The sequence below is a fragment of the Sphingomonas sp. S-NIH.Pt15_0812 genome, assembly GCF_003951315.1.
Taxonomy (GTDB): Bacteria; Pseudomonadota; Alphaproteobacteria; order Sphingomonadales; family Sphingomonadaceae; genus Sphingomonas.
On sequence record NZ_QLJH01000010.1, the window covers coordinates 1 to 55,502 of the forward strand.

Sequence of the window (55,502 nt, forward strand, 5' to 3'; positions counted from 1 at the left end):
GGCGAAGGAGAAATGGTCGGACCGGTAATAGCCGCCGCGTTCCGGATTGCTCTCGGTCCCGATCACGCGCCCTTCGCCGGCGACGATCGGCTTGACCAGATCCTCCAGCTCCGACTTGCCCGCGCCCGCGATCACGAAGTCGCGCGCCAGGCCGTTGACGTTGAGCACGTCCATATTGACCCCGCCGACCGTGCGGCTGAGCGGATAGATGGGATGTTCCGCATAATAGCGCGAACCGAGCAGCCCCGATTCCTCCGCCGTCACCGCCAGGAAGCCGATCGAGCGTTTCGCCGGCCCCGCCTTGGCCTGCGCCTCCGCCAATGCGACCAGCCCGGCGACGCCCGAGGCATTGTCGACCGCGCCGTTGCAGATATCGTCGCCATCGACCGCGTCGCACCGGCCCAGATGATCCCAATGCGCCGAATAGAGGACATAGTCATCGGGCTGCGCGGTGCCCGGCAGCACGCCGATGACGTTCTTGGACGCCTGCCGCCGGATCGTGTTGCGGAAGCTGAGCGACATGCGCGCGTCCAGCGGCACCGCCTTGAAGCCCTTGTGCGTCGCCGCCTCGGCCAGGGCGGTGAAATCCCGGCCCGATGCGGCGAACAGCGCCTGCGCCTGGGGCAGCTGCATCCAGCCGATCACCTGGCTCTGGTCGAGATGATCGCCCTTCTCGTCCAGTTCGAGCTGCGGCCCGGTCCAGGAGGATTGCACCACCGCCCAGGGATAGGCGGCCGGTTCGGTCTGGTGGACGATGATCGCGGCGGCGGCGCCATGCTTGGCCGCATTCTCGAACTTATAGGGCCAGCGGCCGTACCAGGTCATCGCCCGGCCCTCGAACGGCCCCTCGCGGCCCATGGTCTGCCAGTCGGCGTCGTTGATCAGGATGACGACGGTCTTCCCCTTCACGTCGACGCCGGCATAATCGTCCCAGCCCTTTTCGGGCGCGGTGATGCCATAGCCGACGAAGACGACCGGGCTGTCCTCGACCGCGACCGACGGCGTGACGCGATAGGTGCCCGCGACCATGTCGGTGCGATAGGCCAGGCGCTGCGCCGGCTTGCCCGGCACCGTGAAGGTCATCGGCGACATGTCGGTGGCGGTGATCTCGACCATCGGCACGGCCTGCGTCCATGCGCCGTGATTGCCGGGCTTCAGCCCCGCCGCCTTGAACCGCTCGATGATGTACGCGACCGTCTTCTCCTCGCCCGCCGTGGTCGGCGCGCGGCCCTCATAGGCGTCGGACGACAGCGTCTGGGTGACGGTCTTCAGCGTCTCCGGCGAGATGGCGGGCGTGGGCGCGGTCTGCGCAAGGGCGGGCGCGGCGACGGTGGCGAGCAGGGCGAGGATGGTGAGGCGCATGGTGTCTCCTGGATGCGCCCCATGGTGTGGCCGGGGTCGCCGCGCCGAGCAAATGAAAAGGCACGAAAAAAGGCGGCCCCCGCCAGGGGGACCGCCCGTTTTCGTGCTCGTGGTCGAACCGTCGGTTAGCGCGAGTAGAACTCGACGACCAGGTTCGGCTCCATCTTCACCGGATAGGGCACCTCGTCCAGCGTCGGGACGCGAACGAAGGTGATCTTGGCGTTGCCGTCCGGCGCGACGTAATCGGGCACTTCACGCTCGGCGAGGTTCTGCGCCTCGAGCACCAGCGCCATTTCCTTGGCCTTGGTGCCCAGCGTGATCTCGTCGCCGACGAAGCAGCGACGCGACGCGATGTTGCACTTCACGCCGTTGACGCGGATGTGGCCGTGGCTGACCAGCTGGCGGGCGGCGAAGATCGTCGGGGCGAACTTGGCGCGATAGACGATCATGTCCAGGCGCTGCTCCAGCAGACCGATCAGGTTCTGCGAGGTGTCGCCCTTCATGCGGGCGGCCTCCTGGTAGCATTGCTTGAACTGCTTCTCGGTGACGTCGCCGTAATAGCCCTTCAGCTTCTGCTTGGCGCGCAGCTGGATGCCATAGTCGGAGACCTTGCCCTTGCGGCGCTGGCCGTGCTGGCCGGGGCCGTATTCGCGCTTGTTGACCGGCGACTTGGGGCGGCCCCAGATGTTCTCGCCGAGACGGCGATCGAGCTTGTGCTTGGCGCTATGGCGCTTCGACATCGTAATTCCTTGCAACTGACAACAACGTTGGTCCCGGTATCGCTCCGCGACTCGGACGAATGAGGATTCTCATGCGCAGGAGAGCAGGGCCGCCGCTTCACCGGGATGCGGGGCCGATTGCGAAGGGGCGCGCCTAGCCGCAGGCGGCCCCGGAGTCAAGCTGACGGGTCAAGCTGGCGCCGGGGCGGACGGGATCAGCGCGGCGCGCCGGTCCGCCCGCCATTGATGCGCCGAGCGTTTTCCGCCGCGCCCGCATTGGCGCTGTCGATCGCGGCCCACTCCGCCTTGCTGTGGCAGGTGCGCTTGGCCATGATCGAGCCGAGCGGCACCTCCTTGCGGCAGACCGGCTTCTCGGTCGCGACCGGCGTGGGCGCGGCGGCGGGCGTTTCCGGCGCGGTCGTCTGGGCGGCAAGGGCGGCAGACAGCAAGAGCATGAACATGGGCGGTTTTCCCTGAATAAGAGACAGGGGATATGACCTGAAATCCCAGGCGAATGCAAAGCCTGATCGTGATGCCGCATTGGCGGGGCCGACCGGCACCGCTAGAGCGACCCCATGTCCGACACGATCCTGCCCGGCCCCGATTGCACCACCATGACCGAGGTCCGCGCCGGCGTCGACGCGCTCGACCGCGAACTGGTCGCGCTGCTCGCCCGGCGCTTCGCCTATATGGACGCGGCCGCGCGGATCAAACCGGCGCGCGGCGCGGTGCGCGACGAGGCGCGCAAGGCCGAGGTCATCGCCCATGCCCGGGCCGAGGCGGAGCGGCTCGGCCTGCCGGCGGCGGTGATCGCCGACCTATGGGAGCGGCTGGTCGAGGCCTCGATCGCCTATGAGCTCGACCGGTTCGATCGCACCCGCTGACTCCTCCGCGCGGCCCCGCCGCAGCTTCGCGCCCTCCAGCGCCGACAGCACGCCGCGCAGCGTGCGGACCTCCTGGCTCGACCAGCCCGGCTTGGTCAACAACGTGCGCAGCGTGCGGCGGGTCGTCTCCTTGCGCTCGGGCGGGAAGTAGAAATGCGCCGCCTCCAGCATCGAATCGAGCTGGCCGATCATCCCTTCCAGCTCGCCCTGCGGGGCCGGGGGCGGCAGGTCGGTTTCGGGCGGCTGCGCCAGCGACTGGTGCTTGGACCATTCATAGGCGACCAGGATCACCGCCTGCGCCAGGTTGAGGCTGCCGAACTCCGGGTTGATCGGCACGGTGACGATGGTGCGGGCCAGCGCGACATCGTCGGTCTCCAGTCCCGATCGCTCGGGCCCGAACAGGAAGGCGCTGCGCCCCGGCGCGGCCTGGATCGCGGTGGCGGCCTCCTCGGGCGTGACGACGGGCTTGGTCACGCCCCGCTTGCGCACCGTGGTGGCATAGACATGGGCGCAGTCCGCCACCGCCTCGGCGACCGAATCGAACAGGGTCGCCCCCTCCAGCACCAGGTCCGCGCCGGAGGCTGCGGGGCCGGCCTGGGGATTGGGCCAGCCGTCGCGCGGCGCCACCAGCCGCAGCTCGGTCAGGCCGAAATTGAGCATGGCGCGGGCGGCCTTGCCGATATTCTCGCCCAATTGCGGGCGGACCAGGACGATCACGGGCTTGGGGGCGGGCGAAGAAGACATGTGGTCCCTTTTCCGCGTCTGACGCCCAAAGTCGAGCGGGCGCTACAATTCGATGCGCGTCGCTTCCGTGGAAAGGTCGGCGAACAGCGCCGCCTCCGTGCCGGTCATCCAGGTCTGCCCGCGCCCGTCCAGCCGCGCGAACAGCGCCGCGCGCCGGCCGGGGTCGAGATGCGCGGCGACTTCGTCGAGCAGCAGCACCGGCGCGCGGCCGGTCCGGTCCGCGACCAGCTCGGCATGGGCCAGGACGATGCCGATCAGCAGCGCCTTCTGCTCGCCGGTCGAGGCGAGCGCCGCGCCTTGCGCCTTCTCGCGATGGATGACCGACAGGTCGGCGCGATGCGGGCCGATGAGCGTGCGGCCGGCGGCGGCGTCGCGGCGGCGCCCCAGCGCCAGCGCGCGGGCGAAGGACTCGACCTGCATCGGCTCGCCCAGCAGGTGCAGCCGGGCATGGGGAAAGGCCCCTGCCGCCGCCGCGTCGAGCCGTTCGGCGAGCAGCGCGACCGTCTCCAGCCGCGCCGCGTCGAGCGCCGCGCCATGCTCGGCCATGCGCGCCTCCAGCGCGGTCAGCCATTCGGAATCGGCGGGATGCTCGCCCGCCAGCAGCCGGTTGCGCTCGCGCATCGCCGCCTCGTAGCGGCTGGCATGGCCGGCATGGGCCGGCGACAGGGCGAGCACCAGCCGGTCGAGGAAGCGCCGCCGCTCGCCCGCCGGCTCGACGAACAGCCGGTCGGTGGCGGGGGTGAGCCAGAGCGGCGTGATCCACTCGGTCAGCCCGGTCGCGGTGGCGGGCGCGCCCTGGATGCGGACGATGCGGCGATCCGGCGCGGGGGCCTGGGTGCCGGTGGCCAGCTCAACGCCCGCGACGCTCGCCGCCACGCCCCAGCCGCCCGGTCCCCCCTGCCGCGCCATCGCCGCCAGCGGCGCGCGGCGCAGCCCGCGGCCGGGCGTGAGCAGCGACACCGCCTCCAGCACATTGGTCTTCCCCGCCCCGTTCGCGCCGGTCAGCACCACGAAGCCGGGGCCGGGCGACAGGCTCAGCGCGTCATGGTTGCGGAAATCGCTGAGGGTGAGGCGGTCGAGCAAGGGGCGGGGTCGGCAATCAGATATGGAAGCGATGCACCGGCACACCGAGAATGGTGGCGCGGTCGGCCATGACACGGTCCAAGGTCGCGACGCCCAGGTCGCGGTCGCGCACGATCGCCAGGTGCAACGCATCGCCCGATCGCAAGGTGGATTGGGGTGCGCCGATCAGCACGGACGCCAGGCGAAAATGGCGGGGACGAATCGGTAGCACGCGACACCCGGCGGCAAGCCGATCCCAGACCGCCAGCACCCGCTCCGCCCCATCCTGATCGAAGTCGCCGCGCCGACGCTTCATCGCGATGGCACTGGTGAATTCCGTACCGACCCATTCACTGATCGCCAGCGAGTCTGTGATCTGCTGCGCAAGCCATGCCTGGACCGGTTCGCTGCCGATCTCGCCGGTCAGCGCCGCCACGAACACCGACGTGTCGCAATAGATCATTCAATAACGATCCGAGTCGCGGAGCGTCCGAACCGCATCACCGCAACGATCGGTGCTAGGAGGCAGGCTTGCGGTCAATGCCTGCAATGTCGCCAGGTCGACGATGGCCCTTCGTTTGCTCGCGGCGGCGGGCACGAGCTTCGCCACCACGCGTCCATCCCGCATGATAGCGACCCGCTCGCCCTCGACGGCACGTTCGACCAGATCGGACAGTCGTTCGTCTCGGTCGGACAAATGATAGGCGTCCATCGCCACACCCTTCCACTATCGCCCGATCACCCGCCGTCGAGCGACCGGATGGGATGCGGGTTTATACCCGCATCGGCATCAGCACGTACAGCGCGGGCGCCTTGTCGTTCTCGCGGATCAGCGTCGGCGCGCTGGCATCGGCCAGGTGGACCTCGACCAGGTCGCTGTCGATCTGGCCCAGGATGTCGAGCAGATAGCGGCTGTTGAAGCCGATCTCGAACGGCGTCGACGTATATTCGCCGGGCACTTCCTCGGCCGCCGTGCCGTTTTCCGGGCTGCTGACCGACAGGGTGATCTTGTCGCGGTCCAGCGCCATCTTCACCGCGCGGGTCTTCTCGGTCGCGATGGTGGAGACGCGGTCGACGCCCTCCATGAAGCTCTTGGGGTCGAGCTTCAGGATCTTGTCGTTGCCGGTCGGGATGACGCGCGAATAATCGGGGAAGGTGCCGTCGATCAGCTTGGAGGTCAGGATCGCCCGGCCCAGGTCGAAGCGGATCTTGGTGCCCGACAGCGACACGCCGACCGACCCGTCCACCTCGTCGAGCAGCTTGCGCAGCTCGGCGACGCATTTGCGCGGCACGATCACGTCCGGCATCTGCTCGGCGCCCTCGGGACGCGGCATGGTGACGCGCGCCAGCCGGTGGCCGTCGGTCGCCGCCGCCTTCAGCACCGGCTCCGGCCCGTCGGTGGCGACGTGCAGGAAGATGCCGTTCAGGTAATAGCGCGTCTCCTCGGTGGAGATGGCGAAGCGGGTCTTGTCGATGATCTGCTTCAGCGTCTCGGCCGGCAGCTCGAACTGGGTCGGCAGCTCACCCTCGGCGATCACCGGGAAATCGTCGCGCGGCAGCGTGCCGAGCGAGAAGCGGGCGCGGCCGGCGACGATGGTCATGCGCCCCTCGGCGGCGGACAGCGACACCTGCGCCCCCTCGGGCAGCTTGCGCGCGATGTCGAACAGCGTGTGCGCGGACACGGTGGTCGATCCGGGCTGGTCGACCGCGGCGGACACCTGCTCGTTGATCTGCAGGTCGAGGTCGGTCGCCATCATCTTCAGATGGCCGTCGGTGGTCGCCTCGAGCAGGACGTTGGACAGGATGGGGATGGTGTTGCGGCGCTCCACCACCGATTGCACATGGCTCAGCCCCTTCAGGAGCGTCGCGCGTTCGATCGTCGCCTTCATATCATCCCCCAGGCCCGACTTCGGCCGATTTGGATTGCAGTCCTAGCCGATTGACCGGGAGGAGCAAGCATTCCTCCCTTCGTCAGCCAGCCAAATCTGGCGGTTCAACGCGGTTTGCCGTTGCATCGCTCCGCCCGAGGATCGACATGCCCGCGCATGAGGATGGCGCGACACATGGGATTGCTGGCCGCCCTGTGGCTGATCGCGGCCGGGCCGGTGGCGGCGCGCGAGACGATCGGCGTGTGGCGCAGCTGGGGCGCGTTCCGCGACCGCGACCGCTGCTATGCCATTGCCGGCCCCGCCTCGGCGGGCGGCGCGTCGCGCTGGCGCCCCTTCGCCAGCGTCGCGCGCTGGACCGAGGCGAGCGCGGGGCGGGGCCTGCGCGCCTCGCTCCACGTCCGGCTCAGCCGCGAGCGCGACCGCTCCGCGCCCGTCACGCTGACGGTCGGCGAGCGGCGGTTCGCGCTGGTCGGCAACGGCGTCGACGCCTTCGCCACCGATGCGGCGAGCGACCGGGCGATCGTCGCGGCGCTGCGCGGCGCGCGCAGCATGAGCATCGAGACGGTCGGCGTGCGCGGCCGCCCCTTCGCCGACAGCTATGCCCTACGCGGCGCGGCCACCGCGATCGATGCGGCGATCCTGGCCTGTGCGGGACGATAGAAAGGCCCGACGAAGCCACCGGTCCGGATGGTTCCGTGAGACAGTGGAAAAAGCCTCGCGGATCGGCTATAGGCGCGCGATGCAGACAGCCGCGAACCTGATGCCCATTCCGGGGCATGTCGATCCCGTGCCCGTGCCCCGCGCGGCCGCACCTCGCAGCGACGGGCGGGTCGACCTGATCGGCCTGACCCGCGACCAGATTCGCGCCGCGCTCGAATCGGCGGGGCTGGAGCCCAAGCAGGCGAAGCTGCGCGCCAAGCAGATCTTCCACTGGCTCTACAATCGCGGCGCGACCGAATTCGCGCAGATGACCGATATCGCCAAGGCGCAGCATCCCTGGCTGACCGAGCGATTCGTGGTCGGCCGGCCCGAGGTGGTCGAGGCGCAGGTGTCGACCGACGGCACGCGCAAATGGCTGCTCCGCTCGCCCGACGGGCAGGATTACGAGGCGGTGTTCATCCCCGATGCGGATCGCGGCACCCTGTGCGTGTCGAGCCAGGTCGGCTGCACGCTCAACTGCACCTTCTGCCACACCGGCACGATGCGGCTGGTGCGCAACCTGACCGCTGGCGAGATCGTCGGTCAGGTGATGCTGGCGCGCGACGCGCTGGGCGAATGGCCGTCCCAGCCGGAGGGGCGGATGCTCACCAACATCGTGATGATGGGGATGGGCGAGCCGCTCTATAATTTCGACCATGTCCGCGACGCGCTGAAGCTGGTGATGGACGGCGACGGCCTGGCCCTGTCCAAGCGACGCATCACCCTGTCGACCAGCGGCGTGGTGCCGATGATGGCGCGCGCCGGCGAGGAGATCGGCGTCAACCTGGCGGTGTCGCTCCATGCGGTGACCAAGGAGGTGCGCGACGAGATCGTGCCGCTCAACCGCAAATACGGCATCGAGGAGCTGCTCCAGGCATGCGCCGACTATCCGGGCGCGAACAATGCGCGGCGCATCACCTTCGAATATGTGATGCTGAAGGACAAGAACGACTCGGACGAGGAGGCCCACGAACTGGTCCGCCTGCTGCGCAAGTACCGCCTGCCGGCCAAGGTCAATCTGATCCCCTTCAACCCCTGGCCCGGCGCGCCCTATGACACGTCGACGCCGGAGCGGGTGCGGCGCTTCTCCGATATCATCTTCGAGGCGGGCATCTCCGCGCCCGTCCGCACCCCGCGTGGTCGCGACATCGACGCCGCCTGCGGGCAGTTGAAGACCGCCGCCGAGAAGAAGTCGCGCGCCGAGCGCGACCGCGAGGCGGCGGCGGACGCGGCCGCCCAGGCCCCGACCGAAACCGCCGCCGCCTGATCCGGGGCGGGCGGCGGTGATCGATGCCGGCGCGGTGGCGCTCGCGGCCGTTGCCGGCCTGGTCGGCGGCGGGATGAACGCGCTGGCGGGGGGCGGCACCTTCGCCACCATGCCGGCGCTGCTCGGGCTCGGCACGCCGGCCAATGTCGCCAACGCCACGTCGAACCTGGCGCTGATGCCGGGGGCCTGGGCCAGCGCCTGGGCGTTCCGCGACGAGCTGCGCCCCGTGGGCGGCGTATCGGTGCGGGTGCTGGCGGCGATCACCTTCGCGGGCGGGCTGCTGGGCAGCGTGCTGCTGGTCGCGACGCCGGGCCGCGCCTTCGACGTGATCGTGCCATGGCTGCTGCTGATCGCCTTCCTGGCCATCGCCTTCGGGCGCCGGGCCGGTGACTGGCTGCGCGACCGGGTGACGATCGGCACATCGACGCTGATGATCGTGCAGGCGGTGCTGGGCACCTATGGCGGCTATTTCGGCGGCGGCGTCGGCATCATGACCACCGCCACCTATGGCCTGTTGGCGGGCGAGTCGGTGCGGTCGATGTTCGCGCCGCGCACGCTGATGCTGGCGGTGGCGAATTTCGCGGCGGCGCTGGTCTTCATGGCCACCGGGCTGGTGCGGTGGGAGCTGTGCCTGCCGATGCTCGTCGGCGGCCTGCTCGGCGGCTGGCTGGGCGCGTCGCTGGGCAAGGCGTTGCCGCCCTCGGTGGTTCGCGGCTGGACGCTGCTGGTGACGGCGGCGACGACGATCGTCTTCTTCGTGCGGGCGTACGGGTGATTCGGAACGCCTGACGGCTCGTTACCGCCGCCGCGCCAGGGCCCGCGCCAGCGACAGCGCCGCATCGTCGGCCAGCACGCCACCGGCATTGCCCGGCGCCATCACCGCGCGCTCCGCCCGGCGGATGCGGGCAAGCGCGTCGGCGAGCATCGCGGGCGTCCAGCGGCGCAGATGGCGCGCGGTGGCGGCCTCCTCCTTGAAGAAGACGCGGTGGCGCTTCATCACCGCCTCGACCGGCTCGCCCGTGGCCATTTCCGCGCGCATCTCGGCAAGCGACACCAGCCGGCGCGCCACCTGGCGCAGCCAGGGAATCGGCGACCCGCCCGCCTCCGCCAGCCGCGCCAATTCGTTGGCGAGCAGGTCCGGCCGCCCCTCGATCAGCGTGTCGACCAGCGCGAAGGTCTCGCCCTCGTCGAGATCCGCGCCGACCGCGTCCAGCGCCGCCAGCGTCAGCTCCTGCGGCCGGTCCGGCGCGGCATCCAGATAGAGCGCCAGCTTCTCGACTTCACGCGCCAGCACCGACCGGTCGCCGCCCGCCGACTCGACCAGCCGCGCCGCGACCCCGGGGGCGACGCGCATCCCCTGGTCCTGCGCCAGTTGCGCGGCGAGCTTCTCGGCATCCTGCGCGGTCGGGGGATAGCAGCCAAAGGCCATGGCGCGCGGATGGTCGAGCGCCAGCTTCACGATCTTGGCGCTGGTCTTCACCCCCGGCGCGATCGCCACGACCGGATTGGTGCCGCTTTCGAGTTCGAGCAGGGCGGTGACGGCGGCGAGGCTCTCCTCGCCCAGGCCGGTGATCCGGACCCAGCGGGGCGTGCCGAACAGCGACATCGACGCCGCTTCGTCCGCGAGCCGCGCGGGATCGGCGCGTAGCGCCGCGCCGTCCAGGTCGATCCGCTCCGCCTCCGGCCCCAGCGCCTTGCCGAGCAGGGTCGCCAGCGCCTGCGCGCCCGCCTCGTCCGGTCCATGCAACAGGTGGAAGCGGACGTCGCGCCGGGGAGACTGGAGCGCTTGCCGGATCTGGCCGGCATTGGCCTTCACCGCGTCACTGCCCCGTGCCGGGCGTCTTGGCCCGGTTGCGCGCGGTGATCGCGACGCTGGTCACGATCTCGTCCGCGACGATCTTGGCGAGGCGTTCGAGCGCGCTGTTCTCCGCCGCGATCGTCGCATATTCGGACTGGACCACGTCGATCCCGGCATCCGAGCCGGCGGTCGCGTCGAGCAGCATCCGGTTGTCCGACAGGTCGGTCAGCTGATAGCGCGCACGCAATATCCGCCGCTCGCGCGTGATCGAATCGTCGCCGCGCACGCCCAGGCCGCTGATCTGGTCGTCCAGCCGCACCGTCAGCCGATAGCGCGGCGTGCCCGTCGCGCCCAGCCGGTCGCGCAAGGCGTTGCCGACCAGCCAGCCCGCCTTGCCCTCGATCGGCGCGACCTCGACCTCGGCGAGCGATTTCGCGACCGGTCCGGCCGCGCCGCCCGCATAGAGCGGATGCAGGCCGCAGCCGCCGAGCAGCGGGGTCGCGGCCAGCGCCAGCGCGGAAAGGGCGAGATGGCGGGTCATGCGACGATGTTCACCAGCCGGTCGGGCACCACGATCACCTTGCGCGGTGCCTTGCCCTCCAGGATGCGGACGATCTTGTCGCTCGCCAGCGCCGCCGCCTCGACGTCCGCGCGGTCCGCGCCCTTGGCGAAGATCAGCGTGTCGCGCAGCTTGCCGTTGACCTGCACCGCGATCGTCACCTCATCGTCGACCAGCATCGCCGGATCGACCACCGGCCAGGCCGCATCGGCGATCAGCCCGTCCTGCCCGCTCGCCGCCCAGGCCTCCTCGGCCAGGTGCGGGACCATCGGCGCGGACAGCCGCACCATGGTCGCAATCGCGTCGCGCCGGTCGGCGGAGGGGGCCGCCTTCTCGATCGCGCCGGCCAGCGTGTAGAGCAGCGCCACCGCCTTGTTGAACTGCAACCCCTCGATCGCCTCGGCGACGCCGGCCGTGGTGCGGTGGACCAGCTTGCGCAAGGGCACATCCTCGCCCTCGGCGGCCGCCTCGGCCTGGCCGACCAGCCGCCACAGCCGCTGGACGAAGCGCCATGCGCCCTCGATGCCGTTCTCGCTCCACTCCAGGTCGCGCTCGGGCGGCGAGTCGGAGAGCATGAACCAGCGGACCGCGTCGGCGCCATACTGGTCGACGATCGGCTCGGGATCGATCGTGTTCTTCTTCGACTTCGACATCTTCTCGATGCGGCCGATGGTGATCGGCTGGCCGGTCGCGATCTCGATGCCATCGCGGACATCCTCGGGCGCCAGCCAGCGATTGTCCGACGACTTGTAGGTCTCGTGCGTGACCATGCCCTGCGTGAACAGGCCGGCGAACGGCTCGGCGATGTCGAGCTGGCCGATATGCTTCAACGCGCGCGTCCAGAAACGGGCATAGAGCAGGTGCAGGATCGCATGCTCGACGCCGCCGATATACTGGCCGACCGGCAGCCACTGCGCCGCCTCCGCCGGATCGAACGGGCGATCCCGGGGCTGGCTGGCGAAGCGGATGAAATACCAGGACGAATCGACGAAGGTGTCGAGCGTGTCGGTTTCCCGACGCGCGGCGCCGCCGCAATTCGGGCAGGCGACGTCCTTCCAGCTCGGATGCCGGTCGAGCGGATTGCCGGGAATGGCGAAGGACACGTCCTCGGGCAGCACCACGGGCAGCTGGTCCTTGGGCACCGGCACCGCGCCGCAGGCGTCGCAATGGATGATCGGGATCGGCGTGCCCCAGTAACGCTGGCGGCTGACGCCCCAGTCGCGCAGGCGATAGACGGTCGAACCCTGGCCCCAGCCTTCGGCCTCGGCGCGCGCGATCACCTGGCGCTTCGCCTCCTCGATGGCGAGGCCGTCGAGGAAGTGCGAGTTGACGATCGTGCCCGCCCCGGTGAAGGCGATGTCGCCCTCGAACAGTGCGGCGGTCGCCTCGCCATCGGCGACGACGCGCTGGACCGGCAGTGCGTATTTGCGCGCGAAATCCATGTCGCGCTGGTCATGCGCGGGCACGCCGAACACCGCGCCGGTGCCATAGTCCATCAGCACGAAATTGGCGATGTAGACCGGCAGTTGCCAGTTCGGGTTGAGCGGATGCTGCGCGGTCAGGCCGGTGTCGAAGCCCAGCTTCTCTTGCGTCTCCAGCTCGGCGGCGGTGGTGCCGCCCTGCTTGCAGCGGGCGACGAAGGCGGCGACCGCCTCATTGCCGGCCGCCAGCGCTTGCGCGATCGGATGGTCCGCCGCCACCGCGACGAAGCTGGCGCCGAAGATCGTGTCGGGACGGGTGGTGAACACCTCGACCGACCCGCCGTCGGACAGCGCGAAGCGGAACTGCAGGCCCTGGCTGCGGCCGATCCAGTTCTCCTGCATCAGCTTCACCTTGTCGGGCCACTGGTCCAGGCTCTCCAGCCCTTCCAGCAGCTCGTCGGCGAAGTCGGTGATCTTCAGGAACCACTGGTTCAGCTTGCGCTTCTCGACCAGCGCGCCCGAGCGCCAGCCGCGCCCGTCGATCACCTGCTCATTGGCCAGCACGGTCATGTCGACCGGGTCCCAATTGACCGTCGACTCCTTGCGATAGACCAGCCCGGCGGCGAACAGGTCGAGGAACAGCGCCTGTTCGTGGCCGTAATAGTCCGGCTCGCAGGTGGCGAGTTCGCGGCTCCAGTCGAGCGCGAAGCCCAGCCGCTTCAGCTGCGCCTTCATCGTCGCGATGTTGGCGCGGGTCCAGTTGCCCGGATGGACGCCCTTTTCCATCGCGGCATTCTCGGCCGGCATGCCGAACGCGTCCCAGCCCATCGGGTGGAGCACCTCATGCCCGGTCATCCGCCGATAGCGCGCCAGCACGTCGCCCATCGTATAGTTGCGGACATGGCCCATATGGATCTTCCCCGAGGGATAGGGGAACATCTCCAGCACATAGGCGCGCGGCTTGGTCGAGGCGGCATCGGCGGCGAAGCTCTGCCGCTCGTCCCAGACGCGCTGCCAGTGAGCGTCGGCCTTCAGCGCGTTGAAGCGCGTATTGGTCATGGGGTGCGCCTTCAACCCGCGATCGAGGTGCGGCGCAGGTCGCGGGCGCGGGTCAGGATCAAATCCTCCAGCTTCTGCGTGGTCGCGGCCTGGACGGGCGCGGCGACCCATTGGCCGCCCTGATTGACCTGGCGCAGCGCCGCGACGCGCACCGCGTCGGCGCGCAGGTCCTGGTCCAGGATGGTGACGGTCACCTTCATCCGCTCGGTCGGCACCTGCGGGTTCACATACCAGTCGGTGACGATGACGCCGCCGTTCGAATCGGTCTGGACCAGCGGCATGAAGCTCAGCGTGTCGAGCGCGGCGCGCCACAGATAGGAATTGACGCCGATCGTCGTGACCTTGCTGGCCGCCAGGTCGCCGCTCGGCAACCCGCTCTTGCGGCCGCCGCAGGCGGTGAGCGACAGCGCGGCGGTGGCCGCGATCAAAAGGGCGGTACGGCGGAACATATACGATGGATCCTGCGCAGGAAGGGCGTGCCCTCCGGCCTGTACCGCCCGCCGCCATGCCTAGCAAGGCGCGCCCGAATCCGTCTGACCGGTCGTCCGGCGGGGGCGGGGCTGTGGGATGGATGCAACAGGCGGTATGAAATTGGTCTGACAAGGTGGCGACGCCGGATCAAACCATGCTACATAGAGTTGCCGGGCGATGGTTCGTCACGGGTCGATAAGGGAATGACATGAGGGCGGGGCGCTTCATCGTCGGGATCGCTGCGGGGGCGTTGGTCGCCCTCGGCGCCGTCGTTGCGCCCGCATTCGGCGCGTCCGAACGAACCGCGGCCAAGCCGATCAAGCGGTCGACCCTGCGCAGCGTCGGCGGCTTCACCCCCGCATCGGGCGATCCGCGACTCGCCGCCCTGCTGGCGCGCGGCGGCTTCGATCCCAATGGCTTCCACTTCACCCCCGCCGATACGCGGCGCGATACGCGCGCGGTGACGGTGGCGGTACGGGCCCGCTCGATCCGTGCCACCGAAGGTGGTCGCACCGATCTGGCCAGCAATTCGACCGTCGTCGGCCTGGCGCCGATCGCCTATAATCTGGGCGCGGCGGTGGGCTGGAAGCGGTTCGCGCTGGCCGGCGACGTGACGCGCGTCGATCTGCAGGGCCTGCCGGGCGGGCGCGAGGGTGCGGACGTCGCGGTCAGCTATACCGGCAATCGCTGGTCCGGCCGGGTCAAGGCCGCCGCCGATCGCCCGATCGAGGGAACGCCGCGGGCGATCGCCGAGCTGCCCAGCTATTCGGTCGATCTGGGCGGGTCCTATTCGCTCACGCATAACCTCGATGTCACCGCCGGGCTGCGCTATCGCTCGGACCGCGAGCGCCTGACCCGCGTCGACGACCATCGCGACAGCCAGGCGGTCTATGTGGGCACCGCCTTCCGCTTCTGATCGGGGTTCCGGCTGGTCCGGGCGTTGGATCGACTCTGCGAGGGTTAGGGGTGTGGGCTGCGGCCTATGCCGCTTTCGAGTGAGATTCTTTCCAGAGCGCGCTACACCGTCTGGGCAAGGGCGGGGTCGTTGCAAAACTCCACGATCCCCTCCCATTACGCTCCACCCCGGCGGAGGCCGGGGTCCAGTAACGGAGCCTCTCGAAAGAGTGGCCAGGCTCGCCCAACTGGATCCCGGCCTTCGCCGGGATGGCCCGGTGATGGGCTCGCCAAGGTCATGCTTTCTCCGAAGTGGAGCGGTGGCGGGGAGCCGATCCTGCAAAACCCCGGCGACGTAAGCCAATCGGACGTCTATGGTAGATCGTGGCGGGCATGACGGCAGGACAGGCCGTCTGCGCCACATAAGGCGTCCAACAAGTGAGGCGGCCTTGTCACCCCGCCGCCATCATCCCCGCGTGGCGTCGCTGACCTGTCCGGCTTCCTCGACCTGGCCGGCGAACGCCTCGAAGTCCTTCGCCTCGCTGAAATCGCGATAGACGCTGGCGAAGCGGATATAGGCGACCGAATCCAGGCCCTTGAGCCCATCCATCACCATCTCGCCGATCCGGGCGGAGGTCACCTCGGTATCGCCCAGCGTCTCCAGCCGGCGCTGGATGCCGGTGACCAGCTTCTCGATCCGCGCCGGCTCGATCGGCCGCTTGCGCGCGGCGATCGCGACCGAGCGCATCAGCTTCTCGCGATCGAACGGCTCGCGCCGATCCTCGCTCTTCAACACGGTCAGTTCGCGCAGCTGGATCCGCTCGAAGGTGGTGAAGCGCGCCGCGCAACCCTCGCACTGCCGCCGGCGTCGGATCGCCGCCCCATCCTCGGTGGGGCGGCTGTCCTTGACCTGGCTGTCGTCATGGCCGCAAAAGGGACAGCGCATTCAGGCCTTCTTCTTGTCACGTTTCCAATACGCATAGGTAGCGCCGGCCACCGCGCCCAAAGGTACCGTGAATGGCAGCGGAATGGCAACCACGGCACCGATAGCCGCCCACTTCGCCATCGACTTGCCCAAGCCAGGCGTGTTCTTCACCGTTTCGGGAACCGCATTGATCTTGTCTTCGAAGCTGCTCATCCGGATCATCCTTGATAGATGGGGAAGCGTGCGCACAGCGCGCGCACACGCGTCCGAACGTCCGCCTCGACCTCCGGGTCCCCATGCTCGCCCTTCTTGGCCAGGCCGTCGAGCACGTCGGCGACCATATGGCCGATCTCGCGGAACTCGGCCGGGCCGAAGCCGCGGGTGGTGCCGGCGGGCGAGCCGACGCGGATGCCGCTGGTCTTGACCGGGGGCAGCGGATCGTTGGGGATGCCGTTCTTGTTGCAGGTGATGCCCGCCCGCTCCAGCGCCTCGTCCGCGTCGCGGCCGGTGATGCCGAGCGGCCGCAGGTCGATCAGCGCCAGATGCGTGTCGGTGCCGCCCGCGATCACGTCCGCGCCGCGCTCCTTGAGCGTGGCGGCCAGCACCCGGGCATTCTCGACCACGGCGGCGATATAGCCCTTATAGTCGGGACGCAGCGCCTCGCCGAACGCCACCGCCTTGGCGGCGATGACGTGCATCAACGGGCCGCCCTGGAGGCCGGGGAACACCGCCGAGTTGATCTTCTTCGCCAGCGCCTCGTCATCGGTCATGATCATGCCGCCGCGCGGACCGCGCAGCGTCTTGTGCGTGGTGGTGGTGACGACATGCGCATGGCCGAACGGGGTCGGGTGCAGGCCGGCGGCGACGATGCCGGCGAAATGCGCCATGTCGACCATGAAATAGGCCCCGACCTTGTCCGCGATCGCGCGGAAGCGGGCGAAGTCGATGACGCGCGGATAGGCGGAGCCGCCGGCGATGATGAGCTTGGGGCTATGCTCGACCGCCAGCGCCTCGACCTGGTCGTAATCGATCAGGTGCGTGACCGGGTCGACGCCATATTGCACGGCATTGAACCACTTGCCCGACATCGCGGCGCGCGCGCCATGGGTCAGGTGGCCGCCGGCGTCCAGGCTCATGCCCAGGATCGTGTCGCCCGGCTTGACCAGCGCCAGCATCACCGCGCCGTTCGCCTGCGCGCCCGAATGCGGCTGGACGTTGACGAAGCCGCAGCCGAAGATCTGCTTGGCGCGGTCGATCGCCAGCTGCTCGACCAGGTCGGACGGGGCGCAGCCCTGGTAGTAGCGCTTGCCCGGATAGCCCTCGGCATATTTGTTGGTGAAGACCGAGCCCTGCGCCTCCAGCACGGCGCGCGAGACGATGTTCTCCGAGGCGATCAGCTCGATCTGGGTCTGCTCGCGCTCCAGCTCCTGGGCGATGCCGGCGAAGACCGCCGCGTCGGCGTCCGCCAGGTCGCGGGTGAAGAAGCCCTCGGGCTGCGCGCTCACGGTATCAAGGGGCTGGCTGCTCATGCGGCATGGTCCTGTTGAGAGGGGGCGGCGAAGAGGGCGGCGCCCAGCTTCTCGACCCGGTGTTGGTGGCGACCGCCCTCGAAATCGGCGGTCAGGAAGGCGGTGATGCAGGCCTTGGCCATGTCCTCGCCAATCAGGCGCGCGCCCATCGCGATGGCGTTGGCGTCGTTGTGCTGGCGGGCCAGCGTCGCCGACAGCGGCTCGGACACCAGGGCGCAGCGACAGGCGGGATGGCGGTTGGCGGCGATCGAGATGCCGATGCCCGAGCCGCACAGCGCGACGCCGCGCTCGGCTCGGCCGTCGGCGATCGCCTCGGCCAGCGCATAGCCATAGTCGGGATAGTCGACGCGGCCGTCGCCATGCGTGCCCAGGTCGATCACCTCATGCCCCTGCTCCGCCAGCCAGGCGGCCAGCCCCGATTTGAGGGCGACGGCGGCATGATCGGCGGCGATGGCGATGCGCATGGGCGCTTCCTGGCGGCAAGGGGATGGGATGGGCGCGCCCATAGCCCGGTCGCATCCGAATGACCATAGACCTTGCCGCGCGGAGGGATGCGTCTATCGTCGCGTCTCGATGGTCCGCACCGCTTCCCCCGACGCCCGCGCATATCTCGCCGCGATGCTGATCGCCACCGGCAGCGAGGATCGCGCCGCCTTTCGCGAGGTCTATCGACTGACCTCCGCGAAGCTTTTCGGCATCTGCCTGCGTATCTGCGGCGACCGGAGCGCGGCGGAGGATGTGTTGCACGATGTCTATCTGACGATCTGGCGCCGGGCGGGCGCGTGGGAGCCGGGACGGGCCAGCCCGATCACCTGGCTGGCCACCGTCGCGCGCAACCGGGCGATCGACTGGCGCCGGGCGCAGGGCGGCCGCCAGACCCGCCCGATCGCCGAGGCGCCCGACATCGCCGATAGCGCGCCGGACGCGGAGGCGAGGCTGGTCGCCGATGGCGAGCGGCACCGGCTGGTCGATTGCCTGGAGGAGCTGGAGGACCGGTCCCGCGCCGCGATCCACACCGCCTTTTTCGACGGGCTGACCTATGCCGAGATCGCCGAGCGCGCCGCCGTGCCGCTCGGCACCGCCAAGAGCTGGATCCGCCGCGGCCTCGCCCGGCTGAAGGAGTGCCTGGACCGTGACGGATGAACCCGACCTCCAGGCCGCCGAACTGGCGCTGGGCGTGCTCGATGGCGAGGCGCGCGCGGCGGCGCTGCGACGGGTCCTGGCCGAACCCGATTTCGCCGCCGCTGTGGAGCGGTGGCGGCTCTATTTCGCGCAGCTCTTCGACCTGTGGCCCGAGGTGGAGCCGCCCGAGGATCTGATCGAGCGGATCGACGCCAGCCTGGGCGGGCCCGGCCATGGTCGGACCCGCCGCGCCGCGCCCTGGCCGCTGATCGCCATCGCCTCCAGCGCGCTGGCGGCGTGCCTGCTCGTCATCCTGCTGCTGCGGCCCGCGCCGGCGCCGGTCGCCCCGTCGCCGACGCCGCCCGCCCCGATCGCCAGCGCAACGCCCGCCCCGGCGAGCGGGCCGACGCTGATCGCGATGCTGGGCGAGGGCAAGACGCCGATCGCCGCCGCCTATGACGGGGCGGCGGGGCGGTTGCGCGTCGCCAGCCAGCCGACGCCGCCGAGCGGCCGGGTCGCGCAGCTCTGGGTGATCGGCGGCGACGCCACGCCGCATCCGCTGGGACTGTTGGGGCCGGACGGGCTGGAACTGGTGCTCGCCCCCGCCGACCGGGCGCGGATCGTGGCCGGCGCGACGCTCGCCATCTCGATCGAGCCGCCGGGCGGGTCGCCGACCGGCCTGCCGACCGGACCCGTGGTCGCGACGGGCGCGTTGTCCAGGGTATGAGGTCCCCCGCGTCGTCCCCCACCGTGTCCACCGTATCGCCCGCCGCCCGGCTGCTGGGTTTCTCCGGCCTGCTGCCGCCGCTGGCGCTGCTGGGGCTGGCGCTGGTCCGGCCGGACGACGGCTGGCGGATGCTGGCCTTCGCCTATGCGGGGCTGATCTTCAGCTTCCTGGGTGGCATGTGGTGGGGCTTCGCGGTGCGGCGGCCGGCGGCGGCGCAGGCGCCGCTGCTGGTCGCGGCGGTGGTGCCGTCGCTGGTCGCCTTCGGGCTGCTGGGGGTGGGGCTGATGCTGCTCGACCTGCGCTGGCCGCTCGTCCTGCTGGGCGCGGCCATCCTGCTGACGCTACCGGTCGACCGCCATCTGGCGGCGACGGGCGATGCGCCCGAAGGCTGGATGGCCCTGCGCGTGCCGCTGTCGCTGGGCCTGGGTCTGCTGACCATCGCGATGGGCGTGGTATAGGGGAGCGCATGAACAGGCCGGCGACCCTCCCGTCTCCGGAGTCGTTCAAGGCGCGCTTCACCGCGTCGGAGTTCCTGCGCATGGCCGAGGTCGGGGCGTTCGAAGGAATGACGGTCGAACTGGTCGGGGGAGAACTGGAACGGCTGAATCCACCGCAGACCGCCCATGCGGGGCGACAGGCGATGGTCGTGGGTCAGCTGTGGGCGATCTTCGCATCCAGTGAAGTACGGGTGATGGGCGAAGTCGGATTGGAATTGGCCGACGACATGATCCTGTCCTGCGACGCGGCGCTGCTGAACGGGCCGGTCGCGGCGGGACGGCTGGCCCGGCCGGAAGAATTGCGGCTCGTCGTCGAGATCGCGGAGACGACGCGGCTGCGCGATCTGGGGATGAAGCGCATCGCCTATGCCATGGCGGGCGTGCCGGTCTATTGGGTGGTCGACGGGCCGATGGCGGTGACCCATGTCCATGCCGAGCCGATGCGGGGCGATTACCGCCGCGTCGTCACCATTCCCTTCGGCGAGCCGGTGCCGGTGCCGGGCAGCGAGCGGACGATCGTCATCGCCTGAACGGGATGACGATCGTCCGGTCCGCGATCAGGCCTCGGCGGTTTCCAGCGACGGATAATCGATATAGCCCTCCGGCCCCCGGCTGTACCAGGTCTTCGGATCGCTCTCGTTGAGCGGCGCGCCGGTACGGAGGCGTTCCGGCAGGTCGGGATTGGCCAGGAAGGTGCGGCCGAAGCTGATCGCGTCGGCGACGCCCTCGTCCAGCTTGGCCTGCGCCGCCTCGCGGGTGTCATAGTCGCTGTTCAGCACCAGCGGGCGCGAGAAGGCCTCGCGGATCTGCGGGCTGAGCGGCGGCACGTCGGTACGGCCGAAGGTGCCGTCGGGGCCGGGTTCGCGCAGTTCCAGGAAGCCGATGCCGATCGCGTCCAGCGCCTTCACCGCCGGCAGGAAGACGGCGGCCGGGTCGCTGTCGTCGACCCCCTGGCTGTCGCCATTGGGCGACAGGCGGACCGAGGTGCGACCCTCGCCCGCCACCGCCGCGACCCGCTCGGTCACTTCGCGGAGCAGGCGGATGCGGTTCTCCGGGCTTCCCCCGTAACGATCGTCGCGGAAATTGGCGTTGTCGCGCAGGAACTGGTCGATCAGATAGCCATTGGCGGCATGGATCTGCACGCCGTCGAAGCCGGCGGCGAGCGCGTTGCGCGTCGCGGTGGCGTAATCCTCGATGATGCCGGGGATCTCCTCCAGCGTCAGCGGCCGGGCGACCTCGAAATCCTGCTTGCCGTCGAAGGTGTGCGCCTGCCCCTCGGTCCGCGTCGCGGAACTGGAGACGGGCTGCGCGCCATAGACCGAGCTGTGGCCCTGGCGACCGGTGTGCCAGAGCTGCGCGACGATGCGGCCGCCGGCCTGGTGGACCGCCGCGGTCACCGGCGTCCACGCCTCGACCTGCGCGTCCGACCACAGGCCCGGCGCATAGGGCCAGCCGAGACCGGTGCGGCTGATCCCGGTCGCCTCGGAGATGATCAGGCCGGCGCTGGCGCGCTGCGCATAATAGTCCGCCATCATGGCGACCGGCACGCCGTCGCGGCCGGCGCGACCGCGGGTCAGCGGCGCCATCAGCAGGCGATTGGCGGCGTGGATCGCACCGAGATCGATGGGATCGAACAGATTGGGCATAGCGGCTCCTGAAACAGGCGATAAATCGGACAAAGGCCCGGACGGGCCTGACGCAAACGAGATAGGAAGCTAGAGGGCGCCATGCACGAAGCCGTCCCGCAAAGAAAAACTGAAGCCGCGTCAAGGTCGATTCCGCCCCAGGCCACGGAACCGCTGGCCCTGCTGTGCGTGGCGGTGGCGAATGTCGCGCTCGCCTTCGGTCCCTGGTTCGTGCGCGTCGCCGATACCGGGCCGGTCGCCTCGGCCTTCTGGCGGATCACGCTGGCCGCGCCGCTGATCTGCGTCATGGCCCTGGCCAGCGGCGCGCGGCCGCAGCGGCTGGGGGCGGGGCTGTGGATCACGCTGGCGCTGGCCGGCATCGCCTTCGCCGCCGATCTGGGCAGCTGGCATATGGGCATCCTGCGCACCACGCTGGCGAACGCGACCCTGTTCGGCAATTGCGCGGTGCTGATCTTCCCGCTCTACGGCTTCTTGGTCGCGCGGCGCTGGCCGGCACGGGGGCAGGCCTATGCGCTGCTGCTGGCGCTGGCGGGCGGCGTGCTGCTGATGGGGCGGTCCTACGACCTGGACGCGCGCAACCTGGCGGGCGATCTGCTCTGCCTGTCCGCCGGCATCCTCTACACCGTCTATTTCATCCTAATGACCCATGCGCGCCGGGTGATGGCGCCGCTGTCGTCGCTGGCGCTGTCGACGCTCGCCAGCATCCTGCCGCTGCTCGGCTTCGCGCTGCTGCTCGGCGAGCGGGTGATGCCGCAGCATTGGACGCCGCTGATCGGGCTGGCGCTGGCCAGCCAGGTGCTGGGCCAGGGCTGCATGATCTATGCGCTGGGCCGGCTGTCGCCGCTGGTGATCGGCATCGCCCTGCTGATCCAGCCGATGGTGGCGGGCGCGATCGGCTGGATCGTCTATGGCGAGCGGCTGGGCGCACCCGACCTGATGGGTGCGGCGTTGGTGGCGGCGGCGCTGGTGATGGTCGCGCGTCGCCCGGCGGTTGCGCCGGTCGCCGCGGATGCGCATGTGCAGGCGTGACGGGGCAGGCTTGAAGGAGTGGCAATGACCAAGGACATGACGCTCGAGGAAATCCGCCAGACGCTGGCCCCGGCGATCGCGTCCAATGCCGCGTTCGACGGCTGGAGCGAGCCGGCGCTGCTGATGGCCGCGGAGGCGCACGGGATCGACGCGGACGTCGCGCGGCTCGCCTTTGCCGGCGGCGCGGTGGCGATGATCGACGCCTGGTTCGATTCGATCGACCGGGCGATGGCCGTCGCGCTGTCCGCCGAGACGCTGGCGACGATGAAGATCCGCCAGCGGATCAGCGCGCTGATCGAGGAACGGCTGCGCCTGCTCGCCCCCGAGCGCGAGTCGCTGCGCCGCGCCCGCGCGATTCTGGCGATGCCGCAGAATGTCGCCACCGCGGCGCGTCTCGGCTGGCGATCGGCGGACCGGATGTGGCGGCTCGCCGGCGACACCGCCACCGACTACAACCATTACACCAAGCGGTCGCTGCTGCTCGCCATCTACACCGCCACGACGACGGTGCTGCTCGACGACGACAGCGAGGACCAGATGGAGACCCGCGCTTTCCTCCAGCGCCGGATCGACGGGCTGATGCGTTTCGAAAAGGCCAAGGCGGCGGCGCTGAAGCGTACCGAGCATCGCCCCAGCCTGTCGCGCTTCATCGGCCGGCTGCGCTACCCGGCGGTCTGAATGCGGCGGATCGGGTGGGACAATTTGTCCACCCGATCCGATCACCGTTACCGGCTTTATCCTCTTTCCCCTTGGGGTCGCGCGGATTACATCCCTGGTCATGGACAATATCGGCATTGGTTCAGAGGCGCGCGTCGACTACGCCCGGGTCTTCCATCAGGCGATCGACCGGCTCCATGCCGAGGGGCGCTACCGCGTCTTCATCGACATCCTGCGCAACAAGGGCGCCTTTCCCAATGCGCGCTGCTTCGCCGGGCATAACGGGCCGAAGCCGATCACCGTCTGGTGCTCCAACGACTATCTGGCGATGGGCCAGCATCCCAAGGTGATCGCGGCGATGGAGGAGGCGCTGCACGATGTCGGCGCCGGCTCCGGCGGCACGCGCAACATCGGCGGCAACACCCATTACCATGTCGACCTGGAGGCGGAGCTGGCCGACCTGCACGGCAAGGAAGCGGCGCTGCTGTTCACGTCCGGCTATGTCTCCAACGAGGCGACGCTGGCGACGATCGCCAAGATCCTGCCGGGCTGCATCATCTTCTCCGACGAGCTGAACCACGCCTCGATGATCGCGGGCATCCGCAATGCCGGCTGCGAGAAGCGCGTGTTCCGCCACAACGACCTGGCGCATCTGGAGGAATTGCTCGCGGAGGCGGACCCCGCCGCGCCCAAGCTGATCGCGTTCGAGAGCGTCTATTCGATGGAGGGCGACATCGCCCCGATCGCCGCCATCTGCGACCTGGCGGACCGCTACAACGCGCTGACCTACCTGGACGAGGTTCATGCGGTCGGCATGTACGGCGCGCGCGGCGGCGGCATTTCCGAGCGCGACGCGGTGGCTCACCGGCTGACGATCATCGAGGGGACGTTGGGCAAGGCGTTCGGCGTGATGGGCGGCTATATCGCCGCCGACCGGACGATCATCGACGTGATCCGCTCCTATGCGCCGGGCTTCATCTTCACCACCTCGCTGTCGCCGGTGCTGGTCGCGGGCGTGCTGGCAAGCGTGCGCCACCTGAAAGGCTCCACCGCCGAACGCGCGGGACAGCAGGCCGCCGCCGCGACGCTCAAGGCGATGCTGCGCGATGCCGGTCTGCCGGTGATGCCGGGCGACACGCATATCGTGCCGGTGATGGTCGGCGATCCGGTCAAGGCCAAGAAGATCAGCGACATCCTGCTCGCCGAATATGGCGTGTACGTGCAGCCGATCAACTATCCCACGGTGCCGCGCGGCACCGAGCGGCTGCGCTTCACCCCCGGCCCCGCGCATGACGAAGCGATGATGCGCGACCTGACCCGGGCGCTGGTGGAGATCTGGGACCGGCTGGACCTGCGCATGGCGGCGTGAGCCTTTATGTGGCGGGGTGGATGGATTCCGGCCCGCCAAGGGATCGTGACGAGCGAATCGGCATAGTCTGAAACCCGCATCACTGCGGTGGGAGCACGGCCTTTGCGAATCCCACCGGACTATCCCGGCGGAGGCCGGGATCCAGTTGGGCGACCCTGGCAATTCGTTCGAAATGTTCCGTCACTGGACCCCGGCCTCCGCCGGGGTGGAGGATGCGGGACGTCGAACGTCGAGGGCTGCACAGGTCTGGCGGCGGCCGGGATGATGCGGCGGGTATCACACCCGTCTCCCGCGACCGGAGGACGATCCATGCACGACAGGCGATCGCCGGTAGCAGCCTCGAATGCCCCACATCCCCGCATCGCCCCTATGGTATCCTATATGGTAACCATATCTTCGTACCTGATCGTCTAGCGCCTCCCCGGTTCAATCCGGGGATTCGATCAGGTGGCGCACGAACGGCAGATTTTTCACGACCCCAGCGGCCGTCGCCGTCGTTGGACGATGCTGGTCGCGGGGATGGCGGCGGCGCTGACACTGGCCGTCGCGGTGGCGCTGACCCTGTCGCTGACCCGCACCCCGCCGCTGGCCCCCCTCCGCTTCGCCGGGGACGGCGGCGCACCGGTCGGGTTGACGGCCCCCGTCACCCATGCACCCGTTCACGCCGCCTGGCTGCCGGCCGAGCCAGCCACCGTCACCGCCCGCGCGCCCGAAGTCGTCGGCTTCTACATGGGCTGGGACATGGCCTCGCGCGCCTCGCTGGAGGCGCATATCGGCTCGCTCGACTGGGTGGTGCCGGGCCTCGCCAACGTCACCGGCCCGAACCACCGCTTCACCTACGAATCGGACGCGCATCTGACCGACGTGCTGGCGCGCGCGAGCGACCGGCCCGGCGTGCTGCCGATGGTGCAGAATGCGATGGAGTCGGGCGAGTGGGACGGGCGGGGCACCGCCGCGCTGCTCGCCGACCCGGCCGCGCGCACGGCGCTGCTCGGCTCGGTCGAACGGATGATTCGGGCCGAGCGCGGAGGCGGCGTGGTGTTCGACCTGGAGAATTTGCCCGAAACCGCGCAGGCCGATTATCGGACCTTCCTGGGCGAGGCGCGCCGCCGCTTCGCGCCCAAGGGCTGGCTGGTGACGCTGGCGGTGCCGGTCGCCGATCCCACCTGGGACCTGGCCGCCTATGCCAAGGTCGCGGACCGCATGTTCATCATGGCCTATGACCAGCACTGGCCGGGCGGCGAGCCGGGACCGATCGCCGCGCAGCCCTGGTTCGCGCAGACCGTCGCGGCGGCGGTGCGCGCGATGGGGCCGGACAAGGCGATCGTGGCGCTGGGCAGTTACGCCTATGACTGGCCCCGCTCCGGGCCGGGCGCGACCTCCGCCGCGGTCCTGACCGCGGCCGAGGCCTGGGCCCGCGCCCGCGCCGCCGGCGTCATGCCGCATTTCGACCCGGCCAGCGGCAACAGCAGCTTCGCCTACCGTGCGCAGGGCGTCGACCACCATGTGTGGATGCTCGACGCCGCCAGCGCCGCCAACGAGATGAAGGCGGTGGCCCGCACCGGCGCGACCGGCATCGCGCTGTGGCGGCTGGGCAGCGAGGACCCCGGCTTCTGGACCGCGCTGACCCGCCCGGCCGGGCTGGCCGCCGTCACCGTGCCGCCGGACGCCGCAGTCGAATCGCGGGGACTGGGCGAGATCCTGCGCCTCGACCGCCCCGCCAGCAACGGCGCGCGCACCGTGGTCGCGGATGGCGAAGGGCTGATCCGCGCCGCTACCTGGACCAGCCTGCCGAGCCCCGCCATCGTCCGCCATGTCGGCGCCGAGCGGCGGATGGTCGCGCTGACCTTCGACGACGGGCCCGATCCGCGCTGGACGCCGCGCATCCTCGACAGCCTGCGCCACCTGCACGCGCCCGCCACCTTCTTCGTCACCGGCACCAATGCGCTGGGCGAGCCGGACCTGCTCCGCCGCATCGTCGCGGAGGGGCATGAGCTGGGTAATCACAGCACCACCCATCCCGACCTGACCGGCCTGCCGGTCGCGGCGATGCGGCTGGAGCTGCTCGCCACGCAGCGGCTGGTCGAGGCCTATACCGGCCGCTCGCTGCGCCTGTTCCGCGCGCCCTATCTGGGCGACGCCGATCCCGACACCGCCGCCGAAGTCGCACCGATCCAGACGGCGGCGGAGCTGGGCTATGTCTCGGTCGGCCTGCATGTCGACCCGCTCGACTGGAGCCTGCCGGATGCCGACCAGATCGTCCGCCGCACCATCGACCAGGTCGCGGCGGGCAGCGCGGCGCGGCCGGCGCAGATCGTGCTGCTCCACGATTCGGGCGGCAATCGCGAGGCGACGATCCGTGCGCTGCCGGGGATCGTCCAGGGCCTGCGCGCGCGCGGTTACGAGATCGTGCCCGTCTCCCGCCTCGCGCATCTCCGCTCGCACGACGTGATGCCGCCGGTCGCGGGCGGGCAGGGCGCGCTGGCGCTGGTCAATCGCGGCCTGTTCCAGGGGCTGGCGGGGATGCGCAGCGGCTTCGGTCTGCTGTTCGCGCTCGCCATCGGCCTGGGCATGGCGCGCTCGATCGGGCTGACCGCGCTGGCGCTCGCCCGCCGGCCCGCCGTGCCGGACGCGCGACCGCATCTGGTGCCGCGCTTCGTCTCGGTGCTGATCCCCGCCTTCAACGAGGCCCGGGTGATCGAGGCGTCGGTGCGCCGCATCCTGGCGACCGAGGATATCCGTGTCGAGGTGCTCGTGATCGACGACGGTTCGACCGACGGCACTTCCGCCGTGATCGACCGCGCCTTCGCGCTCGATCCGCGCGTGCGGCTGCTGACGCTGGAGAATGGCGGCAAGGCGCGCGCGCTGAACGAGGGGCTGAAGCTGGCCAAGGGCGCGATCGTCATCGCGCTCGACGCCGATACGCAGTTCGAGCCGCAGACGATCGCGCGGCTGGCGCGCTGGTTCGCCGATCCGGCGATCGGCGCGGTCGCCGGCAATGCCAAGATCGGCAATGCCGTGAACCTCATCACGCGCTGGCAGGCGGTGGAATATGTCACCGCGCAGAATCTGGAGCGGCGCGCGCTCGACCGGCTGGGCGCGATCACCGTGGTGCCGGGCGCGGTCGGCGCATGGCGGCGCACCGCGCTCGATTCGGTCGGCGGCTATCCCGAGGATACGCTGGCCGAGGACCAGGACCTGACGATCAGCGTCCAGCGCGCCGGCTGGCGCGTCGCCTGCGACATCGATGCGATCGCCTGGACCGAGGCGCCGGAGACGGCGCGCGCGCTCTACCGCCAGCGGCATCGCTGGGCCTATGGCACGCTCCAGGCGCTGTGGAAGCATCGCGGCCTGTTCCGCGAGCATCATGCGCGCGGGCTGGCGCGGGTGGGCCTGCCCCAGGCCTGGGCCTTTCAGATCGGCTTCACGCTGCTCGCGCCGCTGATCGACCTGGCGCTGATCGCCAGCATCGCCGGCACCGCCTTCCGCGTCGTCAATCACGGCTGGGCGGAGGCGGGCGGCGACGTGCAGTGGATGGCGCTGTTCTGGGCGCTGTTCACGGCGGTCGACCTGGCCTGTGGCTGGGTCGCCTTCCGCCTCGATCCGCGAGAGGCGCGCTTCCCGGCGCTCCGCCTGCTGGCGCAGCGCTTCGGCTATCGCCAGCTCATGTACTGGGTGGTGGTGCGGGCCTGTCTCGCCGCGATCACCGGCCCGCGCGTCACCTGGGGCAAGCTGGAACGCTCCGGCCGGGTGACCGCGCCGGCGCTGGCGGAAGCGGCGACCAGCTTCGCGGTCCCGATGGCCACAAAGGAAACCGCGCCGGTCCGCCACCTGCCCGAGGCGGCGTGAGGGGGCGCCGCTAGCGCTCGGCGCGCGCCTCCAGCCCGTCGAGCCAGCGGGTGATCGCGCCGCGGCCATGCTGCCCCACCGCGCCCAGCGCGATGCCGAGCACCCCCAGCGCCGGCAGGCCGCCGCCCGCCAGCGACCAGCTCACCGCCATCACCAGCGCGATCGTGGCCAGGCTGATCGCGGTGAGCATCGTCCGCCAGCTGGCCGCGTCGAGCGGAATGACGCGCGGGGCCTTTTCGTCGAACAGCGACAGGGTGCGCAGCGTCGTTCCGGGCATGGGCGCGCCATCGCCCCCGGCAAGCGACCGCGGAAACGGGGCAAGCGGCCGGGTCTTCAACAATGGCAGGCCGCGTGACCGCGTCTTGGCGGCCGTGGACGTACGGGCGCGCATATCGGCGTCGGTCTTGCGCGCCACCAAGGCCGGCGGCGCGGCGGCGGGGTCGCGCCAGGTGTCCACCACCTCCAGCCGCCGGCCGCGCTCGATCACGCGGTAGCGGGGCGGTGGCGGGGTCCGCATTACCGCGCCATCCGCTCGCGCAGGTCGAGCAGCGCCAGCGCCGCCTTGGCCGCCTCGCCGCCCTTGTCCTTCTCGGTCGGGCGGGCGCGGGTCAGCGCCTGCGCCTCGTTCTCGACGGTCAGGATGCCGTTGCCGATCGCCAGCCCGTCGATGGTCAGCGCCATGATGCCGCGCGCGCTCTCGCCCGCGACGATCTCGAAATGATAGGTCTCGCCCCGGATCACGACGCCGAGCGCGACATAGGCGTCGAACCGCTCGCTCTGGTCGGCCAGCGCGATCGCGGCGGGCACCTCCAGCGCGCCGGGCACGGTCAGCGTCTCGTGCGTGTGGCCGGCGGCCTCGATCGCGGCGCGCGCACCGTCGATCAGCAGGTCGTTGAGATGGTCGTAGAAGCGCGCCTCGACGATCAGCAGATGGGCCATGGGATCAGTCCTCGATTCGACGCTCGCCGACGATCGACAGGCCGTAGCCGTCGAGCCCGACCAGCGTGTGGTGGGTGTTGGTGAGCAGCACCATGTCGTGCACGCCCAGTTCGGCCAGGATCATCGCGCCGACGCCATAGTCGCGCAGTTCCTCCATCGGCACCTCGATATCCTCGCCGGCCTGGCGGCGGACGGCGGTGGTGAAGGCGTCGGCGCGCTGGCGGTTGATCAGGACGATCACGCCCGCGCCCTCCTCCGCGATCGCCTCCATCGAGCGTTGCAGCAGCCGGCCGCGCGCACTGTCCTCGCCGAACACGTCGGCGAAGGGCGACAGCGCGTGCATCCGCACCAGCACCGGCTGGGTCGGATCGATCCGCCCCTTGACCAAGGCGACCTGCTCGGTGCCCGTCGCGGTGTTGCGATAGGCGCGCACGCTCCATTCGCCGCCCCAGCGGCTCTGGAAGGTCGATTCCGCCTCCAGCCGCACCAGATGGTCGTAGCGGCGGCGATAGGCGATCAGGTCGCGGATCGTGCCGATCTTCAGGCCGTGCAGCTGCGCGAACGACACCAGGTCGTCCATCCGCGCCATGGTGCCGTCCTCGTTCATGATCTCGCAGATCACGCCCGAGGGGTTGAGCCCGGCCAGGCGCGACACGTCGACCGCCGCCTCGGTATGGCCGGCGCGGACCAGCACGCCGCCGTCGCGCGCGACCAGCGGGAAGACATGGCCGGGGGTGACGATGTCGTCGCGGCCCTTGGTCGAATCGATCGCGGCGGCGATGGTGCAGGCGCGGTCGGCGGCGGAGATTCCGGTCGTCACCCCCTCGCGCGCCTCGATCGAGACGGTGAAGGCGGTTTCGTGGCGGGTGCCGTTGTTGCGGCTCATCAGGTCGAGCCCCAGCTCCGCGACCCGCTCCCGCGTCATCGCCAGGCAGATCAGCCCGCGCCCGTGCCGCGCCATGAAGTTGATCTTCTCCGGCGTCGCCATCTGCGCGGGGATGACCAGGTCGCCTTCATTCTCGCGATCCTCGTCGTCGACCAGGATGAACATCCGGCCGTTGCGTGCCTCGTCGATGATCTCCTCGGGACTGGACAGGAAGCCACGGCGCAGCGGCGCCAGTTCAGCCAGGTCAGCGGGCACGATATTGCTCCATGCGTTGCAGGTAACGGGCGAGCACGTCGATCTCGATATTGACGCGCGCGCCCGGCGTCAGCGTGCCGATCGTGGTCACCGCCTGGGTATGGGGGATGACGTTGATGCCGAAGACGGTGCCGTCGGCCCCATCCTCCATGTCGTCGGTCACGCTGTTGACGGTCAGCGACACGCCGTCGATCGTCACCGATCCCTTGGTCGCCAGATAGGGGCCGATGGCGGCGGGGACGCGGATCGCGATCCGCTTCGAATCGCCCTCGCGCGTAACCTCGATGACGTGGCCGACGCCGTCGACATGACCGGTGACGATATGGCCGCCCAGCTCGTCGCCCAGCTTCAGCGCGCGCTCCAGGTTGAGCGGGTGGCCGGCCTGCCACTGGTCGGCGGTCTTGGCCAGAGTCTCGGCGGAGACGTCGACCGCGAACCAGCCGCCCTCGGCATCGCGGCCCTTGTCGACCACGGTCAGGCAGACGCCGGAACAGGCGATCGATGCGCCCAGGTCGATGGTGGCGGGATCATAGGCGGTGCCGATCACGACGCGCGTGTCGCCGCGCGACTCGACGCTGCGGATGGTGCCTAGATCGCTGACGATACCGGTGAACATGGATCGCGCTCGTAGACCTCCAGCCGGTCGCTGCCAAGCGCGCGCGCATCGACCAGTCGCCAGCGGCCATGCGCCGCCGCCAGCGCCGTCAGGCCGATGTCGCCGAGCGCCGGCACGCCGCCGCCGATCAGGATCGGCGCTCGGTAGAGCAGCAGCCGGTCGACCAGGTCGGCGCGCAGGAACGCGGCGGCGGTGCGCGCGCCGCCCTCGACCAGCAGATGATCGCCGGGCAGCGTCGCGATCGCCCGGGGCGTGTCGATCGCCGTCCACCCTTGCGGCGCGGAGCCGGTGGTCGACAGCAGCACGCGCGCGGGGCTGCGCGCCTCCAGGCCGGGCAGCCGCACGTCGAGCGTCGGCGCGTCGGTCGCGAAGGTGCCGCGCCCGACCAGGATCGCCTCGTGCCGCGCGCGTTCGAGATGGGCGTGGGCGCGCGATTCGGGGCCGGTGATCCAGCGGCTCTCGCCATCCGCCCGGGCGATGCACCCGTCGAGCGAGGTGGCGAGCTTGAGCGTCACGGCCGGCCGGCCCTGCGCGCGGCGGGTCAGGAACCCGGCCATGGCGCGCCGCGCCGCCGCCGCGCCCGGTCCGACCGTCACGGCGATGCCGGCCTCGCGCAGCCGCGCGAACCCCTGGCCGGCGGTGCGCGGATCGGGGTCCTCGATCGCCGCGACGATGCGCGCGACGCCGCTGGCGGCCAGCAGGTCGCTGCACGCCGGCCCGCGCGTCGAACGATGCGCACAGGGTTCCAGCGTCACATAGGCGGTCGCCCCCCGCGCCCGCTCACCGGCCTGGGCCAGCGCCATCGCCTCGGCATGGGGACGGCCGCCGGGCTGCGTCCAGCCGCGCCCGACCATGCGCCCCTGGGCGACCAGCACGCAGCCGACATTGGGATTGGGTGCGGTCGCCCCCCGTGTCCGTTCGGACAGGGACAGCGCCACGCCCATCCAGCGCGCATCGTCGTCGCGCGCCATCGCGGATATCAGAGGCCGTATTTGGTCAGCTGGTCGTCCAGCTTCTTGAACGCGGCGCGGTTCTTGGCTTCGCGCTCCTCCTGCGCCTTGATCTGGGCGGCCTTGATCGGCGCGTCGATCGCCTGTTGCGCCTTGATCTGCGCGTCGGTGCGGTCGAGCGTCCATTGCTGGACATAGACGATGTCGCGCTTGTACGCCGGCTCTTCATAGCTGTCGTGCGCGAAGGCATAGACGAAGAACCCCGTCACCAGCATCGCCAGCGCCAGGAACCCCAGTTCATAGGGTTGGCGCGTGGCGAGGAAGAGGCGCAGATCCTTGTAGGCGCGCACCGGCGACATGCGAGAAAAGAAGCCCATGGGCGTAAAATAGGGAAGCGGGGCGGCACATGCCAGCCCCGTTCCCTTCGGCGCGGCCGCGGCCGGCCGGATCATTCCTGCAGCACGAAGGTGACGGTCATCACCCGCCAGGCCTCCTGCGCCACGCCGTCGCGGGTGCCGGGGGCGAAGCGCCAGCGCCGCTTCGCCTGGTCGGTGGTGGCGCGCAGGAAGGCATCGCTGGTGGCGGAGACCGGCTCGACCTGCTTGACCCGGCCGTCGGTGCCGATCAGCACCCGCACCGTCACCTTGCCCGACCGGCCCATCCGCTGTTCGCCGGCGGGATAGAGCGGCTGGAAGTCGCCGGCATAGCGCGGGTCGATACCCGGCGCGACGATCACCGGCGCGGGCGGGGTGGGGGTGGCGCGCGGCTCCACCCCCGTGCCGGTGCCGCCCAGCACGCCGCCGTCGGCGGGCAGGGCGGGGACCAGCGATTCGGGCATCGTGGCCTGTCCCGCCGCCGCCGGATGCTCGACGATCGGGCGCGGCGCGTCGATCGGCGGGGTCGGGCGCGGCTCGACCCGCGCCTTCGTTTCGGGCGGCGGTGCCGGTTCGGGCGGCAGGGGTTGCAGCTCTATGGCTTCGCCGATCAGCGGGGGAGCCGGCGGCTTGTCGGTGACATAGGGCGCCACCAGCATCAGCGCGGCGACGACGCCGCCATTGATCCCGATCGCAGCGGCCAGACCACCCGGATTGAACCGGGACGAGCCGGTATAACGAGGCGCGTACATGCTCTCCGTCTCCTGTCGTGTCACAAAGAAACGCAATTCGGCCAAGCTGCGAATCGGATGTTACATCATAACGAGAGTGGCGCAAGTCTGTTGCGTGGCTGGAATGGAGGCGAAAAGCTTGAGCGAAATCAAGCGGTCACGCCGAGCATGGCGCAGTCACCCAAAGCCCGGGGCGGCCGCCGGGATCTACCGCGAGAACCAGTGGCGCTGGACGAAATAGATCGTCACCCCCGCCGCGATCGCCGCGCAGGCCCCCATGATCGCGTCGAACGCCCAGGGTTCCTGCGCATAGGGCAGATGCGCGACGTTCATGCCGTACAGCCCGGTGATGAAGGTGAGCGGCAGGAAGATCATCGCCACGATCGAGATGACCAGCGAACGGCTGTCGATCTGCTCGGCGCGCAGGTCGGACAGCGTCTCGTGCATCAGCGCGGAGCGTTCGCGGATCGATTCCAGCTCCTCCGCCATGCGCGCGGCGCGATCGGCGGCGGCGGCGAGGTGGAGCCGGTCGTCGTCGCCCAGCCAGTCGCCGGGCAGCGCCGCCAGCTTCTCCAGCGCCGCGCGCTGCGGCTGGAGGAAGCGGCGATAGGCGATGGCGGCGATCCGCACCCGGCTGACCGTGCGGCGCAGCTCGAAGATGCGGGAGGCGTCCAAATGCTCCTCGCAATCGTCCAGCCGGTCGCCCAGCGTCGCGACATCGGGGTCGAGATCCTCGGTGATCGCGGTGGCGAAGGCAGTGATCAGGTCGCCGGGATCGCGCACCGCGTCCGCCTCCACCTTGGCCTGGACCAGGGCGACCGCGATCATCGGCTTGCGCGTGACCGAGAAGACGCGCCCCTTCACCGCCCAGATGCGGACCGAGGCGAGTAGGTCGCTATTGTGCAGTTCCTCGCGCGAGCGACCGCGCAGGTTGAGGAACGCGCCATGGCCCAATGCCTCGCAGCGCGGCCGCGTCTCGGTCGCGGTCAGCGCATCGACCAGATAGGGATCGAGCCCGCCCGTCTCGCGCAGCCAGTCGGCGGTCGAGTCGTCGATGCCGGCGAGATGCACCCAGACCAGGCCGCCGCCGTCCTGCATCGCCTCGGTCAGCGCGATCTTCCGCGCCTTGCCGTCCGTGATCCGATAGGCGCAGGGGTTCATGATCCGGCAGCCGGCGCGATCAGGGTGACGACCAGCCCGGCCGCCTCGGCCGGTGGCGTGGCGCTGCGCCCGGCATCGGCGCGGGCACGGGCGAGGATTGCGGGCGGGGCGTCCGGTCCCGCCACCAGCCAGTCGGCATCGGCCAGCCAGCGCGCCTCGCGCAGGGTCAGGTCGTCGGGGTCGGCGGAGCGCAGCCGGATCGTGCGACGGCGCGCGATCGCGGCCGCGCCGATCGTCGCGGCGATACCGTCCAGATCGCCCTCCGGCAGCGCCAGCGGATCGAGCGCGCCGCCTGGGGCGAGCGCGCCGCTGATCGCGCGCCGCCGATCGGCCATGTCGGGAAAGCGCCGGCGCAGCGCCCCGCGCGCCGCGTTCAGCGCCTGCGCCAGCGCGCCGAGCCGGGCGGGGAGCAGCATCTCCAGCCGCTGGCGCAGCGCCGCCGCCAGTCCGGCGGAGACGCCGCCGGTGCCGATCGCGACGATCACCGGATCGCGGTCGACGATCGCGGGCAGGGTGAAGTCGCATTGCGCCGGCCGGTCGACCGCGTTGACCAGCACGCCGCGCGCCTTGAGCCGGGCGATGGCGGCGAGCGCCTCCGCCTCGTCCTCGATCGCGACGATGGCCAGCGCGGCATCCGCCGCCTCGCCGACCGGCACCGCGCCGGCGCGGGCGAGCAGCCGGCCCTTGGCGGCGGCGGGTTCGCCTTCGCCGAGCAGGATGACCGGGCGACCGTCCAGCCGGACGAACAGCGGCAGGCTGTGGAGCGTCATGCGGCTTGACGGCGCGCGAAGACGCGCAGACGCGACGATATCTTGGCACGCGGCGGCGCGGGGGACGCGGAGAGGCTGGGTGCGCGCCGGTTGATACCGGCGCGAGTCCGCGCATCCGTCACCATCCCGGCGGCGGCCGGGGTGGTGCGTTGACGAGGGCGGTCGGGCGTCCCTCGCACGGCGGCGGCGGTCTCCGCGGAACTGGTAGGGGAGGCGGCCGCCCGCACCGGCTTCAGCCCGCCAGCCAGTCCGGCACGCGCTCGGCGGCGATCAGCGCTTCGGCCGCGACGCGGTCGGCGACCACGGCGAAGCGGTCGCCGTCTACCAGCACCTCGGGCACCAGCGGGCGGCTGTTATAGGTGGAGGCCATGGTCGCGCCGTAAGCTCCGGCGGTGCGGAACACCGCCAGGTCGCCCGATTCGACCCGGTCGACCTCGCGTCCCATCGCGAAGGTGTCGCCCGTCTCGCATACCGGTCCGGCGATATTGGCGGTGAAATGATCGCCGCGCGGGGTCACCGCCTGGAAGTCGTGCCAGGCATCGTAGAGCGCGACCCGCGCCAGGTCGTTCATCGCCGCGTCGACGATGACATAGGGGTGGAGCACGCCCGGCTTCACCCATACCACCTCGGTCATCAGCACGCCGGCATTGCCCGCGATCACCCGGCCGGGCTCGAACATCAGCTCGACATCCCAGTCGGCGGTGACGCGCGCGACCATCGCGCCGTAATCGGCCGGGCTCGGCGGCACGTCGGCCGCCTTGTAGGGGACGCCCAGGCCGCCACCCAGATCGACATGGGTGATGCGGTGGCCCGCGCCGCGCAGCTCGGCGACCAGCGCGCCGATCCGCGTATAGGCGGCCTCCAGCGGGCTGAGGTCGAGCAGCTGGCTGCCGATATGCGTGGCGATGCCGCGCAGGTCGAGCCCGTCGAGCGGGGCCAGCCGGTCGAACATGGCCGGGGCCTGGTCGATCGGCACGCCGAACTTGTTCTCCTTGCGGCCCGTGGAGATCTTGGCATGGGTGCGCGCATCGACGTCCGGATTGACGCGCAGCGTCGCCGGCGCGCGCAGGCCGCGTTCGGCCGCCAGCGCGGCGAGCACCACGCCCTCCTCCTCCAGCTCCAGGTTGAACTGGCCGATCCCGGCATCGAGCGCGGCGGCGAGCTCCGCCCGCGTCTTGCCGACGCCGGAGAAGACGATGTCCTTCGCCGGGATCCCGGCCGCCAGCGCGCGCTTCATCTCGCCGACCGAGACGACGTCCGCGCCATATCCCTCGTTCGCCAGCACGCGCAGCACGGCGAGGTTGGGATTGGCCTTGATCGCATAGGCGATATGCTTTCGCGGCACGCCCGCCAGCCCGTCCTTGAAGACGCGGGCATGGCGGCGCAGCGTGCCGGCCGAATAGACATAGACGGGGGTGCCGACCGCTTCGGCGATGGCGGGCAGGGGAACGTCCTCGACGTGGAGGACGCCGTCACGATAGGCGAAATGATCCATGGTGTTCAGCCCGACGGGGGGAGATCGAACTCGTCCGAGCGACGCTCGTCCGAACGGCGGAGCAGCTCGTCGCTGCGTTGCGGGCGCTCCTGGCTGGTGGGGGTCAGCAGCGCCTGCGGGGTGGGCGTCGCCGCCGCGCCCAGCGGCGCGACCGGCAGATTCGCGCCCGGCGCCGGTTTCAATCCCGCCGCCGATCCGCAGCCGGCCAGCAGCAGCGGCACCAGAAGGATGGCGGGACGCCGGGTCATGCGGTCTCTCCTCCCCGCGCGGCGGCGATCGCGGCGCGGACATTGGCGGGCGCGGTGCCGCCGAAGCTGGTCCGGCTGGCGACCGAGGCATCGACCGACAGCACGTCATAGACGCGCGCGTCGATCCGCGCGTCGATCGCCTGCAACTGCGCCAGCGACAATTCGTGCAGGCCCAGCCCGGCCTCCTCGGCGGCGGCGACGGCGCGGCCGGTGACGTGATGCGCCTCGCGGAAGGGCAGACCCCCCTCGCGGACCAGCCAGTCGGCCAGGTCGGTCGCGGTGCTGAACCCGGCCTCCGCCACCTGGCGCATCCGCTGGGTGCGGAAGCTGGCCGATTCGACCATGCCGGTCATCGCCGCGATCGACAGGCCGAGCAGGTCGTGCGCCTCGAAGGTCGGCGGCTTGTCGTCCTGCATGTCCTTGGAATAGGCGAGCGGCAGGCCCTTCATCGTCATCATCAGCGAGACGAGCGCGCCGGTGATCCGGCCGCTATGGCCGCGCACCAGCTCGGCGGCATCCGGGTTGCGCTTCTGCGGCATGATCGAGCTGCCGGTCGACCACTGATCGGACAGCGCGACGAAGCCGAAGGGCTGCGACGCCCAGAGCACGAACTCCTCCGCCAGCCGCGACAGGTGCAGCGCGCATTGCGCCGCCGCCGTCAGGTAATCGAGCGCGAAGTCGCGGTCGCTGACCGAATCGAGCGAATTGCGCGTCGGCCCGTCGAAGCCCAGCGCGGCGGCGGTCGCATGCCGGTCGATCGGGAAGCCGGTGCCGGCCAGCGCGGCGGACCCCAGCGGGCACAGGTTCATCCGCGCCCGCGCGTCGCGGAAGCGCGACACGTCGCGCGCGATCATCTCGTGATAGGCCATCAGGTGATGGCCGAGCGTCACCGGCTGCGCCGACTGCAGATGGGTGAAGCCGGGCATGACGCTGTCGGCATGCTCCTCGGCGCGGGCGAGCAGCGCGGCCTGGAAGCCGGCGAGCGCCTCCAGCACCTCGTCGATCGAATCGCGCACCCACAGCCGGAAATCGGTCGCGACCTGGTCGTTGCGCGAGCGGGCGGTGTGGAGCCGGCCGGCGGCGGGGCCGATCGCCTCCGCCAGCCGCGCCTCGGTCAGCATGTGGATGTCTTCGAGCGACAGGTCCTCGGGCACGCCGTCCGCCTCGTAGCCGGCGGCGACCCGCGCCAGTCCGGCCGAAATGGCGGCGGCATCGTCGGCGGCGATGATGCCCTGTTCGCCCAGCATCGCGACATGCGCCTGCGATCCGCGAACATCCTGTTGCCACAAGCGCTTGTCGAACGGCAGCGAGGCGTTAATCTCGCGCATCACGGCCGAGGGCCCGGCGGCGAAACGGCCGCCCCACATGGAATTGGAGGATGTCATGCGCTGGTTGTTCGTCCCGGTCCTGCTGACGGCCGTCCTGGCCGGTTGCGGCGATAGGACTTCGCAGGGCGCGGAGCAAGGCGCTGGCAATGCCGCCGCTCCCGCCGCGTCCCCCGATGAGGTCGCGTCGCCCGACGAGGCCGCCCCCGCCGGCGCATCCGCGCCCAAGGCCGGCGCGATCGACCGCAGCCATGCCGGCCAGCCCGCGCCGACCCTCGGCTTCGTCGACCCGACCGGCAAGGCGGTGACGCTCGCCGACTATCGCGGCAAGCCGGTGCTGCTCAACCTGTGGGCGACCTGGTGCGGGCCGTGCGTGAAGGAGCTGCCGACGCTCGACGCGCTGGCGACGCGCGAGGCGGGCAAGCTGACGGTGATCCCGCTCAGCCAGGACATGGACCCGGCCAAGGTCGCGCCCTTCTTCGCGGCGAAGAACTTCCGCGCCCTGAAGGCGTTCACCGATCCCAAGATGGCCTGGGTGCCGGGCGTCGCCGCCAACCTGCCGACCAGCATCCTGTTCGATTCGCGGGGCCGCGAGGTGTTGCGGACGGTCGGCGACCTCGACTGGTCCGGCCCGGTCGCAGCCCAGGCGATCGCCGAGGCGCGGTAGCCGGGGGCGGGGGGCCCCTTTTGGGGAGCCGCAACGGCATCGTGGGGGAATGGGAGCGATCCCCGCGGGGGCGGGGGCCATGGCCTGGGCAGCGTCTATCCCAATCTGGTCCAGATCGAATCGACGCTCCGCCAGATCGAGGCGAATCCCGAGATCGTCCTCCCGCGCGATAATCGTCGGTTGGTCGAAGGCGCGCTCCATCCCGAGGCGCTGGCCGGCGTGGCGCGGGAAGGCGGCGCCGCCTGGATCAATCACGCGGCGGAGCGCGCGGGCGGGACCCTGGCGGAGGGGCAGGCGGCGACGCGGATCGCGCTCGACCTGTCGCAGCGCTTCACGACCCTGGTGTTCGGCGAGGCGGGCGAGGCGGCGGCGACGCGGCTGGGCGCGCGCGACCTGCTGCTCGACCTCGAGACACCGCTTGCCGGGCCGTTCGGGAGGGCGATCACCCGCATCGCCCTGCCCGCCTGGATGGTCGGTCGAGTCGCCCCGGGCGAGGCGCCCGTCAGGCTGGACGATCATCGCTTCCAACTGGGCGAGCGGCGCTATGTCTATGATCAATGGGGGCTTCGGCAGAAGGGCTGACGGTCGCCTCCCGGCTGCGGGATGTTTGCGCTTGAACGGGTCGCCAAGCGCTGCCATCGGGCGCGCGTCGGCCGGCTGGTCCGGCCCGACATCAGCGCAGGACGAACATGTCTCGATCCAACCCCTCATCCGGCGAGGGCGACAGTAGGCGCTGCGGCGTCCGCTGTCCCGATCGCCACCGCAGGTCTGAAGCGGCCGCTTTGTGACAGCCTGAGGCTGGATCGGGCGGTGTCACCGGGCCTGGGGCTTTCCCATCCGATGGAGCCGTCATGACCCGTTTCCCGCTTGGCGCGACCGTGCGCGCCCTTTGCCCCGCCTGCCTGGCCGGCACGGCGATCCCCGCCACCGCGCAGATCGCCGCCCCCCCGCCGGTGGCGCAGGACTGGGCGATCCATGGCCAGGCCACGCTGGTGGTGCAGGGCGTCGGCGGCTTCGACAGCCCCTATGCCGGCGCGAACAGCCTGACGCCGCATCAGCTGCGCGAGACGATCGACGCCACCGCCTTTATCGGCGCCCGCCCCTGGTCGGGCGCGGAGCTATGGATCAATCCGGAGATCGACCAGGGCTTCGGCCTGTCCAACACGCTGGGCGTCGCCGGATTTCCGAGTGCCGAGGCCTATAAGGTCGGGCGCAGCGCCCCCTATCTGCGCTGGCAGCGCGCCTTTCTGCGCCAGACCATCGGCCTGGGCGGTCCGCGCGAGACGGCGGCCGCCGCCGCCAACCAGCTCGCCGGCCAGCGCGACGCGGACCGGATCGTGGTGACGGCGGGCAAGTTCGGCGTCGGCGACGTGTTCGACACCAATGCCTATGCCCATGATCCGCGCGGTGACTTCCTCAACTGGTCGGCGGTGGATACGGGCAGCTTCGACTATGCGGCCGATGCCTGGGGCTATGCGACCGGCGTCGCGGTGGAGGGCTATCGCGGGGCATGGACGCTGCGCGGCGGGCTGTTCAACCTGTCCACCGTTCCCAATGGCGAGACGCTGGAACGCGGCTTCGGCCAATATCAGCTCGATGCCGAGCTGGAGCATCGCCATGCGGTGGCCGGGCGGCCGGGGGCGGTGCGGCTGACCGTCTTCCGCAATCGCGGGCGGTTCAGCCGCTTCGACGACGCGCTGGCCTATGCGCTGACCCATGGGAAAGCGGTCGACCCGGCGGCGACGCGACGGCGGATGACGCGGCTCGGCGTCCATATGAACCTGGAGCAGTCGCTGACCGATACGCTCGGCCTGTTCGCGCGCGCCGGCCTCGCCGATGGCGCGATCGAGCCCTATGACTTCACCGATATCGACCGGACGGCGCAGCTCGGCCTGTCGCTGGCGGGCGGGGGCTGGCGCCGGCCAGCCGACCGGCTGGGGCTGGTCGGGATCGTCAACGGCATCTCAACCGCGCATCGCCGCTATCTGGATGAAGGCGGCCTGGGCGTGCTGGTCGGCGACGGGCGGCTGCCGCATCCGGGGGCGGAGCGGATCGTCGAGCTCTATTATGCCGCGCAGGTCACCAAAGGCTTCGATCTCAGCCTGGACGGGCAGCATGTCGTGGCCCCCGGCTACAATCGTGATCGCGGGCCGGCCAATATTATCGCCCTTCGCCTACACGACAATTTCTAGAATGCTCGGACAGGGTAATGAAGTCGTTAACAATTTTACAAACCAACCAAGTTGTTAACCACTAAGAATCCCGTAACGGATCATTAACCTAGATCGTCTGACCTTGCTCGATCGCGCTATACTCTCGATAGCCAGCGCAGAAGATCGCTGTCACAGGGCGATCGAACAGGGAGCTATGTCATGAAGAATTTCGCACTTGCCGCGCTCTGTGCCGCCGCCGTTGTCGCGCCGGTGCAGCAGGCCGCTGCCGCCACCACGGTGCAGTCGGCGACCGCCGCCAATTTCGACAGCAACAGCCAGTGGCGATCGGACGAACTGGGGGCGATCGCCCTGGCCAAGGGCACCAACGTGATCAGCAGCCTGACCAGCACCGCGACCGTCTGGGACCAGGGTTGGGGTGGACAGACCGATGACAACGGTCTGCGCCTCGCGTTGGTCGTGGGGACCTCGCGCGTTTGGCAAGCCACCGTCGCCGGCGCCCGCCATGGTGCCCAGACGATTGCTTTCACCGCCGACGTCGACCAGCTCGCCAGCCTGAACAGCGCGCTGGCGGCGATCGACTGGTCGACGGCATCGAACGTCCGCATGGGCATGTTCGCCAATGCCTATGGCTGGGGTGGCTGGGAACTGCACAGCCGCAATGCCAGCTTCTCGGTCGCCTCGGCCGCCGCCGCGGTGCCGGAGCCGGCGACCTGGGCGCTGATGGCGGTCGGCTTCGGCCTGCTCGGCGCGACGATGCGCCGTCGCAAGACGGTGGTGCGCTACGCCGCCTGATCCTTCGAGCAAGGACAGGACAGGGGGCGCGCGCGGCGATGGTCGCGAGCGCCCCTTCGCTTATTTGGGCAGCGGTGCGGAGGCCTTGGCGTCGAAGGTCGCCGACCGGACGGGAACGCCGGTGCCCGGCTGGCCCGATCCGACGCTGACCGTGTAGCGGCCGGCCATCACCTGGCGCACGCCCTCCGGCGTCACCCCGCTCAGGTCGCGCGGCGACAGGTCGAAGCGGACCTCCGCCGCCTGCCCCGGCTGGAGCGCCAGCCGGCGGAAGCCGCGCAGCGCGATGCGCGGCGCACCGGGCGCGTCGGGGAAGCCGAGATAGAGCTGCGCCACCTCGTCGCCCGCGCGGCCGCCGACATTCCTCACCTGGGTGACGACCCGCAGGCCCGCCGCGGCGCCGCCCGCCGCCGGGGTCACCCGCAAGGGGCCATAGGCGAAGCGCGTATAGCTGAGGCCGTGGCCGAACGGGTAGACCGGCGTGCCGGTGAAATAGCGATAGGTGCGCCCGGCCATGCGATAATCGTCGAAGGGCGGCAGGTCGGCGACGCTGCGATAGAAGGTCAGCGGCAGCCGCCCGGCCGGGTTGCTCCGCCCGGTCAGCACATCGGCGACCGCCTGTCCGCCCGACTGGCCGGGATACCAGGCTTCCAGGATCGCGGCGCCGCGCGCCTTGGCCTGGGACAGGTCGATGGCGCTGCCGTTCATCGCCACCACCACCACCGGCTTGCCGGTCGCATAGGCGGCGTCGAGCATCGCGCGCTGGTCGGCGGGCAGGTCGAGCGCGGTGCGGTCGCCGCCGGCAAAGCCCTCGACCTTCACCGGCATCTCCTCGCCCTCCAGGTCGGCGGTCAGGCCGACCACGGCGACGACCACATCCGCCCGTTTCGCCGCCGTGGCCATGTCCTGCATCGCGGTGGCGGCAATGCGCTTCCAGAACACGCCGGGCTGGCCGCTATTGCCCGCCTCCGTCTGGAGACGCAGGGGATAGCGCCGACCCTTGACCAGTTGCACCTCGGTCAGCTTCAGCGGCTCGGCCCAGCGGCTATATTCGGTGGCGGCGACGGGATTGCCGCCGGCGATGTCGATCTGCCCCTTCACCCCGGTCAGCGCCAGCCGATAGGTGCCGGTTTCCGGCGCGACCAAGGCGCCGGTCCAGACCAGCTTGTGCCGCTCGCCGACCTCTTTCAACTGGCTGGCGGCGGAGCGCAGGCCGGCTTCGGTCCGGGTCACCACCGGCCGGTCGGGATAGGCGGGGGTGCCGGTAGCCGCGGTCGCGTTGTAATAGTCGGCGCGCAGGCCCGGCTGGCCGTCCGGCGTGACGAAGGCGCTGTCGGGCACCGGGTCGCCATCGGTGATCGAGGCGGTGAACGGCACCTGCGTCACCCGGTCCGCGCCCATCGCCCGGACCAGCCCGTCGCGGACCGAGACCGGCGGCGCGCTCTGGGTCGAGGAATAATTGCCGCGCAGCACGCGCGTCGCATCCGCCAGCGGCCCGACCAGCGCGATCCGCGCGCCGGGCTTCAGGGGCAGCACGCCGTCGTTCTTGAGCAGCACCAGGCTTTCGGTCGCCATCTTCAGCGCCAGCGCGCGGTGCGCAGGCGAGTCGATCGCCGAGGCGGGGACCGGATCGGCGGGGCGTATCCCGGCCAGGTCGCCGGTGCGATAGCGCGCGGAGAACAGCCGGACGAGCGCGCGGTCCATATCGGCCTCGCCGATCAGCCCGCGCCGCAGCGCCTCGCGATAGCGGTCGCCCAGGCCCGGCGTGCGCGACAGGGTGGCGTTGTTGCACTCATTGTCGACGCCCGCCTTCAGCGCCACCGCCACGCCCGATGCGGGGTCGGGCGCATAATGGTGATGGTCGGAGATATCGACCACCGCGTCGCAGTCCGACACGACATAGCCGCGAAAGCCCCAGGCCCCGCGCAGGTGATCGGTCAGCAGCATCGTGCTGCCACAGGCGGGCTGGCCGTCGACGCGATTATAGGCGCACATCACCGACCCGGCCTGACCCTCGACGATCGCGGCGCGGAAGGCGGGGAGGTAGGTGTCCTCCAGATCGTGGGGCGAGACCTGGATGTCGACCGTGTGGCGGGTCGGCTCCGGCCCGCTATGCACGGCGAAATGCTTCGGGGTGGCGATCACCTGCGGCCGGGAGGCATCCGGCCCCTGTACGCCGCGCACATAGGCGACGCCCATCGTCGCGGTCAGATAGGGGTCCTCGCCATAGGTTTCCTGGCCGCGCCCCCAGCGCGGGTCGCGGAAGATGTTGATGTTGGGCGACCAGGTGTTCAGCGCGCTGCCCATCGTGCCGATATGGCCGGTGGCGCGGCCCATCGTGTGGAGCGCGCGCACTTCGGTCCCGATCGCGCCCGCCACCTCGTGGAGCAGCGGCGCATCGAAGCTGGCGGCCAGGCCGATCGGCTCGGGGAAATTGGTGGTCGGCACCGGGCCCAGCGCGCCGTGCAGCGACTCGGTCCACCAATTATAGGCCGGGATGTTCAGGCGCGGGATCGCGGGCGCGGCGTTGAGCAACTGGTCGATCTTCTCCGCGACCGTCAGCTTCGCGACCAGCGCCGTGGCGGCGCGGTCGGCGGCGGCGACCGTGGCATCCGGTGCGGGGCCCTGCGCCATCACCGGCGCGCCCGCCAGCAGCATCGCCGCCAGCACCCATCCGCGCCCGGTCCGAATCTCGTTGCGCATGATCGCCGTTCCTCTCTGTATTCTACGTGATTGTCCGGCGCCGCGGCAGGATCAGGGCAGCGCGATCTCGAAGGGGCCGAGCGGCAGCGCGGCGTCGTCGAACACATTGACGACCGGGCTGTCCGCCCAGGCATAGCGGATGCGCGTCACCGGCTTGCCGTCGCCCGCCAGCGTGACCGCCGTGCCGTCCGCCACCGCGTTGGCATAGCGGCAGCTGCCGGGCGCCGCGCCGCACAGTTCGAAGCCGATCGCCTGGCCCGAGGAGCGCATGTGCAGCGCCCCCGTCACGCCGTCGACGCGCAGCCGTACGCCGCCATCGGCGGTCCGCGCCGCCGCGCCGATCGCGGGGCCCATCGAATCGGGCGCGCGATAGGCGAGCGACCGCATCACCCGCGCCAGTCGCTGCCCGACCTCATGCTTCTCGCCTGGATGGATGTCGATCGGGTCGCCCAGGTCGATCGCCACCGCGACGCCGGCATGGCCGTCACGCGCCGCCATCCGCCGCTGGTCCTCGCGCACCGTCGCCCAGCCGCTGTCGCCGGGGCGGGTGGCGGGCTTGCCGTAATCGGCGAGCTGCACGATCGCGAGCGGCAGGTCGGCGCGGCCGAACTGCGTCCGCCATGCCGCCATCATCGCGGTCAGCCGCGCCTCATAGCCGGGCAGGCCGGTGTCCGACTCGCCCTGGTACCAGGCGACGCCGGCCAGTCCGATCGGCCCCAGCGGCGCGATCATGCCGTTGTAGAGCGTGCCCGCGCCGTTGATATCGTCCCAGGGCACGCGCGGCGCATCGCCCTCGACCTTGCGCGCCACCGCATAGCGCCAGCCGCTGCCGAGCGGGATGCGCGTTCCGTCCGCCAGGGTCAGCGCCATCGCCTCGACCGGGCCGGTCATGCCGCCCAGCGCATAGACATCGTCGTCATTGACGGTGACGACATTGCGTCCCGCCTTCAGCGTCCCGGCGGGCAGGGCGTAGATGCGCGGCTGCGACGCCAGGCTGCTGCCGCCGACGCCGACGCCGTTGACCCAGGTGCGATCCGCATCGTCGACCGCGCCGATCGCCAGCGTGGCGACCCCGCGCGCCTGTTCGGGGGTCAGCATGATCTCGCGGCCGTACCAGATCATGCCGTTATAGTCGGCGAGTTCGGGGACGCCCCATTTCTCGAAATTGCCGATCGCCGGCACCGGCTTCCAGTCGAGCGCGGCGTCCGGCTGCCAGGGTTCGCGGCCCGGCGCGTCGCCGCTCTTCTGTCGCCACCAATTCTCCCAGACGGTCGAGGCGCGCGCCTGCGCGGCGGCGGGATCGCGGGCGTGGAGCGCGAGCAGGTCGGCCTCCGCCGCCATGCCGGCGCGCCGCAGCCCCTCGCCGTCCAGCCACGCGCTGATCCGCGACCCGCCCCAGCTCGACGCGATCGCGCCGATCGGCACGTCCTGGCTGCGGCGCAGCGCCTGCACCATGTAGAAACAGGCGGCGGAGAAGGCGCGCGCCGTCTCCGGCCCCGCGACCTTCCATTGCGGGCTCTGCGCGAAGCGGGTGAGCGGCGTGTCGCTGGCGACCTTGTCGATCGTCACCAGCCGCAACTTGTCGTCGATCGGCGGCCGGGCGTCGGCGATCCATTGCTGCGCGGCGTCGACCGGCATCTCCATGTTGCTCTGTCCCGAGCAGAGGAAGACGTCGCCGACCAGCAGGTCGCGGATCAGGCCGGCCCCGCTCGGCGCGGCGATGGTCAGGTCATAGGGGCCGCCGGCGGGCAGGGCGGGGAGGCGCGCCTCGAACCGGCCGTCGCGATCGGCCTTTGCGGTGACGCTGCGCCCGGCCAGCCCGATCATCACCGTCTCGCCCGGCGCGGCCGTGCCACGCAGCCGGATCGGCTGGTCGCGTTGCAGCACGGCATGGTCGCCGATCGCCCCGTCCAGCCGCGGCGCGGCGATGGCGGGCGCGGCGGCGAACAGCGCGGCGGTGGCGAGCAGGGCGGCGCAGTGGCGGGTCATAGGGTCGGCATCCCGTGCTGGTGGATCTTGCGGATCAGGTCGCGGTGGCGCGGCAGGCCGGCGAGCATCCGCTCGGTCTGGCTGCGATTCTCGCGCCAGGCGCGGCTGGCCTGCACCGCCTCGGCGTCCAGGCTGCCCGGCGTCACCGCGCTACGATGGCCCATGCCGTAGAGGACATATTGATAGCTGGCCGCCGGGAACACCTCGTCGGCGCGATCGAATTCGTCGTGCATCCAGGGGGCGTTCCAGCGCCACAGCTCCATCAGACCCTGCAACCGGTCGGGGATCGTCTCCGGGCGGACATTGTCGCGCCAGAAGTCGGTGTCGCGCCGCTGGGTCAGCGCATAATGGAGCTTGAGGAAATCGATGATCCGGCCCCAACGGTAATGCGTCGTCGCGTTGAAGCGGGCGGCGATGGTGTCCATCACCTCGCGGCACGCCGGCATCTGTTCGGCGATCAGCTTGGCGGACAGTTCGATCAGCACGATGGCCGAGGCTTCCAGCGGCTCCAGGAACCCCGCCGCCAGCCCGACCGCGACGCAATTGCCCTTCCAGAAGGTCTCGCGATGCCCGGCGCGGATCTTGAGCGTGCGCATCGGCAGGTCGCGCGCGCCCTCGCCCAGATAGGCGCGGAGTTCGCGTTCAGCTTCGTCCACGCCGATATGGCTGCTGGAGAAGACATGGCCGACGCCGCGCCGGGTCGGCAGGCCGATGTCCCAGATCCAGCCCGCCGATTGCGCGGTGGACTTGGTGTGCGAGGCGATGGGGGCGTCCTCATCCTCGTACGGCATCTGGATGGCGAGCGCGGTGTCGCAGAACAGGGTGTCGGCGCAGCTGCGGAACGGCACGCCCATCGCCTCGCCGATCAGCCTGGCGGCGAAGCCGGTGCAGTCGACGAACAGGTCGCCGGCGATCTCCCCCGCCTGTTCGGTGCGCACCGCGGCTATGTCGCCGCCCTCGGTCATCCGCACTTCGCGCACATCGGCCAGCACATGGCGCACGCCGAGATTTTCGGTGCAATGGCGTTGCAGGAAGGCGGAAAACTTCCCCGCATCGAGGTGATAGGCGTAGTTGGCCGGCCCCTCATATTCGGGCGTGGCGATCGTCTTGGGCGCCAGCCCCGCGTCGCAGATCTTGCCTTGCGGCGTCACGCTGTCGCAAAAATTGGCGGCATCCGGATCGGCCAGCCAGTGCTGCGCCAGGTTGAGCTGGCCGAAGCCCTGCGGCAGCATCAGCGGGTGGTAATAGGCATCGTCCGCCGCGCCCGTCGTCCAGCCGGCGAACAATGCCCCCTGCTTGAACGCGGCATCGCACTGGCGGAAGAATTCCGTCTCCGACACGCCCATGCGGCGCAGCGTGGTGCGCAGCGTCGGCCAGGTGCCCTCGCCGACGCCGATGATCGGCACATTGGGCGATTCGACCAGGGTGACGGTGAAGCCATGGGCCATGCGGCCCTTGTGCCGCGCGGCGATGGTCCCGGCGGTCAGCCAGCCGGCGGTCCCGCCGCCGACGATGACGATGTGGTTGATCGGTTGCACGACACCAAGCCCATGAAAAAAACGCGGGGATGTCAACCGTTAGGGTCGACATCCCCGCCAGGGGGAGAGGGTCAGAAGCGGTAGCGTGCGCCCAGCGTGAAGCGGCGACCATAGTCGAACACGTCGAGCAGTTGGTTGGAATAGCGGCCGTGGGTGCTCTGCTTGTTCTTGTTGAGGTTGAGCGCCTCGCCGAACACGCTGAAGTTCTTCGTCACGTCGAAGCTGCTGGTCAGGTCGACCTGGAAGCTCTGGTTGACGAAGGTCGGCTCCGCACCGAACGAGCCGGTATTCTGGTTCTGCCCGAACGCCTGCAGATACTCGTCGCGCCAATTGAGCGCGGCGCGGATCTGGAAGCCGCTCTTGTCGTAGAAGCCGACAAAGTTCGCCGAATTGGCGAGGCCGGTGACCGCGAAGCCGGTCTGGCTGATATCCTTGTCGTCATAGGGGCGGTTGGTGTCGACGAAGGTGGCATTGGCCTGGAAGCCGAAGCCGGTGTCGCCGAACACCTGCTGCCACGCCAGCTCGACGCCGCGCACCGTCGCGTCCGGCCCGTTGACCTGCTGCGACACCGCGAAGGAGGCGAGCGTGCCGGTGGTCGGGTCGACCACGCCGTTGATCGTCTGGCGGGTCACGCCGCCGACGATGAAGTTGCTGACGTTTTTCAGGAAGAAATTGACCGCCAGGTAGGAGTTGCGGCGGTAATACCATTCCGCGCCCAGGTCGAAATTGTCGGCCAGGTACGGCTTGAGATTGGCGTTGCCGCTGGAGGCGTTGAGCGCGCCGATCCGCTGGCCGCTGCCGACGTTGAGCGCCGGATTGAGCAGGTTGAGCGTCGGCCGGGTCAGCGTGCGCGACGCGTCGATGCGCAGGATCAGATTGTCGGTCAGCTCCAGCTTCGCATCCATGCTGGGCAGCAGGTAGGAATAGGAATTGCGGATCGTCTGGGGCTGGACGGCGGTATAGCCGCCGTCGGTCGGTACGCTGAGCAGCGTTCGATCGGCTGTGCTGGTCACCAGCAGGATCGGCAGGCGGCTTTGACCGGTCGAGACGAGATTGGTCGTCTCGTTGCGGATGCCGGCGTTGATCGTCAGCGGCAGGCCGCCGACCTCGGTCTTGAAATTGGCGCTGGCATAGAGCGACCAGGTCCGCTCGCGCACGCGCAGGATGCTGCCCGGATCGACCTGCTCGTCGAACGTGCCGGTGAAGCCGTTGACGTTGCCATAGTTGAAGCCCGGCACCTGCGTCGCCGAGGGATTGCCCTGGCTGGTCAGGAAGTTCTGGTACGCGATCGGATCGAACACGAAGACCGAGGGCGGCAGGCTGCCGTTGAAGCCGGGGATGAAGTTGTCGAGGCTGATCGAGCCCTGGTAAAGGCCGGCCGGCAGCGGCGAGATGCCCGACGTGCCGCCCGACGGCGCGCCGTAACCGGCATAGGCCTGCCAGAAATTGTTGACGAAGGTGCTCTGGTTGCGGAAGTTGAACGTGTCCTGGTAATATTGGCCGCCGGCCTTCAGGGTCAGGTCGTCCTGCTTCCAGGTGGCGTTGCCGCGGAACTGGACCAGCTCGTCGGTATTGTGCTGCGTCTGGTTGACGGTCACGTGCGAGCCGATCAGCGACTGGTCCGCCCAGCGCGAACCATCACCTGCGGGACCGAAATTGCTGATCGACGGGAACGCCTTGTTGCTGGCGCCGTCCACGGTGAAGCGCAGGACGTTGCCGAGGCGGTTGCCGTAACCGATGTCGCCATTGGCGCTGCCGATCACGTCGCCGGGGTTCAGCCAGCTCTTGGCATAGGCGACATCGCCTTCCAGCGTCAGGTTCTCGGTCGCGTCATATTTGACGTTGAGGCCGGTCTGGTTGGTCTGGAGGATCTGCTTGTTGAGCGCGGCGGTGAAGTCGGTCGGCGTGTTCGCCTGGGTGAAGTCGGTCGCCGTGCCGTTGGCGTCGAGCGTGACGTTGCGCAGGTCGCCCTGGTTGAACCAGACGCCGAACGCGTAATTGTTCTGCGTGATGTTCTGACGCGAGAAGTTGTTGTCGATCGTCAGCATCAGGTCGTCGGACGGATGATATTGCAGCGAGACGCGCGCATCGACGCGCTCGTCCTTCACCCGCTGCTGCTCGGCGCCGTACTGCTGCGGGAACCAGCCGGGCAGGTTCTGGCGGTTGGCGGGATTGGCATAGGCGGCCGATTGCGTGTTGGTGGTCGGCGTGCAGGTGCCGCTGCTGCCCGCCAGCTGGCAGGGCGCGTAGTTGCCGCCCGGCCAACCGGACACATAGACGCGGTTGGTGTCGGTATCGCGGCGCGTATAGATCACGTCCGCCAGCACGCCGAAGGTTTCGTCGGCGTTGGTGCTGCTGATCAGCAGGCCCCCGGTCGGCACGACGCGGCCGGCGCGGTCCTGCACCGAGGCCGAGGCGGTCGCGGCGGCGCGGAAGCCGGGATGGTCGAACGGATTGGGGAAGGCGATGTTGACCGTCGCGCCGATCGAGCTGGACGCCAGCGACACGTCCGGCGTCTTCAGCACGGACAGCTGCCCGATGAAATCGACGCCGACGGTGCTGAAGTCGATCTGGCGGTTGCCGGTGCCGGTGGCGATGCGCCGGCCGTCATAGAGGGTGGTGTTGAAGTCGCCGCCGAAGCCGCGCACCGTGATGCCGGTCGGCTCGCCGCGCGAACCCGACCGCTGGATCGACACGCCGGGCAGGCGCTGGAGCGAGGCGGCGACGTTCGAATCGGGGAACTTGCCGATATCCTCGGCGGAGATCACGTCGACCACGCCGGAGGATTCGCGCTTCAGGTCGAGATTGCGCTGGAGCGAACCGCGCAGGCCGACGACGACGATGTCGGGATCGCCCGCCTCGACCGAATTGCCCTGCGACACGTCCTGTGCGGTGGCGGCGTCCTGCGGGCTGCCGGCCTGCGCGGCGCTGGTCTCGTTGGCGGTGACGGGCACCGCCGGCTGCGGCGCGGCCGTGCCCGGCGCGACATTGTTCTGGAGGTCGGTCTGGGTTTGCGCCTGAGCCGGCATCGCGAGCGCGACCGCCAGCAGGCTGCTGGCCCCGGTCATCAGCCATGCGGCCCGTTTGCCGCCGCGCATCGTGGTCCTGTGGAATGAAGTCGCCATCACCCTCTCCCTACCTTGGTCATGCCCCGCCCGGTCTTGCACCGGTACGAGAGCGGTATCATCAGAGCGTTTTCGTTGACCCAAATCCCATTCGGCTACGACCGGACGGCGATTTTGGTATCGCTCCCATGAGTCGGCACTATAGTCCGACAAGTCCGGACGGCAAGGGCTTTGTTGTCGCGACGAAATCGCTCATGCTGCGCAGCATCCGCAACGGCGGGCCATGGGAGAGGAGAGGGTGTCGATGGAACAATGGGAGCGGCTGGAGACGGAGCGCCATGCCCAACTGACCGTGGCGCGGACGCCGGAGTCGCAGCGGCATTTCGTCCAGCTGGTGCCGAGCGAGTTCGCGGCGGCGGCGCTGCACTATCCGATCCTGTTCACCAAGCATCCGGAGACCGGCGGCTTCTTCGCCGGCGCGATCCTGGGGGTGAAGCCCGGCGAGAATCTGTGCACCGGCGCGGACGGGCTGCTGACCGGCTATCGCCCCGCCGACCTGGAGCGGCACGGCTTCTTCCTGGTCGAAGGCGAGATCGTGATCCGTCGCGACGACCCGGTCTTCGCCGGTGCGGGCCAGCCGCTGTTCGACGCGGGGGGCGAGGCGACGCCCGCCTTCCAGCGCATCCGCCGCGCGCTCGGCCAGTTGCAGGCCGGGCTGCCCGAGACGGAAGCGCTGGTCGCGCGGCTGCTGGCGCTCAAGCTGATCGAGCCGATCGACGTCACGCTCCATTTCGACGATGGCGAGCGGCTGGTGCTCGACGGACTCTATACGGTCAGCCTGGACGCGCTGCACGAGCTGCCGGATGCCGAGGTGCTCGCCCTGTTCCGCGACGGCACGCTGCATCTGGCCTATACCCAGGCGCAGTCGGTCGGCCATCTGCGCACGCTTGCCGCGCGCCGCAACGAGCGGCTGGCGTCCGGGTTCGGCGGATGAGCGCGCCGCTGCCCAGCCTGGATGCCGCCGAGTTTCCGGATGCGGAGACGTTCCGCGCGCAAGTGATGACGGCCGGAAAACCGGTGGTGTTGCGCGGCGCGGTGGCGGATTGGCCGATGGTCGCGGCGGGGCGCAGCGCGGCCGACCTGTCCGCTTTCCTGCAAAGCCGGGATGCCGGCCGCGCGGCGGAGATGTTCGTCGGCCCGGCGGCGATCGCCGGCCGCTATCATTATGGCGAGGGCGAGGGCGGGTTCAACTTCACGCGCGAGACGCTGCCCTACCGCGCCGCCATCGACCGCATCCTCGCCACCGCCGGGCAGGAAGGGCGGCCGACGCTCTATGTCGGGTCGCTGTCGATCGACCAGTATCTGCCGGGGCTGTTGGCGGACCACCGGCTGGCCCTGGTGCCGGCGGGCGTGGCCCCGCGCATCTGGCTGGGCCATGCCGCCTCGGTCGCCTGCCATTACGACCTGTTCGACAATGTCGCCTGCGTGGTGGCCGGGCGGCGACGCTTCACCCTCTATCCGCCCGACGCGATCGGCGACCTCTATGTCGGCCCGATCGACCATACGCTGGCGGGCCAGCCGATCAGCCTGGCGGACGGCAGCGCCCCCGGCGACCCGCTCTATCCCCGGTTCGAGCAGGCGCGCGAGCGGGCGATCACGGTCGAGCTGGCGGCAGGCGACGCGCTCTACCTGCCCAAGCTCTGGTGGCACCGGGTGGAGGCGCTCGACCCCTATAACCTCTTGGTCAATTTCTGGTGGGACGGCTTCGCCAGCGGCCCCGACCAGCCCCAGGCGGCGATGCTGCTGGCGATGATCGCGCTCGCCGAGCGCCCGCCCGCCGAACGCGCGGCGTGGCGCGCCTGGTTCGACCATTATGTCTTCCGCCCCGACGGCCATCCGCTGGCGCATCTTCCGGCCGAGCGGCACGGCCTGCTGGGGCCGCTCAGGCCCGTCAATTACGGACGACTCCGCGCCCTGGTCATGCGGTTGCTCCGCGGCTGAAGGCGGACAAATTTGCCAGACAAATCTATCGAACCGGCCAGACAGGAGAGGCGCAAGATGCAAATGATCACCCGCTCGAGGCTATGGGCAGCGATGCTGTTGGGGCTCGGCCTGTCGACGCCCGGCATGGCGCAGGTCGACACCAACGCGCCGCCGGTGGTCGCCGGCGCGAAGCCGGTGACGATCGAGCGGATCAAGGTCCATGCCCCCAGCATCGAGGGCAACCTGGAGGGGGATTCGGCGGACCGCGACGTCGTCGTGATCCTGCCGCCCGGCTATGCCGCCGCGCGCCATCGCCGCTATCCCGTCGTCTATGCGCTGCACGGCTATTCGATCGGCGCGGAGCAATGGATGACCGAGATCCACGTCCCCCAGACGGTGGAGGGAGCCTTCGCGCGAGGCGCCAAGCCGATGATCCTGGTGCTGCCCGATTCGAAGACGGTGCATAATGGGTCGATGTATTCGCGATCGGTGACGACCGGCGATTTCGAGACGTTCATCGCCCGCGACCTGGTCCGCTATATCGACAGCCATTACCGCACCGTGCCGACGCGCGAGAGCCGGGGCCTCGCCGGCCATTCGATGGGGGGATATGGCACGACGCGGATCGGGATGAAGTATCCGGACGTGTTCGGCGCGATCTACATGCTCAGCCCCTGCTGCCTGTCGCCGCGCGAGACCTTCGCCGTCGATCCGGCGGTCGAGGCCAAGCTGCGCGCGTTGCGCTCGCCAGGGGAGGCGGCGACGCTCGGCTGGGGCGAGCGGGCGCAACTGGCCTCCGCCGCCGCCTGGTCGCCCAATCCCAAGGCGCCGCCGCTCTATCTCGACCTGCCGGTCAAGGAGGGCAAGGTGCAGCCCGACGTTCTGGCGCGCTGGACCGCCAATGCGCCGCTGGCGATGATCGACCAATATGCCGGCAATCTGCGCCGCTATCGCGGCATCGGCCTGGATGTCGGCGACCAGGACGGGCTGAAGGACGATGCGGTGAAGCTGCACGAGGCGCTCGACCGCTATGGCATCGCGCATCGCTTCGCCATCTATCCGGGCACGCACACCAGCAACGTGGCGCTGCGCATCCAGAACCAGGTGCTGCCCTTCTTCAGCGAGACGCTGGTCTTCCCGGCGCGGTAGATGCGTGGCGGCCGGTCCGCGCGACCCTATCGCCAGTCCAGCCGGCTGCGATCCCGGTTGTCGGCGGTCGCCCCCGGACTGTCCGCCCGCCAGCCGCCATCCTCGGTGGCGCGCAGGTAGCGATGGGTGGCGAGCGACATCAGCATCGCCCCGCCGCTCAGCGACTCCATCCACTGGAAGCTTTGCGCCGGCCCATCGGCGCGGGGGGCGAGGCGGGTGGCGCCGTCCGCCGCCACGGTCAGCGCCATGTCCCCGCGCAGCAGCGCCACCCGGCCCAGCCCCAGTCCGACGACGCGAAAGCCTTCCCCCGCGGCCGGCGCGCCGACCGGGCGGAGGCGGACCGTCCGGTCATAGGGGATGGCGGGGCGGCTTTCCGCCAGCGGCTCGGCGACGGTCACGTCCAGCATGTCCGCGACGCCGCCGGTCCGCCCGTCCCGGTTGAACGCGAACAAGCCGTAGCGGACGCCCTGGAAGGTCATCAGCTGATAGGCCATCGTCACCGGCGATCCCAGGTCGGTGAAGTGGCGACCGTCCGTCGACCAGCGATATTGCGCCTTTTCCGAGCGGAAATCGGCCGCGACCTGCAACCATAGATGCGTCGCGGCGATCGGCTGGCGCAGCGGTGCCGCACGCTGTTCGTCGCGCAGCATCAGCGCCAGGCCGCTCGCATCGCGCGCCAGTCCCGCCCAGCCATAGGGCCGGTTGAGCAGCGCCAGCCCCGCGACATCGCCCGGCTTCAGCCCCGCGCCGTCGATCTCGACCGTCGCCACCGATACCGGCCCGACCGCACGCTGGGTCAGCGTGTTGCGGGCCTGCAGGATATCGCCGGCGGGCAGCGCGGTCAGGCGCAGCGCACCGGGCCGGGCGGTCAGCGACCAGTGGCGGTCGTCGGGGACATGGTTCCACTGCCAGATCGGTTGCAGCACGGCGGCGTCGAACGAGTCGCTGCGGCGATAGGGCGCGACGATCGGCTGCACCGGCAGCTTGGGCTTCACCCAGGTGCGGGGCGTGCGGCCCAGATTGCCGGGCAGGCCGAACCACGGCCAGCCATCCTTCCACGTCACCGGCGACAGGGCGGTCAGCCGGCCGACCGAATTGCCCTCGAACATCGACCAGCCCCACCATTCGCCGGCCGGGGTCCGGACGATGCCGCCCTGGTGCAGCGACAGGCCGCCGCGCGCGGCGGGGTCGGGCGGGGTCAGGCGGAAGGGCGGCGTCGTGCCGCCGACCCGGTAGCCCGCCGTCTCGCCGAAATCCTCGTCGCGGCTGATCGCGGGGTTGACCTCCCAAGGGCCGGTGATGCGGTCGGCGCGCGCGGCGGGCATCCGGAACGGCCCGGACCATTCGGCGCTGGTGATGTAGTAGCGGCCGTCGATCTTGTAGAGGTGCGAGCCTTCGCCCATCCCCGCCCCCTTGGCGATGATGATCCGCTCGCTGCCCGGCACGATGTCGGTCAGGCGCGCGTCCAGCTCGGCCAGATGGATGTCCTGATAGCCCCAGATCACCCAGGCCTTGCC

Annotated in this window: 54 protein-coding genes (1 of these 54 running past the window's edge); 20 read left to right on the forward strand and 34 right to left on the reverse strand. The window is 70.2% G+C overall.

Annotation, left to right across the window (positions count from 1 at the left end; translation table 11 throughout):
• The 3 genes from BRX43_RS08410 to BRX43_RS08420 all read right to left on the reverse strand — a co-directional run.
• A partial coding sequence (locus tag BRX43_RS08410; protein ID WP_125994409.1) for a M28 family peptidase occupies positions 1-1,362 on the reverse strand: 1,362 nt, incomplete at its 3' end.
• 125 nt (positions 1,363-1,487) lie between these two features.
• Positions 1,488-2,102 carry a 30S ribosomal protein S4 gene (gene rpsD, locus BRX43_RS08415; protein WP_125994410.1) on the reverse strand — a complete coding sequence of 205 codons (615 nt, stop codon included), beginning with the start codon at positions 2,100-2,102 and terminating at the stop codon, positions 1,488-1,490.
• A gap of 194 nt (positions 2,103-2,296) precedes the next feature.
• Positions 2,297-2,542: a hypothetical protein gene (locus BRX43_RS08420; protein WP_125994411.1), complete on the reverse strand. Its 246-nt coding sequence runs from the start codon at positions 2,540-2,542 to the stop codon at positions 2,297-2,299.
• 114 nt (positions 2,543-2,656) lie between these two features.
• On the opposite strand from BRX43_RS08420, the gene BRX43_RS08425 reads away from it, so the two are divergent.
• Positions 2,657-2,965 (forward strand): chorismate mutase, encoded by a 309-nt coding sequence (locus BRX43_RS08425; RefSeq protein WP_125994412.1) that lies wholly within the window; start codon positions 2,657-2,659, stop codon positions 2,963-2,965.
• On the opposite strand, the gene BRX43_RS08430 is transcribed toward BRX43_RS08425, so the two are convergent.
• The 5 genes from BRX43_RS08430 to dnaN all read right to left on the reverse strand — a co-directional run bounded on the left by BRX43_RS08430 (position 2,900) and on the right by dnaN (position 6,660).
• A complete protein-coding gene (locus BRX43_RS08430) occupies positions 2,900-3,709 on the reverse strand; it encodes an RNA methyltransferase (RefSeq protein WP_125994413.1) in 810 nt (269 codons plus the stop codon). The genes BRX43_RS08425 and BRX43_RS08430 overlap by 66 nt on opposite strands.
• Positions 3,710-3,751: 42 nt before the next feature.
• Entirely contained in the window at positions 3,752-4,792 is a 1,041-nt protein-coding gene (recF, locus tag BRX43_RS08435) for a DNA replication/repair protein RecF (protein ID WP_125994414.1), read from the reverse strand.
• A 16-nt stretch (positions 4,793-4,808) separates the two neighbouring features.
• Positions 4,809-5,234 (reverse strand): type II toxin-antitoxin system VapC family toxin, encoded by a 426-nt coding sequence (locus BRX43_RS08440; protein ID WP_125994415.1) that lies wholly within the window; start codon positions 5,232-5,234, stop codon positions 4,809-4,811.
• Positions 5,235-5,483, reverse strand: coding sequence for a type II toxin-antitoxin system prevent-host-death family antitoxin (locus BRX43_RS08445; protein WP_125994416.1), 249 nt, complete (start codon positions 5,481-5,483; stop codon positions 5,235-5,237).
• A 61-nt stretch (positions 5,484-5,544) separates the two neighbouring features.
• Entirely contained in the window at positions 5,545-6,660 is a 1,116-nt protein-coding gene (gene dnaN / locus BRX43_RS08450; protein WP_125994417.1) for a DNA polymerase III subunit beta, read from the reverse strand.
• Positions 6,661-6,822: 162 nt separating this feature from the next.
• On the opposite strand from dnaN, the gene BRX43_RS08455 reads away from it, so the two are divergent.
• From BRX43_RS08455 to BRX43_RS08465, 3 genes are all read left to right on the forward strand, one after another.
• A complete protein-coding gene (locus BRX43_RS08455) occupies positions 6,823-7,320 on the forward strand; it encodes a hypothetical protein (RefSeq protein ID WP_125994518.1) in 498 nt (165 codons plus the stop codon).
• Positions 7,321-7,399: 79 nt separating this feature from the next.
• A complete protein-coding gene (rlmN, locus tag BRX43_RS08460; protein WP_125994418.1) occupies positions 7,400-8,626 on the forward strand; it encodes a 23S rRNA (adenine(2503)-C(2))-methyltransferase RlmN in 1,227 nt (408 codons plus the stop codon).
• Between the two features lie 16 nt (positions 8,627-8,642).
• Complete coding sequence (locus tag BRX43_RS08465) at positions 8,643-9,401, forward strand: sulfite exporter TauE/SafE family protein (protein ID WP_241214857.1); 759 nt, start codon at positions 8,643-8,645, stop codon at positions 9,399-9,401.
• 21 nt (positions 9,402-9,422) lie between these two features.
• On the opposite strand, the gene holA is transcribed toward BRX43_RS08465, so the two are convergent.
• From holA to BRX43_RS08485, 4 genes are read right to left on the reverse strand one after another with little or no spacing between them, the layout of a single operon-like run.
• Complete coding sequence (gene holA / locus BRX43_RS08470; RefSeq protein WP_125994419.1) at positions 9,423-10,442, reverse strand: DNA polymerase III subunit delta; 1,020 nt, start codon at positions 10,440-10,442, stop codon at positions 9,423-9,425.
• 4 nt (positions 10,443-10,446) lie between these two features.
• Positions 10,447-10,965, reverse strand: a complete 519-nt coding sequence (gene lptE / locus BRX43_RS08475; RefSeq protein WP_125994420.1) for an LPS assembly lipoprotein LptE — start codon at positions 10,963-10,965, stop codon at positions 10,447-10,449.
• Entirely contained in the window at positions 10,962-13,463 is a 2,502-nt protein-coding gene (leuS, locus tag BRX43_RS08480) for a leucine--tRNA ligase (protein WP_125994421.1), read from the reverse strand. The genes lptE and leuS overlap by 4 nt, the downstream gene beginning before the upstream one ends.
• An 11-nt stretch (positions 13,464-13,474) precedes the next feature.
• A complete protein-coding gene (locus BRX43_RS08485) occupies positions 13,475-13,912 on the reverse strand; it encodes a DUF3576 domain-containing protein (protein ID WP_125994422.1) in 438 nt (145 codons plus the stop codon).
• 230 nt (positions 13,913-14,142) lie between these two features.
• Here BRX43_RS08485 and BRX43_RS08490 point away from each other — a divergent pair, with 230 nt between their 5' ends.
• Complete coding sequence (locus tag BRX43_RS08490) at positions 14,143-14,850, forward strand: hypothetical protein (protein WP_206433160.1); 708 nt, start codon at positions 14,143-14,145, stop codon at positions 14,848-14,850.
• A gap of 444 nt (positions 14,851-15,294) precedes the next feature.
• On the opposite strand, the gene nrdR is transcribed toward BRX43_RS08490, so the two are convergent.
• From nrdR to rpiB, 4 genes are read right to left on the reverse strand one after another with little or no spacing between them, the layout of a single operon-like run.
• Positions 15,295-15,774, reverse strand: coding sequence for a transcriptional regulator NrdR (gene nrdR / locus BRX43_RS08495; RefSeq protein WP_125994423.1), 480 nt, complete (start codon positions 15,772-15,774; stop codon positions 15,295-15,297).
• Positions 15,775-15,966 carry a hypothetical protein gene (locus BRX43_RS08500; RefSeq protein WP_125994424.1) on the reverse strand — a complete coding sequence of 64 codons (192 nt, stop codon included), beginning with the start codon at positions 15,964-15,966 and terminating at the stop codon, positions 15,775-15,777.
• A 5-nt stretch (positions 15,967-15,971) separates the two neighbouring features.
• Positions 15,972-17,282: a serine hydroxymethyltransferase gene (glyA, locus tag BRX43_RS08505; RefSeq protein ID WP_125994425.1), complete on the reverse strand. Its 1,311-nt coding sequence runs from the start codon at positions 17,280-17,282 to the stop codon at positions 15,972-15,974.
• Entirely contained in the window at positions 17,279-17,746 is a 468-nt protein-coding gene (gene rpiB, locus BRX43_RS08510; protein ID WP_125994426.1) for a ribose 5-phosphate isomerase B, read from the reverse strand. The genes glyA and rpiB overlap by 4 nt, the downstream gene beginning before the upstream one ends.
• 109 nt (positions 17,747-17,855) lie before the next feature.
• On the opposite strand from rpiB, the gene BRX43_RS08515 reads away from it, so the two are divergent.
• Genes BRX43_RS08515 through BRX43_RS08530 form a run of 4 tightly spaced genes read left to right on the forward strand, consistent with a single transcriptional unit; the run spans position 17,856 to position 20,158 of the window.
• Positions 17,856-18,425, forward strand: coding sequence for a sigma-70 family RNA polymerase sigma factor (locus BRX43_RS08515; RefSeq protein WP_125994427.1), 570 nt, complete (start codon positions 17,856-17,858; stop codon positions 18,423-18,425).
• Positions 18,415-19,131, forward strand: coding sequence for an anti-sigma factor (locus BRX43_RS08520; protein WP_125994428.1), 717 nt, complete (start codon positions 18,415-18,417; stop codon positions 19,129-19,131). Before BRX43_RS08515 ends, BRX43_RS08520 begins: the two co-directional genes overlap by 11 nt.
• Positions 19,132-19,154: 23 nt before the next feature.
• Positions 19,155-19,589, forward strand: a complete 435-nt coding sequence (locus tag BRX43_RS08525) for a DUF3429 domain-containing protein (protein WP_241214858.1) — start codon at positions 19,155-19,157, stop codon at positions 19,587-19,589.
• Between the two features lie 8 nt (positions 19,590-19,597).
• The gene (locus tag BRX43_RS08530; RefSeq protein ID WP_125994430.1) at positions 19,598-20,158 is read left to right on the forward strand and encodes a Uma2 family endonuclease; all 561 of its coding nucleotides are present in this window, start codon (positions 19,598-19,600) and stop codon (positions 20,156-20,158) included.
• 27 nt (positions 20,159-20,185) lie between these two features.
• Here BRX43_RS08530 and BRX43_RS08535 read toward each other — a convergent pair whose 3' ends face one another.
• Positions 20,186-21,274 (reverse strand): alkene reductase, encoded by a 1,089-nt coding sequence (locus BRX43_RS08535; RefSeq protein ID WP_125994431.1) that lies wholly within the window; start codon positions 21,272-21,274, stop codon positions 20,186-20,188.
• 81 nt (positions 21,275-21,355) lie between these two features.
• On the opposite strand from BRX43_RS08535, the gene BRX43_RS08540 reads away from it, so the two are divergent.
• The 4 genes from BRX43_RS08540 (at position 21,356) to BRX43_RS08555 (ending at position 28,178) form a co-directional block, all read left to right on the forward strand.
• Positions 21,356-22,303: a DMT family transporter gene (locus tag BRX43_RS08540; protein ID WP_125994432.1), complete on the forward strand. Its 948-nt coding sequence runs from the start codon at positions 21,356-21,358 to the stop codon at positions 22,301-22,303.
• A 24-nt stretch (positions 22,304-22,327) separates the two neighbouring features.
• Entirely contained in the window at positions 22,328-22,981 is a 654-nt protein-coding gene (locus tag BRX43_RS08545) for a COQ9 family protein (protein ID WP_125994433.1), read from the forward strand.
• A gap of 100 nt (positions 22,982-23,081) precedes the next feature.
• The gene (hemA, locus tag BRX43_RS08550) at positions 23,082-24,329 is read left to right on the forward strand and encodes a 5-aminolevulinate synthase (protein WP_125994434.1); all 1,248 of its coding nucleotides are present in this window, start codon (positions 23,082-23,084) and stop codon (positions 24,327-24,329) included.
• Between the two features lie 447 nt (positions 24,330-24,776).
• Positions 24,777-28,178 carry a glycosyltransferase gene (locus tag BRX43_RS08555; RefSeq protein ID WP_241214859.1) on the forward strand — a complete coding sequence of 1,134 codons (3,402 nt, stop codon included), beginning with the start codon at positions 24,777-24,779 and terminating at the stop codon, positions 28,176-28,178.
• A gap of 10 nt (positions 28,179-28,188) precedes the next feature.
• On the opposite strand, the gene BRX43_RS08560 is transcribed toward BRX43_RS08555, so the two are convergent.
• From BRX43_RS08560 to argH, 12 genes are all read right to left on the reverse strand, one after another.
• Positions 28,189-28,695 carry a hypothetical protein gene (locus BRX43_RS08560; RefSeq protein ID WP_125994435.1) on the reverse strand — a complete coding sequence of 169 codons (507 nt, stop codon included), beginning with the start codon at positions 28,693-28,695 and terminating at the stop codon, positions 28,189-28,191.
• Positions 28,695-29,117, reverse strand: a complete 423-nt coding sequence (ribH, locus tag BRX43_RS08565; protein ID WP_125994436.1) for a 6,7-dimethyl-8-ribityllumazine synthase — start codon at positions 29,115-29,117, stop codon at positions 28,695-28,697. The genes BRX43_RS08560 and ribH overlap by 1 nt, the downstream gene beginning before the upstream one ends.
• 4 nt (positions 29,118-29,121) lie before the next feature.
• Positions 29,122-30,258, reverse strand: a complete 1,137-nt coding sequence (gene ribB, locus BRX43_RS08570) for a 3,4-dihydroxy-2-butanone-4-phosphate synthase (protein WP_164523568.1) — start codon at positions 30,256-30,258, stop codon at positions 29,122-29,124.
• Positions 30,248-30,874 (reverse strand): riboflavin synthase, encoded by a 627-nt coding sequence (locus BRX43_RS08575; RefSeq protein ID WP_125994437.1) that lies wholly within the window; start codon positions 30,872-30,874, stop codon positions 30,248-30,250. The genes ribB and BRX43_RS08575 overlap by 11 nt, the downstream gene beginning before the upstream one ends.
• Positions 30,847-31,845: a bifunctional diaminohydroxyphosphoribosylaminopyrimidine deaminase/5-amino-6-(5-phosphoribosylamino)uracil reductase RibD gene (gene ribD, locus BRX43_RS08580; RefSeq protein ID WP_241214860.1), complete on the reverse strand. Its 999-nt coding sequence runs from the start codon at positions 31,843-31,845 to the stop codon at positions 30,847-30,849. Before ribD ends, BRX43_RS08575 begins: the two co-directional genes overlap by 28 nt.
• An 8-nt stretch (positions 31,846-31,853) precedes the next feature.
• Positions 31,854-32,201, reverse strand: a complete 348-nt coding sequence (locus tag BRX43_RS08585) for a hypothetical protein (RefSeq protein ID WP_125994438.1) — start codon at positions 32,199-32,201, stop codon at positions 31,854-31,856.
• Positions 32,202-32,272: 71 nt separating this feature from the next.
• Complete coding sequence (locus BRX43_RS08590; RefSeq protein WP_125994439.1) at positions 32,273-32,950, reverse strand: energy transducer TonB; 678 nt, start codon at positions 32,948-32,950, stop codon at positions 32,273-32,275.
• A gap of 186 nt (positions 32,951-33,136) precedes the next feature.
• Positions 33,137-34,090, reverse strand: a complete 954-nt coding sequence (locus BRX43_RS08595) for a zinc transporter ZntB (RefSeq protein WP_125994440.1) — start codon at positions 34,088-34,090, stop codon at positions 33,137-33,139.
• Complete coding sequence (locus BRX43_RS08600) at positions 34,087-34,860, reverse strand: NAD(P)-dependent oxidoreductase (protein WP_125994441.1); 774 nt, start codon at positions 34,858-34,860, stop codon at positions 34,087-34,089. The genes BRX43_RS08595 and BRX43_RS08600 overlap by 4 nt, the downstream gene beginning before the upstream one ends.
• Positions 34,861-35,092: 232 nt before the next feature.
• A complete protein-coding gene (gene lysA, locus BRX43_RS08605) occupies positions 35,093-36,355 on the reverse strand; it encodes a diaminopimelate decarboxylase (protein ID WP_125994442.1) in 1,263 nt (420 codons plus the stop codon).
• Between the two features lie 5 nt (positions 36,356-36,360).
• Complete coding sequence (locus tag BRX43_RS08610) at positions 36,361-36,603, reverse strand: hypothetical protein (protein ID WP_125994443.1); 243 nt, start codon at positions 36,601-36,603, stop codon at positions 36,361-36,363.
• The gene (argH, locus tag BRX43_RS08615; RefSeq protein WP_125994524.1) at positions 36,600-37,970 is read right to left on the reverse strand and encodes an argininosuccinate lyase; all 1,371 of its coding nucleotides are present in this window, start codon (positions 37,968-37,970) and stop codon (positions 36,600-36,602) included. Before argH ends, BRX43_RS08610 begins: the two co-directional genes overlap by 4 nt.
• A 16-nt stretch (positions 37,971-37,986) precedes the next feature.
• Here argH and BRX43_RS08620 point away from each other — a divergent pair, with 16 nt between their 5' ends.
• The 4 genes from BRX43_RS08620 to BRX43_RS20830 all read left to right on the forward strand — a co-directional run bounded on the left by BRX43_RS08620 (position 37,987) and on the right by BRX43_RS20830 (position 41,561).
• The gene (locus BRX43_RS08620) at positions 37,987-38,595 is read left to right on the forward strand and encodes a TlpA disulfide reductase family protein (protein ID WP_241214861.1); all 609 of its coding nucleotides are present in this window, start codon (positions 37,987-37,989) and stop codon (positions 38,593-38,595) included.
• Positions 38,596-38,775: 180 nt separating this feature from the next.
• Complete coding sequence (locus BRX43_RS08625) at positions 38,776-39,177, forward strand: hypothetical protein (RefSeq protein ID WP_125994445.1); 402 nt, start codon at positions 38,776-38,778, stop codon at positions 39,175-39,177.
• Between the two features lie 269 nt (positions 39,178-39,446).
• Positions 39,447-40,787, forward strand: a complete 1,341-nt coding sequence (locus tag BRX43_RS08630; RefSeq protein ID WP_125994446.1) for a carbohydrate porin — start codon at positions 39,447-39,449, stop codon at positions 40,785-40,787.
• A gap of 180 nt (positions 40,788-40,967) precedes the next feature.
• Positions 40,968-41,561 carry a PEPxxWA-CTERM sorting domain-containing protein gene (locus BRX43_RS20830; protein ID WP_241214862.1) on the forward strand — a complete coding sequence of 198 codons (594 nt, stop codon included), beginning with the start codon at positions 40,968-40,970 and terminating at the stop codon, positions 41,559-41,561.
• Positions 41,562-41,621: 60 nt separating this feature from the next.
• Here the strand turns inward: BRX43_RS20830 and BRX43_RS08640 are convergent, their stop codons facing one another.
• The 4 genes from BRX43_RS08640 to BRX43_RS08655 all read right to left on the reverse strand — a co-directional run bounded on the left by BRX43_RS08640 (position 41,622) and on the right by BRX43_RS08655 (position 50,913).
• Positions 41,622-44,192: a glycoside hydrolase family 3 C-terminal domain-containing protein gene (locus BRX43_RS08640; RefSeq protein ID WP_241214870.1), complete on the reverse strand. Its 2,571-nt coding sequence runs from the start codon at positions 44,190-44,192 to the stop codon at positions 41,622-41,624.
• A gap of 120 nt (positions 44,193-44,312) precedes the next feature.
• Positions 44,313-46,250, reverse strand: coding sequence for a sialate O-acetylesterase (locus BRX43_RS08645; RefSeq protein ID WP_125994448.1), 1,938 nt, complete (start codon positions 46,248-46,250; stop codon positions 44,313-44,315).
• Positions 46,247-47,788 carry a tryptophan halogenase family protein gene (locus tag BRX43_RS08650; RefSeq protein ID WP_125994449.1) on the reverse strand — a complete coding sequence of 514 codons (1,542 nt, stop codon included), beginning with the start codon at positions 47,786-47,788 and terminating at the stop codon, positions 46,247-46,249. The genes BRX43_RS08645 and BRX43_RS08650 overlap by 4 nt, the downstream gene beginning before the upstream one ends.
• Positions 47,789-47,859: 71 nt before the next feature.
• A complete protein-coding gene (locus BRX43_RS08655) occupies positions 47,860-50,913 on the reverse strand; it encodes a TonB-dependent receptor (protein WP_241214863.1) in 3,054 nt (1,017 codons plus the stop codon).
• Between the two features lie 244 nt (positions 50,914-51,157).
• Here BRX43_RS08655 and BRX43_RS08660 point away from each other — a divergent pair, with 244 nt between their 5' ends.
• From BRX43_RS08660 to BRX43_RS08670, 3 genes are read left to right on the forward strand one after another with little or no spacing between them, the layout of a single operon-like run.
• The gene (locus BRX43_RS08660; protein WP_125994527.1) at positions 51,158-51,847 is read left to right on the forward strand and encodes a SapC family protein; all 690 of its coding nucleotides are present in this window, start codon (positions 51,158-51,160) and stop codon (positions 51,845-51,847) included.
• Positions 51,844-52,854 (forward strand): cupin-like domain-containing protein, encoded by a 1,011-nt coding sequence (locus BRX43_RS08665; RefSeq protein WP_125994450.1) that lies wholly within the window; start codon positions 51,844-51,846, stop codon positions 52,852-52,854. The genes BRX43_RS08660 and BRX43_RS08665 overlap by 4 nt, the downstream gene beginning before the upstream one ends.
• A 57-nt stretch (positions 52,855-52,911) precedes the next feature.
• On the forward strand, positions 52,912-53,985 hold the full coding sequence (locus BRX43_RS08670; RefSeq protein ID WP_125994451.1) for an alpha/beta fold hydrolase: 1,074 nt from the start codon (positions 52,912-52,914) through the stop codon (positions 53,983-53,985).
• 26 nt (positions 53,986-54,011) lie between these two features.
• Here BRX43_RS08670 and BRX43_RS08675 read toward each other — a convergent pair whose 3' ends face one another.
• Positions 54,012-55,502: the 3' portion of a glycoside hydrolase 43 family protein gene (locus BRX43_RS08675; RefSeq protein WP_206433161.1), read on the reverse strand. It continues 513 nt past the right edge of the window; 1,491 of the gene's 2,004 nt are visible here — the last part of the coding sequence; its start codon lies off the right edge, out of view; the stop codon is at positions 54,012-54,014.

Excerpts from the sequence above, each read along its gene's own strand:
- BRX43_RS08590 (WP_125994439.1), bottom strand. The coding sequence starts at position 32,950 with ATGTACGCGCCTCGTTATACCGGCTCGTCCCGGTTCAATCCGGGTGGT.
- BRX43_RS08440 (WP_125994415.1), bottom strand. The coding sequence starts at position 5,234 with ATGATCTATTGCGACACGTCGGTGTTCGTGGCGGCGCTGACCGGCGAG.
- rlmN (WP_125994418.1), top strand. The coding sequence starts at position 7,400 with ATGCAGACAGCCGCGAACCTGATGCCCATTCCGGGGCATGTCGATCCC.
- BRX43_RS08430 (WP_125994413.1), bottom strand. The coding sequence starts at position 3,709 with ATGTCTTCTTCGCCCGCCCCCAAGCCCGTGATCGTCCTGGTCCGCCCG.
- BRX43_RS08490 (WP_206433160.1), top strand. The coding sequence starts at position 14,143 with ATGAGGGCGGGGCGCTTCATCGTCGGGATCGCTGCGGGGGCGTTGGTC.
- BRX43_RS08610 (WP_125994443.1), bottom strand. The coding sequence starts at position 36,603 with ATGACCCGGCGTCCCGCCATCCTTCTGGTGCCGCTGCTGCTGGCCGGC.
- BRX43_RS08535 (WP_125994431.1), bottom strand. The coding sequence starts at position 21,274 with ATGCCCAATCTGTTCGATCCCATCGATCTCGGTGCGATCCACGCCGCC.
- BRX43_RS08540 (WP_125994432.1), top strand. The coding sequence starts at position 21,356 with ATGCACGAAGCCGTCCCGCAAAGAAAAACTGAAGCCGCGTCAAGGTCG.
- BRX43_RS08515 (WP_125994427.1), top strand. The coding sequence starts at position 17,856 with ATGGTCCGCACCGCTTCCCCCGACGCCCGCGCATATCTCGCCGCGATG.
- nrdR (WP_125994423.1), bottom strand. The coding sequence starts at position 15,774 with ATGCGCTGTCCCTTTTGCGGCCATGACGACAGCCAGGTCAAGGACAGC.
- BRX43_RS08560 (WP_125994435.1), bottom strand. The coding sequence starts at position 28,695 with ATGCGGACCCCGCCACCGCCCCGCTACCGCGTGATCGAGCGCGGCCGG.
- BRX43_RS08585 (WP_125994438.1), bottom strand. The coding sequence starts at position 32,201 with ATGGGCTTCTTTTCTCGCATGTCGCCGGTGCGCGCCTACAAGGATCTG.
- BRX43_RS08595 (WP_125994440.1), bottom strand. The coding sequence starts at position 34,090 with ATGAACCCCTGCGCCTATCGGATCACGGACGGCAAGGCGCGGAAGATC.
- BRX43_RS08545 (WP_125994433.1), top strand. The coding sequence starts at position 22,328 with ATGACCAAGGACATGACGCTCGAGGAAATCCGCCAGACGCTGGCCCCG.
- leuS (WP_125994421.1), bottom strand. The coding sequence starts at position 13,463 with ATGACCAATACGCGCTTCAACGCGCTGAAGGCCGACGCTCACTGGCAG.
- rpsD (WP_125994410.1), bottom strand. The coding sequence starts at position 2,102 with ATGTCGAAGCGCCATAGCGCCAAGCACAAGCTCGATCGCCGTCTCGGC.
- ribH (WP_125994436.1), bottom strand. The coding sequence starts at position 29,117 with ATGGCCCATCTGCTGATCGTCGAGGCGCGCTTCTACGACCATCTCAAC.
- BRX43_RS08645 (WP_125994448.1), bottom strand. The coding sequence starts at position 46,250 with ATGACCCGCCACTGCGCCGCCCTGCTCGCCACCGCCGCGCTGTTCGCC.
- BRX43_RS08425 (WP_125994412.1), top strand. The coding sequence starts at position 2,657 with ATGTCCGACACGATCCTGCCCGGCCCCGATTGCACCACCATGACCGAG.
- argH (WP_125994524.1), bottom strand. The coding sequence starts at position 37,970 with ATGTGGGGCGGCCGTTTCGCCGCCGGGCCCTCGGCCGTGATGCGCGAG.
- BRX43_RS08640 (WP_241214870.1), bottom strand. The coding sequence starts at position 44,192 with ATGGCGCAGGGCCCCGCACCGGATGCCACGGTCGCCGCCGCCGACCGC.
- BRX43_RS08660 (WP_125994527.1), top strand. The coding sequence starts at position 51,158 with ATGGAACAATGGGAGCGGCTGGAGACGGAGCGCCATGCCCAACTGACC.
- BRX43_RS08620 (WP_241214861.1), top strand. The coding sequence starts at position 37,987 with ATGCGCTGGTTGTTCGTCCCGGTCCTGCTGACGGCCGTCCTGGCCGGT.
- ribD (WP_241214860.1), bottom strand. The coding sequence starts at position 31,845 with ATGGCGCGCGACGACGATGCGCGCTGGATGGGCGTGGCGCTGTCCCTG.
- dnaN (WP_125994417.1), bottom strand. The coding sequence starts at position 6,660 with ATGAAGGCGACGATCGAACGCGCGACGCTCCTGAAGGGGCTGAGCCAT.
- hemA (WP_125994434.1), top strand. The coding sequence starts at position 23,082 with ATGGACAATATCGGCATTGGTTCAGAGGCGCGCGTCGACTACGCCCGG.
- rpiB (WP_125994426.1), bottom strand. The coding sequence starts at position 17,746 with ATGCGCATCGCCATCGCCGCCGATCATGCCGCCGTCGCCCTCAAATCG.
- BRX43_RS08485 (WP_125994422.1), bottom strand. The coding sequence starts at position 13,912 with ATGTTCCGCCGTACCGCCCTTTTGATCGCGGCCACCGCCGCGCTGTCG.
- BRX43_RS08670 (WP_125994451.1), top strand. The coding sequence starts at position 52,912 with ATGCAAATGATCACCCGCTCGAGGCTATGGGCAGCGATGCTGTTGGGG.
- BRX43_RS08445 (WP_125994416.1), bottom strand. The coding sequence starts at position 5,483 with ATGGACGCCTATCATTTGTCCGACCGAGACGAACGACTGTCCGATCTG.
- BRX43_RS20830 (WP_241214862.1), top strand. The coding sequence starts at position 40,968 with ATGAAGAATTTCGCACTTGCCGCGCTCTGTGCCGCCGCCGTTGTCGCG.
- BRX43_RS08575 (WP_125994437.1), bottom strand. The coding sequence starts at position 30,874 with ATGTTCACCGGTATCGTCAGCGATCTAGGCACCATCCGCAGCGTCGAG.
- BRX43_RS08630 (WP_125994446.1), top strand. The coding sequence starts at position 39,447 with ATGACCCGTTTCCCGCTTGGCGCGACCGTGCGCGCCCTTTGCCCCGCC.
- BRX43_RS08655 (WP_241214863.1), bottom strand. The coding sequence starts at position 50,913 with ATGGCGACTTCATTCCACAGGACCACGATGCGCGGCGGCAAACGGGCC.
- BRX43_RS08665 (WP_125994450.1), top strand. The coding sequence starts at position 51,844 with ATGAGCGCGCCGCTGCCCAGCCTGGATGCCGCCGAGTTTCCGGATGCG.
- BRX43_RS08500 (WP_125994424.1), bottom strand. The coding sequence starts at position 15,966 with ATGAGCAGCTTCGAAGACAAGATCAATGCGGTTCCCGAAACGGTGAAG.
- lptE (WP_125994420.1), bottom strand. The coding sequence starts at position 10,965 with ATGACCCGCCATCTCGCCCTTTCCGCGCTGGCGCTGGCCGCGACCCCG.
- glyA (WP_125994425.1), bottom strand. The coding sequence starts at position 17,282 with ATGAGCAGCCAGCCCCTTGATACCGTGAGCGCGCAGCCCGAGGGCTTC.
- BRX43_RS08530 (WP_125994430.1), top strand. The coding sequence starts at position 19,598 with ATGAACAGGCCGGCGACCCTCCCGTCTCCGGAGTCGTTCAAGGCGCGC.
- lysA (WP_125994442.1), bottom strand. The coding sequence starts at position 36,355 with ATGGATCATTTCGCCTATCGTGACGGCGTCCTCCACGTCGAGGACGTT.
- BRX43_RS08455 (WP_125994518.1), top strand. The coding sequence starts at position 6,823 with ATGGCGCGACACATGGGATTGCTGGCCGCCCTGTGGCTGATCGCGGCC.
- BRX43_RS08600 (WP_125994441.1), bottom strand. The coding sequence starts at position 34,860 with ATGACGCTCCACAGCCTGCCGCTGTTCGTCCGGCTGGACGGTCGCCCG.
- BRX43_RS08420 (WP_125994411.1), bottom strand. The coding sequence starts at position 2,542 with ATGTTCATGCTCTTGCTGTCTGCCGCCCTTGCCGCCCAGACGACCGCG.